The 43,576-nt window shown below is 72.6% G+C and carries 47 protein-coding genes; 19 read left to right on the plus strand and 28 right to left on the minus strand.

What is annotated here, in order from left to right:
* Window positions 1-14: 14 nt before the first annotated feature.
* Window positions 15-671: a response regulator transcription factor gene (locus tag LE548_RS05900; protein ID WP_031169226.1), complete on the minus strand. Its 657-nt coding sequence runs from the start codon at window positions 669-671 to the stop codon at window positions 15-17.
* Between the two features lie 293 nt (window positions 672-964).
* Window positions 965-1,642 carry a DUF3000 domain-containing protein gene (locus LE548_RS05905; RefSeq protein WP_225095566.1) on the minus strand — a complete coding sequence of 226 codons (678 nt, stop codon included), beginning with the start codon at window positions 1,640-1,642 and terminating at the stop codon, window positions 965-967.
* Window positions 1,643-1,740: 98 nt separating this feature from the next.
* Here LE548_RS05905 and hemE point away from each other — a divergent pair, with 98 nt between their 5' ends.
* Window positions 1,741-2,808 carry a uroporphyrinogen decarboxylase gene (gene hemE / locus LE548_RS05910; RefSeq protein ID WP_225095567.1) on the plus strand — a complete coding sequence of 356 codons (1,068 nt, stop codon included), beginning with the start codon at window positions 1,741-1,743 and terminating at the stop codon, window positions 2,806-2,808.
* Window position 2,809: 1 nt separating this feature from the next.
* Here hemE and LE548_RS05915 read toward each other — a convergent pair whose 3' ends face one another.
* On the minus strand, window positions 2,810-3,634 hold the full coding sequence (locus tag LE548_RS05915; RefSeq protein ID WP_225095568.1) for a rhomboid family intramembrane serine protease: 825 nt from the start codon (window positions 3,632-3,634) through the stop codon (window positions 2,810-2,812).
* A 93-nt stretch (window positions 3,635-3,727) separates the two neighbouring features.
* Here LE548_RS05915 and LE548_RS05920 point away from each other — a divergent pair, with 93 nt between their 5' ends.
* A complete protein-coding gene (locus LE548_RS05920) occupies window positions 3,728-3,997 on the plus strand; it encodes a hypothetical protein (protein WP_225095569.1) in 270 nt (89 codons plus the stop codon).
* A gap of 13 nt (window positions 3,998-4,010) precedes the next feature.
* Here LE548_RS05920 and LE548_RS05925 read toward each other — a convergent pair whose 3' ends face one another.
* Complete coding sequence (locus LE548_RS05925; protein ID WP_225095570.1) at window positions 4,011-5,405, minus strand: FAD-dependent oxidoreductase; 1,395 nt, start codon at window positions 5,403-5,405, stop codon at window positions 4,011-4,013.
* 27 nt (window positions 5,406-5,432) lie between these two features.
* Window positions 5,433-6,437 carry a DUF4349 domain-containing protein gene (locus LE548_RS05930; protein WP_225095571.1) on the minus strand — a complete coding sequence of 335 codons (1,005 nt, stop codon included), beginning with the start codon at window positions 6,435-6,437 and terminating at the stop codon, window positions 5,433-5,435.
* Window positions 6,438-6,618: 181 nt separating this feature from the next.
* Here LE548_RS05930 and hemG point away from each other — a divergent pair, with 181 nt between their 5' ends.
* Window positions 6,619-8,073: a protoporphyrinogen oxidase gene (gene hemG, locus LE548_RS05935; protein WP_225095572.1), complete on the plus strand. Its 1,455-nt coding sequence runs from the start codon at window positions 6,619-6,621 to the stop codon at window positions 8,071-8,073.
* 5 nt (window positions 8,074-8,078) lie between these two features.
* Window positions 8,079-8,810: a hydrogen peroxide-dependent heme synthase gene (gene hemQ / locus LE548_RS05940; RefSeq protein ID WP_225095573.1), complete on the plus strand. Its 732-nt coding sequence runs from the start codon at window positions 8,079-8,081 to the stop codon at window positions 8,808-8,810.
* On the opposite strand, the gene LE548_RS05945 is transcribed toward hemQ, so the two are convergent.
* The 7 genes from LE548_RS05945 to LE548_RS05975 all read right to left on the minus strand — a co-directional run bounded on the left by LE548_RS05945 (window position 8,807) and on the right by LE548_RS05975 (window position 15,919).
* Entirely contained in the window at window positions 8,807-10,414 is a 1,608-nt protein-coding gene (locus LE548_RS05945; protein WP_225095574.1) for an alpha/beta hydrolase, read from the minus strand. The genes hemQ and LE548_RS05945 overlap by 4 nt on opposite strands.
* A 128-nt stretch (window positions 10,415-10,542) precedes the next feature.
* Complete coding sequence (locus LE548_RS05950; protein WP_225095575.1) at window positions 10,543-11,331, minus strand: TIGR04222 domain-containing membrane protein; 789 nt, start codon at window positions 11,329-11,331, stop codon at window positions 10,543-10,545.
* 98 nt (window positions 11,332-11,429) lie between these two features.
* On the minus strand, window positions 11,430-12,134 hold the full coding sequence (locus LE548_RS05955) for a DUF4142 domain-containing protein (RefSeq protein WP_225095576.1): 705 nt from the start codon (window positions 12,132-12,134) through the stop codon (window positions 11,430-11,432).
* A gap of 303 nt (window positions 12,135-12,437) precedes the next feature.
* A complete protein-coding gene (locus tag LE548_RS05960) occupies window positions 12,438-13,805 on the minus strand; it encodes a DUF692 domain-containing protein (protein WP_263635753.1) in 1,368 nt (455 codons plus the stop codon).
* A gap of 90 nt (window positions 13,806-13,895) precedes the next feature.
* Complete coding sequence (locus tag LE548_RS05965; protein ID WP_225095577.1) at window positions 13,896-14,501, minus strand: TIGR03086 family metal-binding protein; 606 nt, start codon at window positions 14,499-14,501, stop codon at window positions 13,896-13,898.
* A 78-nt stretch (window positions 14,502-14,579) separates the two neighbouring features.
* Complete coding sequence (locus tag LE548_RS05970) at window positions 14,580-15,218, minus strand: TetR/AcrR family transcriptional regulator (RefSeq protein ID WP_225095578.1); 639 nt, start codon at window positions 15,216-15,218, stop codon at window positions 14,580-14,582.
* Window positions 15,215-15,919 (minus strand): peptidyl-tRNA hydrolase, encoded by a 705-nt coding sequence (locus LE548_RS05975; RefSeq protein ID WP_225095579.1) that lies wholly within the window; start codon window positions 15,917-15,919, stop codon window positions 15,215-15,217. Before LE548_RS05975 ends, LE548_RS05970 begins: the two co-directional genes overlap by 4 nt.
* Before the next feature lie 42 nt (window positions 15,920-15,961).
* Here LE548_RS05975 and LE548_RS05980 point away from each other — a divergent pair, with 42 nt between their 5' ends.
* Together LE548_RS05980 and LE548_RS05985 are read left to right on the plus strand one after the other, a co-directional pair.
* A complete protein-coding gene (locus LE548_RS05980) occupies window positions 15,962-16,834 on the plus strand; it encodes an ATP-binding cassette domain-containing protein (RefSeq protein ID WP_225095580.1) in 873 nt (290 codons plus the stop codon).
* Entirely contained in the window at window positions 16,831-17,502 is a 672-nt protein-coding gene (locus LE548_RS05985; protein WP_225095581.1) for an ABC transporter, read from the plus strand. Before LE548_RS05980 ends, LE548_RS05985 begins: the two co-directional genes overlap by 4 nt.
* Here the strand turns inward: LE548_RS05985 and LE548_RS05990 are convergent.
* The 7 genes from LE548_RS05990 to zapE all read right to left on the minus strand — a co-directional run bounded on the left by LE548_RS05990 (window position 17,494) and on the right by zapE (window position 23,366).
* On the minus strand, window positions 17,494-17,685 hold the full coding sequence (locus tag LE548_RS05990; RefSeq protein WP_225095582.1) for a hypothetical protein: 192 nt from the start codon (window positions 17,683-17,685) through the stop codon (window positions 17,494-17,496). The genes LE548_RS05985 and LE548_RS05990 overlap by 9 nt on opposite strands.
* Window positions 17,686-17,714: 29 nt before the next feature.
* Window positions 17,715-18,284, minus strand: a complete 570-nt coding sequence (locus LE548_RS05995; RefSeq protein WP_225095583.1) for a YbhB/YbcL family Raf kinase inhibitor-like protein — start codon at window positions 18,282-18,284, stop codon at window positions 17,715-17,717.
* A 10-nt stretch (window positions 18,285-18,294) separates the two neighbouring features.
* Window positions 18,295-19,371, minus strand: coding sequence for an SPFH domain-containing protein (locus LE548_RS06000; protein WP_225095584.1), 1,077 nt, complete (start codon window positions 19,369-19,371; stop codon window positions 18,295-18,297).
* 139 nt (window positions 19,372-19,510) lie between these two features.
* Window positions 19,511-21,016, minus strand: coding sequence for a SulP family inorganic anion transporter (locus LE548_RS06005; protein WP_225095585.1), 1,506 nt, complete (start codon window positions 21,014-21,016; stop codon window positions 19,511-19,513).
* 7 nt (window positions 21,017-21,023) lie between these two features.
* Window positions 21,024-21,602: a carbonic anhydrase gene (locus tag LE548_RS06010; protein WP_225095586.1), complete on the minus strand. Its 579-nt coding sequence runs from the start codon at window positions 21,600-21,602 to the stop codon at window positions 21,024-21,026.
* 99 nt (window positions 21,603-21,701) lie between these two features.
* Complete coding sequence (locus LE548_RS06015; RefSeq protein WP_225095587.1) at window positions 21,702-22,097, minus strand: hypothetical protein; 396 nt, start codon at window positions 22,095-22,097, stop codon at window positions 21,702-21,704.
* A gap of 165 nt (window positions 22,098-22,262) precedes the next feature.
* Entirely contained in the window at window positions 22,263-23,366 is a 1,104-nt protein-coding gene (zapE, locus tag LE548_RS06020) for a cell division protein ZapE (RefSeq protein WP_225095588.1), read from the minus strand.
* Window positions 23,367-23,403: 37 nt separating this feature from the next.
* On the opposite strand from zapE, the gene LE548_RS06025 reads away from it, so the two are divergent.
* The 5 genes from LE548_RS06025 to LE548_RS06045 all read left to right on the plus strand — a co-directional run bounded on the left by LE548_RS06025 (window position 23,404) and on the right by LE548_RS06045 (window position 28,070).
* The gene (locus LE548_RS06025) at window positions 23,404-24,243 is read left to right on the plus strand and encodes a pyrimidine reductase family protein (protein WP_225095589.1); all 840 of its coding nucleotides are present in this window, start codon (window positions 23,404-23,406) and stop codon (window positions 24,241-24,243) included.
* Window positions 24,244-24,390: 147 nt separating this feature from the next.
* Entirely contained in the window at window positions 24,391-24,864 is a 474-nt protein-coding gene (locus tag LE548_RS06030; RefSeq protein ID WP_225095590.1) for an indole-3-glycerol phosphate synthase, read from the plus strand.
* A gap of 84 nt (window positions 24,865-24,948) precedes the next feature.
* Window positions 24,949-26,337: a UDP-N-acetylmuramate--L-alanine ligase gene (murC, locus tag LE548_RS06035; RefSeq protein ID WP_225095591.1), complete on the plus strand. Its 1,389-nt coding sequence runs from the start codon at window positions 24,949-24,951 to the stop codon at window positions 26,335-26,337.
* Between the two features lie 14 nt (window positions 26,338-26,351).
* On the plus strand, window positions 26,352-26,759 hold the full coding sequence (gene msrB, locus LE548_RS06040; protein WP_225095592.1) for a peptide-methionine (R)-S-oxide reductase MsrB: 408 nt from the start codon (window positions 26,352-26,354) through the stop codon (window positions 26,757-26,759).
* Between the two features lie 48 nt (window positions 26,760-26,807).
* Window positions 26,808-28,070 carry a PP2C family protein-serine/threonine phosphatase gene (locus LE548_RS06045; protein WP_225095593.1) on the plus strand — a complete coding sequence of 421 codons (1,263 nt, stop codon included), beginning with the start codon at window positions 26,808-26,810 and terminating at the stop codon, window positions 28,068-28,070.
* 99 nt (window positions 28,071-28,169) lie between these two features.
* Here the strand turns inward: LE548_RS06045 and LE548_RS06050 are convergent, their stop codons facing one another.
* Together LE548_RS06050 and LE548_RS06055 are read right to left on the minus strand one after the other, a co-directional pair.
* Window positions 28,170-29,603: a cell wall metabolism sensor histidine kinase WalK gene (locus LE548_RS06050; RefSeq protein ID WP_225095594.1), complete on the minus strand. Its 1,434-nt coding sequence runs from the start codon at window positions 29,601-29,603 to the stop codon at window positions 28,170-28,172.
* On the minus strand, window positions 29,600-30,292 hold the full coding sequence (locus LE548_RS06055; protein ID WP_308029933.1) for a response regulator transcription factor: 693 nt from the start codon (window positions 30,290-30,292) through the stop codon (window positions 29,600-29,602). The genes LE548_RS06050 and LE548_RS06055 overlap by 4 nt, the downstream gene beginning before the upstream one ends.
* Before the next feature lie 150 nt (window positions 30,293-30,442).
* Here LE548_RS06055 and LE548_RS06060 point away from each other — a divergent pair, with 150 nt between their 5' ends.
* The 6 genes from LE548_RS06060 (at window position 30,443) to LE548_RS06085 (ending at window position 35,510) form a co-directional block, all read left to right on the plus strand.
* A complete protein-coding gene (locus tag LE548_RS06060; RefSeq protein WP_225095596.1) occupies window positions 30,443-31,780 on the plus strand; it encodes a ferric reductase-like transmembrane domain-containing protein in 1,338 nt (445 codons plus the stop codon).
* 203 nt (window positions 31,781-31,983) lie between these two features.
* Window positions 31,984-32,220 (plus strand): FMN-binding protein, encoded by a 237-nt coding sequence (locus tag LE548_RS45940; RefSeq protein WP_308029936.1) that lies wholly within the window; start codon window positions 31,984-31,986, stop codon window positions 32,218-32,220.
* A gap of 1 nt (window position 32,221) precedes the next feature.
* Window positions 32,222-32,941: an FAD:protein FMN transferase gene (locus tag LE548_RS06070; protein WP_225095598.1), complete on the plus strand. Its 720-nt coding sequence runs from the start codon at window positions 32,222-32,224 to the stop codon at window positions 32,939-32,941.
* 126 nt (window positions 32,942-33,067) lie between these two features.
* Window positions 33,068-34,195, plus strand: a complete 1,128-nt coding sequence (locus LE548_RS06075) for an ABC transporter ATP-binding protein (protein WP_225095599.1) — start codon at window positions 33,068-33,070, stop codon at window positions 34,193-34,195.
* Window positions 34,192-34,845, plus strand: a complete 654-nt coding sequence (locus LE548_RS06080) for an ABC transporter permease (RefSeq protein WP_225095600.1) — start codon at window positions 34,192-34,194, stop codon at window positions 34,843-34,845. The genes LE548_RS06075 and LE548_RS06080 overlap by 4 nt, the downstream gene beginning before the upstream one ends.
* The gene (locus LE548_RS06085; RefSeq protein ID WP_225095601.1) at window positions 34,842-35,510 is read left to right on the plus strand and encodes an ABC transporter permease; all 669 of its coding nucleotides are present in this window, start codon (window positions 34,842-34,844) and stop codon (window positions 35,508-35,510) included. Before LE548_RS06080 ends, LE548_RS06085 begins: the two co-directional genes overlap by 4 nt.
* 3 nt (window positions 35,511-35,513) lie before the next feature.
* Here the strand turns inward: LE548_RS06085 and LE548_RS06090 are convergent, their stop codons facing one another.
* The 4 genes from LE548_RS06090 to LE548_RS06105 are packed head-to-tail and all read right to left on the minus strand — an operon-like array spanning window position 35,514 to window position 39,520.
* Window positions 35,514-36,113, minus strand: a complete 600-nt coding sequence (locus LE548_RS06090; RefSeq protein ID WP_225095602.1) for an ATP/GTP-binding protein — start codon at window positions 36,111-36,113, stop codon at window positions 35,514-35,516.
* Window positions 36,100-36,510, minus strand: a complete 411-nt coding sequence (locus LE548_RS06095) for a DUF742 domain-containing protein (protein WP_225095603.1) — start codon at window positions 36,508-36,510, stop codon at window positions 36,100-36,102. Before LE548_RS06095 ends, LE548_RS06090 begins: the two co-directional genes overlap by 14 nt.
* Before the next feature lie 35 nt (window positions 36,511-36,545).
* On the minus strand, window positions 36,546-37,022 hold the full coding sequence (locus LE548_RS06100; RefSeq protein ID WP_225095604.1) for a roadblock/LC7 domain-containing protein: 477 nt from the start codon (window positions 37,020-37,022) through the stop codon (window positions 36,546-36,548).
* On the minus strand, window positions 37,019-39,520 hold the full coding sequence (locus LE548_RS06105; RefSeq protein ID WP_225095605.1) for an ATP-binding protein: 2,502 nt from the start codon (window positions 39,518-39,520) through the stop codon (window positions 37,019-37,021). Before LE548_RS06105 ends, LE548_RS06100 begins: the two co-directional genes overlap by 4 nt.
* Window positions 39,521-39,753: 233 nt before the next feature.
* On the opposite strand from LE548_RS06105, the gene LE548_RS06110 reads away from it, so the two are divergent.
* Window positions 39,754-40,719 carry an ABC transporter substrate-binding protein gene (locus LE548_RS06110; protein ID WP_225095606.1) on the plus strand — a complete coding sequence of 322 codons (966 nt, stop codon included), beginning with the start codon at window positions 39,754-39,756 and terminating at the stop codon, window positions 40,717-40,719.
* 69 nt (window positions 40,720-40,788) lie between these two features.
* Here the strand turns inward: LE548_RS06110 and LE548_RS06115 are convergent, their stop codons facing one another.
* Window positions 40,789-41,244, minus strand: coding sequence for a tellurite resistance TerB family protein (locus LE548_RS06115; protein WP_225095607.1), 456 nt, complete (start codon window positions 41,242-41,244; stop codon window positions 40,789-40,791).
* A 187-nt stretch (window positions 41,245-41,431) separates the two neighbouring features.
* Here LE548_RS06115 and LE548_RS06120 point away from each other — a divergent pair, with 187 nt between their 5' ends.
* Window positions 41,432-41,794, plus strand: coding sequence for a metalloregulator ArsR/SmtB family transcription factor (locus LE548_RS06120; protein ID WP_225095608.1), 363 nt, complete (start codon window positions 41,432-41,434; stop codon window positions 41,792-41,794).
* 121 nt (window positions 41,795-41,915) lie between these two features.
* Here the strand turns inward: LE548_RS06120 and LE548_RS06125 are convergent, their stop codons facing one another.
* Both LE548_RS06125 and LE548_RS06130 read right to left on the minus strand, forming a co-directional pair.
* Window positions 41,916-42,365 carry a DUF6114 domain-containing protein gene (locus LE548_RS06125; protein WP_225095609.1) on the minus strand — a complete coding sequence of 150 codons (450 nt, stop codon included), beginning with the start codon at window positions 42,363-42,365 and terminating at the stop codon, window positions 41,916-41,918.
* A 5-nt stretch (window positions 42,366-42,370) separates the two neighbouring features.
* Entirely contained in the window at window positions 42,371-43,069 is a 699-nt protein-coding gene (locus tag LE548_RS06130; RefSeq protein ID WP_225095610.1) for a DUF6230 family protein, read from the minus strand.
* Window positions 43,070-43,576: the final 507 nt, after the last annotated feature.

Genomic DNA, 43,576 nt, shown 5'->3' on the forward strand with positions numbered 1-43,576 from the left:
CTGCTCCGAACGGCTCAGTGGATGATCCCGGTGCGCAGGGCCACGGCGACCATGCCGGCCCGGTCACCGGTGCCCAGTTTGCGGGCGATGCGGGCGAGGTGGCTCTTCACGGTCAGGGCGGACAGGCCCATCGAGACGCCGATGGCCTTGTTGGACTGGCCCTCCGCGACGAGGCGGAGCACCTCGACCTCGCGGCCGGACAGTTCGCGGTAGCCGCCCGGGTGGCTCGGGGCACCCGGGGGGCGGCGGTGCATCCGGGCGGCGCCGAGGGGAGCGGCGCCGGGCCGGGCGGGAAGTCCGATGTTGGTGCGGGTACCGGTGACGACATAGCCCTTGACCCCGCCGGCCAGCGCGTTGCGGACCGCGCCGATGTCGTCGGCGGCGGAGAGCGCCAGCCCGTTGGGCCAGCCCGCCGCGCGGGTCTCGGACAGCAGGGTCAGGCCGGAGCCGTCGGGCAGGTGGACGTCGGCGACGCAGATGTCGCGGGGGTTGCCGATGCGGGGACGAGCCTCCGCGACGGACGAGGCCTCGATGACATCGCGCACGCCCAGCGCCCACAGATGGCGGGTGACGGTGGAGCGGACGCGCGGGTCGGCCACGACCACCATGGCGGTCGGCTTGTTCGGGCGGTAGGCGACCAGGCTTGCGGGCTGCTCTAGGAGAACGGACACCAGGCCTCCTGGGTGGGGGGACGGGGCCGGCTTGTGGGGATTCAGCCGGGACGAACCGTGCTTTCAAGGTCACAGTCGTCTTCGGCAGCAAACTCATCCGCCTTTAGAGAATGATCACGATCTAGTGAGTAACAATCTGTGCAATTCGGACACGCGATCGATCATCCGAAGATCGAGTCGGTTCAAGCGGATGTCATTCGGGGTTCGAAAGTGGCCGTATCGACAAAGAGATGGTCAATGGGGCCGCCATGAGGGGGACACCCCCGGAGAACCGGCGGGATCGTGTGATCATCTCAGCGTGACTGCGGACCCCTGCGCTGCGGCAGCGTCACCACCGAGGCATCGCCCGGCCCGGCCGGCGGCAGCCCCGCGACCTGGGCCAGCAGATCGCACCAGGAGGCCAGGTGGGAGGCCGTGTCCGGGACCCCGCCCAGGCCCTCGCGGGGCGTCCAGGAGGCCCGGATCTCGATCTGCGAGGCGGCGGGCCGCTCGGCCAGCCCGCCGAAGTAGTGCGAACTCGCGCGCGTGATCGTCCCGCTCGGCTCGCCGTAACCCAGCCCGCGCGCCTGCAGCGCCCCGGTCAGCCACGACCAGCACACCTCCGGCAGCAGCGGATCCGCCGCCATCTCCGGCTCCAGCTCCGCGCGCACCAGCGTCACCAGCCGGAACGTCCCCTGCCAGGCGTCGTGCCCGGCCGGGTCGTGCAGCAGCACCAGCCGCCCGTCGGCCAGCTCCTGCTCACCGTCGACCACCACGGCCTCCAGCGCGTACGCGTACGGCGCCAGCCGCTGTGGCGCGGGCGTCGGCTCCACCTCGACCTGCGGCCGCAGCCGGCAGCCGCGCAGCGCCTCCACCGCGGCCCGGAACGCCGGCGGGCCCGACGCGGGGGAGTGCCGGTCCGCCTCCTCGGTGTCCTTCACGTCGCCCATTCCGTCAGCGCTGTCCGACATTCGTCCCTGAGCCCCAGCCATGCGGGGAAGAGTAAGGGGAAGCGCGGCTCCGTGCAGGGCAAGACACCCCCTGAGGGCTGCCGCACTTCTCTCCTCGCGGCCGTGCGAGACTTGCCGTCGTGAGTGCCAACGGAAGCCCCTCGGGCCAGCAGTCGACCGCGACGTACGACAGCGCTTTCCTCAGGGCGTGCCGGCGTGAAGCCGTGCCGCACACGCCCGTGTGGTTCATGCGGCAGGCCGGCCGCTCGCTGCCGGAGTACCGCAAGGTGCGCGAGGGCATCCCCATGCTGGAGTCGTGCACGCGACCCGAGCTGGTCACCGAGATCACGCTCCAGCCCGTGCGCCGGCACAACGTGGACGCGGCGATCTACTACAGCGACATCGTCGTCCCCCTCAAGGCCATCGGTATCGACCTCGACATCAAGCCCGGCGTCGGCCCGGTCGTCGAGCGCCCGATCCGAACCCGGGCCGACCTGGCGCAGCTGCGCGACCTCACGCCCGAGGACGTCTCCTACGTCACCGAGGCCATCGGCCTGCTGACCCGTGAGCTGGGCGCCACCCCGCTGATCGGTTTCGCGGGCGCGCCTTTCACCCTCGCGAGCTACCTCGTCGAGGGGGGCCCGTCGCGCACGTACGAGAACGCCAAGGCGATGATGTACGCCGACCCCGAGCTGTGGGCCGACCTGCTCGACCGGCTCGCCGACATCACGGCCGCGTTCCTGAAGGTCCAGATCGAGGCCGGCGCGAGCGCGGTCCAGCTCTTCGACTCCTGGGCCGGCGCGCTCGCCCCCGCCGACTACCGGAAGTCGGTCATGCCCGCCTCGGCGAAGGTCTTCGACGCCGTCGCCGGATATGGCGTCCCGCGCATTCACTTCGGTGTCGGCACCGGTGAGCTGCTGAAGCTCATGGGCGAGGCCGGCGCGGACGTCGTCGGCGTCGACTGGCGCGTCCCGCTGGACGAGGCCGCCCGCCGGATCGGCCCCGGCAAGGCGCTCCAGGGCAACCTCGACCCGACGGTGCTGTTCACCGACAAGAGCACCGTCGAGGCCAAGGCCCGCGAGGTGCTGGACGCGGCCGCCGGTCTGGAGGGCCACGTCTTCAACCTCGGCCACGGCGTCATGCCGAACACCGACCCGGACGCGCTGACCCGGCTCGTGGACTACGTCCACACCGCCACCGCACGCTGACTCACCAGGTCGAGCGGGGCCGCGCCCGTCTGCCGAACAGCAGACCGCGTGGCTCCGGCGGCGGCGGGGTGCCCGGCTTGAGCGGCCAGGCGAGCAGCATGCCCGCCACGAAGCCGACCACGTGCGCCGCGTACGCCACCGTGCCCGCCCCGGAGACACCGTGCCCGGACGAGTACACCGCCTGGAGTCCGAACCAGAAGCCCAGCACCAGCCAGGCGGGCAGCCGGAGCGGCAGGAAGACCAAGAACGGCACGAGAACCCAGACGCGCGCCCTCGGCCACAGCACGATGTAGGCGCCGAGCACTCCGGCGATCGCGCCGGACGCGCCGATCAGCGGGTCGGACGAGGAGGCGTTGAGCAGCGCGAAGCCGTATCCGGCCGCATAGCCGCAGACGACGTAGAAGAAGAAGTACCGGACATGGCCCATCCGGTCCTCGACGTTGTTGCCGAAGATCAGCAGGAAGAGCATGTTCCCCAGCAGGTGCAGCCAGCTGCCGTGCAGGAACATCGCCGTGAACACCGACAGCGGCGGGGACTTGGCGTAGGACGGCGGCCCCACGACACACCCCGGGCCGTGCGGGCCGACACCCACCTGCCCCGTCGGCACCAGCCGCGGCAACTGATGGTGGATCAGCTCTCTCGGCACGGCCGCGTAGTGGTCCATGAAGGCCTGGAGATGGCACAGCTGCGCCAGATCACTGCCGCCGGCCACGGAACCCGCTATCCCGGGCGTGGTGACGAACACGAGGACGTTGGCGGCGATCAGCACGTACGTCACCCAGGGGGTGCGGCGCACCGGATTCACGTCATGGACGGGGATGACCACACAGGACTACTGCCCGGGATACGGCGGGCGAACCGGTGAACGGGGCCGGGCGGGTGTGCGTATCTGTTCTCAACCGACGTGAGGACACAGGCGATGACGAACGCTCCGCAGATTCAGCCTATGCAGGCGCTGCCCGACGGTGAGGCCGAGCTGGCCCTGGTGGTACGGATCCCCTGGGAGGATGTCGCGCGGCTCGGTCAGGAGGCCGGGCGGCTCGCTTCGCAGATGGGGCGCCCGGTGACGCTGGACGAGGCCGTGAGCTACCGGCTGCGGTCCGCCCGGCCGACGGCGTCGCACGCGAAGACGCCGGGGGAGCAGCCCGCGGCCGTCTCCGCGTTGCCGAGGATCAGCGGTACGGCCTAGGAAGCGGTACGGCCTAGGAAGCCCGCACCTTCGCCGTCGCCTTTCTCGCCGCCACCAGCACCGGGTCCCACACCGGGGAGAACGGCGGGGCGTAGCCCAGGTCCAGGGCCGTCATCTGTTCCACCGTCATCTGCGCGGTCAGGGCCACCGCCGCGATGTCGACCCGCTTCGCCGCACCCTCCCTGCCGACGATCTGCACGCCGAGCAGGCGGCCCGTGCGGCGTTCGGCGAGCATCTTGACCGTCATGGGGGAGGCGCCGGGGTAGTAGCCGGCGCGGCTGGTGGACTCGATGGTGACCGTCTCGTACCGCAGGCCCACCCGGTCGGCGTCCTTCTCGCGCAGGCCGGTGCGGGCGATCTCCAGGTCGCAGACCTTGCTGACCGCCGTGCCGACCACGCCCGGGAACGTGGCGTAACCGCCGCCGGCGTTGGTGCCGATGACCTGGCCGTGCTTGTTGGCGTGGGTGCCGAGCGGGACGTACTGCTCCTGGCCCGAGACCAGGTTCAGCACCTCCACGCAGTCGCCGCCCGCCCAGATGTTCGAGTGCCCGCGCACCCGCATCGCGAGGTCGGTGAGCAGGCCGCCGTGGGTGCCGAGGGGGAGGCCGGCGGCCTCGGCGAGCGCGGTCTCCGGGCGGACGCCGATACCGAGGATCACCACGTCCGCGGGGTACTCGGCGTGCTGCGTGGCGACCGCGCGGGCCGTGCCGTCGGCCGCGGTGAGGATCTTGGTGACCTCGGCGCCGTTCACCATCGTGATGCCGAGGCCCTCCATGGCCCGGTGCACCAGTCGGCCCATGTCCGGATCGAGCGTCGACATGGGCTCCTCGCCACGGTTGACGACCGTCACCTCGAAGCCGCGGTTGATCAGCGCCTCGGCCATCTCGACACCGATGTAGCCCGCGCCGACGACCACCGCGCGCCGGCCACGCGCGCGTGCCAGCGTCCCCAGCAGGGCCTGGCCGTCGTCCAGCGTCTGCACCCCGTGCACCCCGGGAGCGTCCGTGCCGGGCAGCTCCGGGCGGACCGGGCGGGCCCCGGTGGCGATCACGAGCTTGTCGTACGACGTCCAGGACTCGGCGCCGGAATCGACGTCACGCGCGCGTACCCGCTGCCCGGCCACGTCGATCTCGGTGACCTCCGTGCGCAGCCGCAGATCGATGTCCCGCGCGCGGTGCTCCTCGGGAGTGCGGGCGATCAGGTCGTCCCGCTCGGGGACGTCGCCGCCCACCCAGTACGGGATGCCGCACGCCGAGAAGGAGGTGAAGTGTCCGCGTTCGAAGGCCACGATCTCCAGCTCGCCGGGCCCCTTCAGCCGGCGCGCCTGTGACGCCGCGGACATGCCCGCGGCGTCACCGCCGATCACGACCAGCCGTTCCGTCCCGCCCCGTCCACCGCTCATGGTCATGGGAACACGCTACGGGGCCACGGCATTTCAGTCCCGGTCCGCCTCCCCGGAGGACTCCGGCACCGGGCGCGCCGACGGCAGCGGGCCGAGGGCCGTCATCGCGGGCGCCGGCTCCCGTCGGCGCGGCAGCCGGGGCCGTACGACCCGCAGCCACACCAGCGCCGACAGGGCCGCGAAGGCCGCGAACGGCAGGGCGGCGCCGAGCGCCAGGGCGATCCAGCGCAGCAGCGTGACGAACACGTGCCAGCCGCCCGCGAGCGCGTCCCCGAGGCCCGGTGTGCCGTCCCCGGCGGCCTTGTGCACGGGTTTCTCGGACAGCGACAGAGTGATGGTCGCGAGACTCGTGCGGTCTTTCAGGGACGCCTGCTGGGCCAGCAGGGACTCCAGGTCGGCCTCGCGGCTGCTCAACTCCCCCTCCAGGGACACGACATCGCTCAGCTTCGCCGCCCGGTCCATCAGCGTGCGGATCCGGTCCACGCTGGCCCGCTGGGACTTCGCCCGGCTGTCCACGTCCACGACCTGGTCGGTGACGTCCTCCGCCTTCGCGGTGCGCTCGACGAGCCGGCCGGTGCCCTGGAGGCCGGCGAGCACCTCGTCGTACCGCGCGCTGGGCACGCGCAGCACGACCCGGGTCCGCTCGTGGCCGTCGGCGTCCCGGCCGGTGGTCTCCTCGCCGACGTAACCGCCCGCGCTCTCGGCGGTGGTACGGGCCTCGGCCAGGGCCTTGTCGGCGTCCTTGACCTCGATGGTCAGGGAGGCGGTGCGGATGACCGCGTTCGGCGCGAGCCTGGGTGTCTGCCGGGGGGACCTGGCGGAGTCCGCCGCGCCGCTGCCGCCCGCGCCCGGCTGCCGCGCCCCGGTGTCCGCGGCGGACTTCGCCGAGGCACCGCCGCCCGAGTCGGCCGCGCCGCCGCATCCGGCGAGCGCGAGGGAGGCGGCGAGCAGCAGGCCGGCCAGCGGACGGACGGATCGGTGTGCGGAGCGCGCGTGGCCTGTGGGCCGTGCGGGTCGTGCGGAACGTTGTGGGCGCATGGGCGGTACCCCCCGGGGCCGGTAGCGGTGACGGTTCTTCGACGGCGGGGCCGGCGGGAACGTTTGAGCCGCCCTGGTCCCGATGCGGTCACGGTCCGGACTCGTCACGATCACCGGGCCGCGAGGCGAGGGACCTGCGGGCCCTGGCCGGAGTGTCAGTGGGGTCTGAGAGAGTGGGGGCATGAGCGCAACGGGTACGCGTACAGGGCATGTCGTCGTCATCGGAGCCGGGATCGCCGGGCTGGCCGCCGCCCACCGGCTGCTCGGGCGGGGCGCGCGCGTGACCGTGCTGGAGGCCGCGGACCGGGTCGGCGGCAAGCTGCTGCCCGGTGAGATCGCGGGCGTGCGGGTCGACCTGGGCGCCGAGTCGCTGCTCGCCCGCCGCCCCGAGGCGGTGACCCTCGCGCGCGAGGTGGGACTGGCCGGCCGTCTCCAGCCGCCGGCCACCGCGACCGCCTCGATCTGGACCCGGGGCGCCCTGCGGCCCATGCCCAAGGGCCATGTGATGGGCGTGCCCGGCACCGCCGCCGCACTCTCCGGCGTCCTGTCCGACGGGGGCCTCGCCCGCATCGAGCGCGACGCCGATCTGCCGCGCACCGAGGTCGGGGACGACGTGGCCGTGGGGGAGTACGTGGCCGCCCGGCTCGGCCGCGAGGTCGTCGACCGGCTCGTCGAGCCCCTGCTCGGCGGGGTCTACGCGGGCGACGCGTACCGCATCTCGATGCGCTCGGCCGTCCCCCAGCTCTTCCAGGCCGTCCGCGCCCACGCCTCCCTCACCGAGGGGGTCCGCGAGATCCAGGCCAAGGCGGCCGCGAGCGGGCAGAGCGGGCCGGTCTTCATGGGCATCGAGGGCGGCGTGGGCACGCTGCCGCTCGCGGTCGCCGACTCCGTCCGCGCGCGCGGCGGCGAGATCCTCACCGGGACGCCCGTGCGCGAGCTGCGGCGGGCGGCCGACGGCGGCTGGCGGGTGGTCGCCGGGGAGCGGGTGCTGCACGCCGACGCGGTGATCGTCGCCGTACCGGCCCCGGCCGCCGCCGAACTGCTCGGCGCCGAGTCCCCGGCGGCCGCCGCCGAACTGCGAGCGGTCGAGTACGCCTCGATGGCCCTGGTCACCCTCGCCTACCGCCGCGCGGACGCGACGCTCCCCGAGGGCAGCGGCTTCCTGGTCCCGCCGGTCGACGGCCGCACGATCAAGGCGTCCACGTTCGCCTCCCGCAAGTGGGGCTGGATCGCCGAGGAGGACCCGGAGGTGGTCGTGCTGCGCACCTCCGTGGGCCGCTACGGCGAGACGGAGATCCTCCAGCGGGACGACGCCGCCCTCGTCGAGGTCTCCCGGCACGACCTGCGCGAGGCGACCGGCCTGGCCGCCGAACCCCTGCGGACCCGGGTCACCCGCTGGACCGACGGCCTGCCGCAGTACCCGGTCGGGCACCACGCGCGCGTGGCCCGCATCCGCGAGCACGTCGCCAAACTGCCCGGGCTCGCGGTGTGCGGCGCGCAGTACGACGGCGTCGGCGTCCCGGCGTGCATCGCGAGCGCCTACGCGGCGGCGGACCAGCTGGACGGCGACCTGAGCGGAATCCGGGAGCTCACGGCCAACCCGGTGCAGAGCCTCCACGGCGGGGCGGGAGAATAGGGATTATGAGTGACGACGCCCCCACCACCGAGGCCGGCAGGATCCCGAACAAGGGCAAGCTGGCCAAGGACCTCAACGAGGTCATCCGCTACACCCTGTGGTCCGTCTTCAAGCTGAAGGACGTGCTCCCCGAGGACCGCGCGGGTTACGCCGACGAGGTCCAGGAGCTGTTCGACCAGCTCGCCGCCAAGGACGTGACGATCCGCGGCACCTACGACGTCTCCGGCCTGCGCGCCGACGCCGACCTCATGATCTGGTGGCACGCCGAGACCAGCGACCAGCTCCAGGACGCGTACAACCTCTTCCGCCGCACCAAGCTGGGCCGCGCCCTTGAGCCCGTGTGGTCCAACATGGCGCTGCACCGCCCGGCCGAGTTCAACCGCTCGCACATCCCGGCGTTCCTCGCCGACGAGACGCCCCGCAACTACGTGAGCGTCTACCCCTTCGTGCGCTCCTACGACTGGTATCTGCTGCCCGACGAGGACCGCCGCCGCATGCTCGCCGACCACGGCAAGATGGCCCGCGGCTACCCCGACGTGCGCGCCAACACGGTCGCCTCGTTCTCACTCGGCGACTACGAGTGGATCCTCGCCTTCGAGGCCGACGAGCTCTACCGCATCGTCGACCTCATGCGCCACCTGCGCGGCTCCGAGGCCCGCAGGCACGTCCGCGAGGAGATCCCGTTCTTCACGGGCCGCAGGAAGGACATCGCGGACCTGGTGGCGGGCCTGGCTTAAGGCGCCTCGTCCGGCTTGGGTTCCTGACGCGGTGCACACGCCGCGCGCCGCTCAGGAACCCGCCCCTGCAGCAGGTACGCCTCGAAGTGCCCGTTGACGCACGCGTTCGCGCCGCCCGCGATGCCGTGCGTCCCCGCGTCCCGCTCGGTCACCAGCACCGAGCCGGCCAGCCGCCGGTTCATCTCCAGCGCGCCCGCGTACGGCGCCGCCGCGTCCTGCTCGGCGGACAGGATCAGCACCGGCGGCAGTTCACCCGGCCCGGTCCGCACGTCCAGCGGCCGCTGCCGGGGCGCCGGCCAGGAGGCGCACGGCAGGTTCATCCACGCGTTCTCCCAGGTCTCGAAGGGCGCGACCCGGGCGATCCGGGTGTTGTCCCGGTCCCACGTCGTCCAGTCCGTCGGCCAGGACGCGTCGTTGCATTCCACGGCCGTGTACACCGCGCTGGTGTTCTCCGCCTCCGCCTCCGCGGCCGAGTCCGTGACCGGCGCGGCCAGCCGGACCAGCGGCTTCGGGTCGCCCTTCAGATAGGCCGACAGCGCGGCGGCCCGGCTCGCCCAGAAGTCGTCGTAGTACCCGGCCGTCAGGAACGCGTTCTGCAACTGGCCGGGACCGACCTTGCCGCCCGCCGCCTTCCCGGCCAGCCGCTCGCGCGCGGTGTCGTAGCTGCGCTGCACCTTCGCGGCCGTGTTCCCCAGCCTGTAGACGTCGTCATGGCGGGCGATCCAGTCCTTGAAGTCCCCCCAACGCTCCTCGAACGCGGCCGACTGGTCCAGGTTGTCGCGGTACCAGATCTTCGCCGGGTCCGGGTTCACCGCCGAGTCCAGCACCATGCGCCGTACGTGCGTGGGGAACATCGTGGCGTACAGCGCCCCGAAGTAGGTGCCGTACGACGCCCCCACGAAGGTCAGCCGGTCCTCGCCGAGCGCGGCCCGCAGGACGTCCAGGTCGCGGGCGTTGTTCAGGGAGGTGTAGAAGCGCAGTCTGCTCCCGGAGCGCCGGTCGCAGCCCCGCGCGTACGCCTTCGCCTGCGCGACGCGCTGCCGCTTGTACGCCTCCGACGGGTGCTCGGGGGCGGCCGTGGGCGCCTTGAAGAAGCGCTTCGGGTCCTCGCACGACAGCGGCGCCGAACGGCCCACCCCGCGCGGGGCGTAGCCGACGAGGTCGTAGGCGCCGGCGATCCGCTTCCACTGCGGGACCGTGCCGATCAGCGGGAAGTACATGCCGGAGGCGCCGGGGCCGCCCGGGTTGTAGACGAGGGCGCCCTGCCGGGGCACCCGCCGCTTGCTGTTGTGCGGGTCCTTCTGGGTCGCCCGGGCCCGGCTGACGGTCAGCCTGATCTGGGTGCCGTCCGGGCGGGCGTAGTCCAGTGGGACGGTCACCGTGCCGCACCGCACGCTGCTCGGCGCCCCCGGGACGTCGGCCGGGGAGCACGCGCCGAAGTCGATGCCGGCCGCGCGGGCGCGGGCCGCGGCCACCAGGGTGCCGCGCAGCTCGGCCGCGCCGGGCGCACCGGGCGCGGCGCCGAGAGCCTGTCCCGCCGGGGCGGCGGCGAGGGTGGTCAGGAGCAAGGACCCGGCGGCCGAGTACACGGCGGCAGCTCTCATCGCGTATCCCTTCGGTGCGGCGACGACAGAAGGGATGTTTCGTTCGGGCGGACAAGAAGACAAGCACCACCCGGCCGGTGTCGCGCCAATGCCCCCGATGCGCCCCTTCGACCGCTCCGAAGCCGCCCTCACTCCCGCCAGGGCTGGTCGCGGTGGGTGAAGGCCGCGCGGAGCTCCGGCTCGCCGATCGCGCGGATCCCGCGGACGGCGACGGAGGTGAGGAACGACCGCTCGTCCCCGGCGGGCTTGCGGGTGAGCGCGCCCAGCAGCCGCAGCCCGGCGGGCGAGGCCCAGCGGGAGTACGGATGCACCTCGAACCGGGCGATGATCAGGCAGCTCAGACAGAGCGTGAGCGGCAGGGCGAACCACAGGCCGACCAGCAGCCGCGGGGTCCCGGTGGGGACGGGCAGCAGCAGCAGCGCGGTCACCCCGAGCGCCGCCACGGCGAGACCGGCGGCGCACACCTGGCGGACGGCCGCCGCCACGGTCGTACCGGCGCCGTCGGGCACGGCGAGCCCGGCGCGCTCCAGCCGGTGGGCGAGCCGCCGTACGGCCTCCGCACCGGCCGCACGCGCCCGCACGGGCTGGATCCGCGACTGGCCGTCCGGCCCTATGGCCCCTATCACGGACTGCTCGATCTCGTCGTGCCCCCGCGGGTCCACGACCGTGGCCCAGCCCGTGTGCGCGAGCAGCAGGCGCCGCTGACGGGCCATCGAGACCATCGTCACGTCGGCGACCCGGACGGGGCCGCCGGAGAGGAAGGCCGCCTCGTACAGCGTCAGACCGTGAGCCTGCTCCCGGTCCACCGGGGCGGCGGCCACGTCCAGTGCTGCCGCGCGCACGGCCGCCAGGCACAGCCGGGTGCACGCCGTACCGGCGAAAGCCCAGGCCAGAAACAGGAGAAGGACCCAGAACATGATCTGTTTTCTATGCCAGGGATCCGGGCGGACGCCATGCCCTGTTCACTATCCGGACACAGTGTGGCCGGTATGTGACGTTCCGTTCGGCCGCTCGGCTACGGCGTCACCGGGACGGCGGCGCTCGGGGCGACCGCCGGCGGGGTCGGCACGGGAGTGGGGGAGGCGGCCAGCTCCCGCGCGAGCGAGGCGAAGTCGACGTACCCCGTCGCCTCCAGGACCTTGATGTGGTCCAGGACGGTCGCGTTGGCGTCGTCGGCGAGATCGCGGACCAAAGAGTTCTGGGTGTCGGCCCGGACCTGGGCCACCAGCGTGAACACCCGGCCGTGCGCGAGCCGCAGGATCGCGGCGAACTGACGGTCGAAGTCCACTCCCTGCGCCGCGTTCAGGGTGGCCAGCCACTGCTTCTGCTGCTCGTTCGGCTCGTTCGGCAGCGGTGTGCCGAGCTGGCCGGCGACGGTGCGGACGTGCGCGTCCAGGGAGGTGTGTCCGTCGACCAGGTGCTGGCCCGCGGTGCGTACGGCCACCGTGGTGCCCTTGCGCTCCGCCAGCTCGCCGGCGGGCAGCTCCCAGAGCCCCGCGAGACGGACCTTGGTGATGAAGTCCTGGTCCTGTGCGGACAGCGGGCCGTAGGGGGTGGTGACGGTCTGCGTGCTCAGCGTGCTCGCGTTCGCCGTGTCCTGCCGGTCGGCGTAGGACCAGAGCGGGTACAGCAGCGCCGCCGCGGTCGCCGCGAGGGCCGCGATGACGAGTCCGGTGCCGCTGAATATGCCTCGGCCCTTGATCGGCGGGCGCGGTCGCATGGTGCCTCCTGTGCCGCACCGCACGCGCGTGTGCATGGGGGGTGTGGTGCGGCTTGGCATATTACTGGGGGCGGGACCCTGCGGGGCTCGGCGTGTGCGCGTTGTCGCCGTTCGGGTGCGGAGCGTCGGCGGGGCGGGTGCGTTGTGGCCCTGGCTGCGGGCGGTCGTGCCGCTGGGGCGATGGGGGTGCCCCCGGTCGAGCGAAGCCGAGACTGGGGGAGGGTGGGCGCTGGGGGTACCCCCTGCTCGAAGAGCTCGGGGGAGGCACCCTGCTCGCGCCCGGCGAGCGACCCCACGCCCAGCTCAGCCCCGACGTCCCGGCAACACCCTCCGCGCCACCCGGGCCACCCGTCCCCCGGACTGCCTCGGCGCCGGTCCCGCCCGCTCCAGCCACCACTCCCGCAGCTCCCCCCGGGACCCCGCCTCCTCCGGCCGTCCGGCCCGCAGCAGGTGAGCAGCGAAGTTCAGGGCGTCCCGGCGGTACCCCCCGCTCATCGGCCGCTCCCGGGCGTACTCCAGGAACGTCTCCCGGTACCCCGTGCCGAGGATCACCGGCAGTTCCGGGGCCACCTTCGCCACCACGTCCGCCCGCTTCGCGGCGAGAGCCCGGGCCTGGACCCGCATCCGTGTCCGGTCGAAGCCCTCGGGCACCGGTGTGCCGGCGACCAGGGAGGACAGTACGGCGGCCTGGGCGACGGCGACCCGCTCGCGTGCGTCCACCGTGGGCCGCGTGAGTATGGCGACGCCTCCGCCGGCCGGCCCGGCAGCGATGGCGGCCCCCGTACCGCCACCGGTGCCGGTGCCGGCTCCCTCCCGGGCGGCGGCCGTCACCGCCTCCCGGATCAGGGTCAGCTCCCGCTCCAGTTCCGCCGGTTCGGGGAAGTTCTCGTCCCGTTCCAGCAGGACCCCGGGCGGGGTGGTGCGGGCGGCGAGGCCGGTCAGGATGTCCAGGACCGGGCGCGGTACCGGATGGGCGTGGCTGTCGTGCCAGACCCCGTCGCGCTCGAAGCCGCCCGCGACATGGACGTAGGCCAGCGCCTCCAGCGGCAGCTCGGCCAGCGCGCGGGCCGGGTCCTCGCCCCGGTTGACGTGGTTGGTGTGCAGGTTGGCCACGTCGATCAGCAGCCGTACGCCGGTGCGCTCGACCAGTTCGGCCAGGAACTGCCCCTCGGTGAGCTCCTCGTCCGGCCAGGAGAACAGCGCGGCGATGTTCTCCAGGGCCAGCGGCACGGGCAGGGCGTCCTGCGCGATGCGGACGTTCTCGCAGAGCACGTCCAGGGCATCCCGGGTGCGCGGCACCGGCAGCAGATGCCCGGCCTCCAGCGACGGGGACACGGTGAGCGCGCCGCCCGCGCGGACGAACGCGATGTGCTCGGTGACCAGGGGGGAGCCGAGGGCCTCCGCGCGCTCCGCCAGCGCCGTGAGGCGGCCCGCGTCGGGGCGGTCGGCGCCGCCCAGGCCGAGGGAGACGCCGTGCGGGATCACGGTCACCCCGCGCTCGCGCAGCCGCAGCAGGGACTCCGGGAGGTGGCCCGGGCAGACGTTCTCCGCCACGACCTCCACCCAGTCGATCCCCGGCATCCGCTCCACGGCGTCCGCGATCTCCGGCCGCCAGCCGATCCCCGTACCCAGCCGCGGCACGGCCTCTCCCCGCATGGCCCCTTCCCCCATGACCCCTCCCCTCGTGCGAATGACGGAGGTATCGCCCCGGCGGGCGGCCCCGAATCCCCTCCTTGTCGCGTTCAGAGCAACATTTGAGGTTCAGCCCCGCACCGGCCACCGCTCGGGGCTGCGGCCTAGCAGCCGCAGCGCCTCCTGAAGCGGGCCGGAGCCCTCGGGCACCTCCAGCGCCGGGGCGAAGGGGAAGCCCGGGCCGCGCCGGGCGGGATCGGTGGGTACCGCGCGGGCCACGGCGAGCGCGGCGCCGAGCACGTGCTCGGGCAGGTCCACCGTGGCGCCGAGGGTGGCGGCGACGTCCCAGGCGTGCACCACGTAGTCCACGAGATGGAAGCCGACGGCCCGGCCGCCCGGAATGCCGCCCAGGTTCGGCAGCGCGAACTCCCGTTCCGTCACGCCCGGTTCGGCGAAGGCCGTGAGCACCTCGGCGGCGGCCGACCGATGGGCCCGGGCGGGCTCGCTCACGTCCTCGGCCTCCCGCCAGTGCTCCGGCTCCCGGCCCGCACCGCGCGCCGCCGCGGCGAACCCGACGTGCTGTGCGGTCATGTGCGCGACGAGCCGGCGCAGGGTCCAGCCCGCGCAGGGGGTGTCCCGCGTCCAGTCCGCGGCCGTGGCCAGGTCCACCAGGCGTACGGCCTCCTGGACGGCGATCCGGTCGAGTTCCACGACGTTCATTCCGGTCACAGTCATGGTCCGAGCCTATAAAACAAAGCGAACGGTCGTGCTCATTTTTCTGGAAGCCGAACCGATCCCCGACCGGACCGGGGATCAGGTGACGTGGGGGAGCGGGACCCCGTCCACGGCCGCGTCCCGCAGGCGCGCCGCGATGCCCACCCGAGCCCTGCGGTACGCGCTCTCCTCGTCGTGCAGCACCGACAGGGCGTTCGCCGTCTCCAGCAACGCCACCACCTCGAAGGCGAGTTGGCCGACATCCGTGCCGGTGCGCAGCTCGCCCGCCGTGCGGGCCTCGTCGATCGTGCGCTCCACGTGCGCCGACCAGTCGCGCTGCGCGCGGACCACGGCATCGTGCACCGGCCCGGTCCGGGCGTCGTACTCGGCCATGGCGCCGTAGAAGAAGCAGCCGCCCGGGAACACCCGGCCGCGCGAGTACTCCAGCCACAGCTCGCACAGCCGCCACACCCGGCCGAGGCCCGGCGGAGTCTGGGCCGCGGGCCGGAGCACCCGCTCGGTGTAGATCCGCGCGGCCTCCCGGATGGTGGCCAGCTGCAGCTCCTGCTTGGAGCCGAAGAGCGCGAACACCCCGCTCTTGCTCAGCTCCAGCTCGGCGGCGAGCCGGCCGACGGTGAGCGCCTCCAGGCCCTCGACCGAGGCGATGTCCACCGTGCGCCGCAGTACCAGCTTGCGGGTGCGGTTGCCCCGTTCGACCCGGCCGTCGACCCGCGTCATCCCCGCCTCTGGCGCAGCGCGGGATGATCGGCGACGACCGTGCAGCTGCCCGGTGCGATCTCCGTGAAACCGGCGTCCCGGACGACCGGCAGCCCACTGCCGGTCAGCCGGACCCAGTCGGCGGGGTCGGCCGTACGGACCGCCAGCGCGCAGCCCGCGTCCCGCCAGGCCGCGCGCTCCGCCTCCGGCAGCGCCCACCAGGCCAGTTGGGCGCCGTGCCCCGCCTGGGCCATGGCCTTGCCGGCCGACATCTCCAGCTCCGGGTTCAGCCACAGCACGGGCTGCGCCGGGTCGGCCGCCACGGGCGGTTCCGGGTCGTCCAGTTCGGTGCCGGACACCTGGAGCTTCGCCAGGTCCTTGGGCCAGCCGTCGAGCGGGATCGGCGGGAAGACCCGTACCTGCGCGGCCTTGCCGGTCACCGTGATCCCGGGCAGCGCCTCGGCCCGCCGCCACTCGGCCCCCCGGGCCCGCCGCACGACCTTCCGGATCCGCGCGTCCTCCCAGCTGCGCACCGCCTCGGCCCACGCCCCGTACCCGTTCGCCCGCTCGTCCCCGAGCAGCACGAGCACGGCCCGCGCGGCCGTCTCCAGCGCGTCGGTACGGGCCGGGGGCGCGCCGCGTTCTATCCGTACGACGAGGGGCAGGACGAACTGGGGCGCTTCGTCGCGCCTGTCACTCGGGGATGTGGAATCAGGGCTCACACCAGCCAACTTTAAGGGCGCGAAACCGATCACAATGGCCCCATGCAACGTGACCTACGACTGATCGCCGTAGGCCGCCGGTACGGCATCCGCGGCCCCTGGGTGTTACGAGGCGTCGACCTCACCATCGCCCCCGGCACCCTCACCCGCGTGGAAGGAGCGAACGGCACCGGCAAATCCACCCTCCTGCGCCTTCTCGCCCGGCTCGACGCGCCGACGGAGGGCCGGGTCACCGGCCGCCCGCGCACGGCGTACGTCCCCGAGCGGTTCCCTTCGGCGCTGCCGTTCACCCCCCTCGGCTATCTCACCCATCTCGGTACGGTGCACGGCCTGAGCCGCCCGAGCGCGACGCGCGCCGCCGGTATCTGGCTGGAGCGGTTCGGCGTGGCCGCCCACGCCGGTACCCCGATGGCCCGGCTGTCCAAGGGCAGCAGCCAGAAGGTCGCCGTGGCCCAGGCGCTGCTCGGCGAACCGGAGCTGCTGGTGCTGGACGAGGCCTGGACCGGTCTGGACGCGGCGGCGCGGGCCGAGCTGGAACGGGCGGTGGCCGAGCGGACCGCCGCCGGGGGTGCCGTGGTGTTCGTCGACCACGACCCGCGCCGGCTGGCCGGGGCGCCGGACGCGACGTACACCGTGCTCGACGGAGGGCTCAAGCACCATACGGTGGACGGGAGTTCACCGGCCGGGCCGCTCGCCCTGGTCACCGTGCGGGGGCCGGCCGGGGGCGGGCTGCCGCCCGACGCGGCACGGACCGTCACCTCCGTGCAGGAGACCGGCCCCGGCAGCTACCGCCTCGCCGTCCCCGTCTCCCACTCGGACGTCCTGCTGCGCGTCCTGCTCACGGCCCGCCCGCCCTGGCACATCGTCAGCGTGACCCCGCCCCCCGGACCCCCCGACCCCGAAAGCCGCCCATGACCGCACTCCTGCGCTACCAGGCCGACCTGCTGGTGCGCTCCCAGCGCTGGCTGCCGCCGGTGATCCTGTACGCCGCGTTCCTCGGGATCGGCGTGCAGAGCGGCCAGCCCGTCCTCGACTCGCTCGGCTACACGGCCGCCGGTGTGCTCCCGGTGGCCGCCTGGCTGGTGCGGATCTGCGTCACCAGCGAGCCGGACGCGGCCCGCGCCTGCGTCGCCGCCGCACGCGGCCCGGCCCGGGCGCACCTCGCCTGTCTGCTGACCGCGCTGTGCGCGGCGGCCGCGCTCGGCGTGGTGGCGACCGTGGTGGTGACGCTGATCAGCGCCCCGGCGAGCAACGATCACCAGATCCATGTACCCGCGCTCAAGGCTGGCGCGGCCGGGCTGCCGGCCACGCTCGCGTGCGCGCTGCTCGGCGCGGCCGTCGGCGCGCTCACCAACCGGCCGGTGCTGCGCTCCACCGGCCGCGCGGTGCCCGCGATGCTGCTGGGCGCGCTGCTCGCGGTGGTGCTCACCGGCTCTCCGGCCGAGGCCGCGGTCAGCGGACTGGTCACCGGTTCGCAGACCGGCCGGGTCCCGGTGCCGCTGCTGCCGCTGGCCGGGGCGGCCCTGCTCACGGCGGCCGCCTTCGCCGTGGCCGCCCGGCTCACCGCCCGCCGCTCACCCTGAGCACGCGGTGCGCTGCGCCTCCTGCCACTCGCACACCGGGCAGAGCGTGATCCCCTTGTACGACTCCGGGTACTCCGTCGGCTCCCGGCACATCACACACGCCGCATACGGCGGCCCGTCCGCCTGCGGGGGTTTCGCCGTCCCGACGATCGTGCAGTACGTCGTATCGTCCTCGTCGCTCATGCTCCCAGCGTAGGACGACGGTCACCCGGCTAGCGGCCGTAGCGGCCGGTGAGGGTGCCGGTGGCCAGTGTGTGGCCTGCCAGGGCCCGCAGGAGGTCGTCCGGGCCGGCGTTCGCCGTGAGCTTCGGCCGGCTGTCGGCCGCGTACACCGTCAGGACGTAGTGGTGCGGCCGGTCGCCGTGCGGCGGGCACGGGCCGCCGTAGCCCGGCCTGCCGAAGTCGTTGCGGCCCTCCGTCGCGCCCGGCGGGTGTGCTCCCGCCGACAGGTGTGCGGTGTGTGCGTCGATGTCCCACACCAGCCAGTGCGTGAACGTGCCGTGCGGGGTGTCGGAGTCCCGCAGCAGCAGGGCCAGGGACGCCGTTCGCGCGGGTACGCCGGAGAAGGCGAGCGGCGGCGAGAGATCCGCTCCGTCGCAGGTGTGGCGGCGCGGGATCGTGCCGCCCTCGGCGTACGCGGTGCTCGTGACCGTGATGCGGGTGGTGGCCGTCGGGGAGGCGGAGCTGTCCCCCTTGACGGCCGCGCCCTGGTCCCCGCCACCGCCCCCGCATGCGGCGACGCCGGCCAGCACGGCCGTCAGGACCGCCAAGCTCTTGCGCATGTCCGGCACGCTAGCCGGAACGCGTCTCTCCGTCACCGTCCGGCGCGAGCTGCGGCGTGCCGCCGTCGTCCAGGGCGAGCGGGGGTGACGGGGCGCTGTCGTCCAGTGTGAGCGGGGGTGACGAGGCACTGTCGTCCAGTGTGAGCGGGGGTGACGAGGCACTGTCGTCCAGCGTGAGCGCAGGCGGTGTGCCGGTGTCGTCCGGTGCGAGCGGGGGTGGCGGGGCGCTGTCGTCCAGCGTGAGCGGGGGCGCGGCCCTGTCCGGCGCCTGCTGCGGGCTGCCGCCGTTCGGTGGCTGCTGGTGAGTGCCGCCGTTCGGGGTCTGCTGCGGATTGCCCCGTTCCAGGAAGTGCAGCAGCTCCACCGGGATCGGCAGGACCAGCGTGGAGTTCTTCTCGGCCGACACCGCCATGACCGTCTGGAGCAGCCGCAGCTGGAGCGCGGCGGGCGTGTCGGCCATCTGCTGGGCGGCCTCGGCGAGCTTCTTGGAGGCCTGGAACTCGGCGTCGGCGTTGATGATCCGGGCCCGGCGTTCCCGGTCGGCCTCGGCCTGGCGGGCCATGGAGCGCTTCATGGTGTCCGGCAGGGACACGTCCTTGATCTCGACCCGGTCGACCTGGATGCCCCAGCCGACGGCCGGGCTGTCGATCATCAGCTCCAGGCCCTGGTTGAGCTTCTCGCGGTTGGACAGCAGATCGTCCAGGTCGCTCTTGCCGATGATCGACCGCAGCGACGTCTGGGCCATCTGCGACACCGCGAACTTGTAGTCCTCGACCTTCACCAGGGCGCTCTCCGCGTCGATCACCTTGAAGTAGACGACGGCGTCCACACGGACGGTGACGTTGTCCCGGGTGATGCCCTCCTGGGCCGGGATCGGCATCGTGACGATCTGCATGTTGACCTTCTGCAGCCGGTCCACGAAGGGGATGATCAGTGTGAAGCCCGGCGACCGTGGGTCTCCGGCGACGCGCCCGAGCCGGAAGAGCACGCCCCGTTCGTACTGTTTGACGATCCGTGCCGCCATCGCCAGATAGATCACACCGGCGGATCCCGCCGCCGCGATGGCGCCCAGCAACTCCGAGAGCATGGTGACCTCCTCACGGAGAGGTCCGCTTTTGTCCCCTTCCTGTAACCATAGGCCGGTCCGGCCGGTCTGCCGAGGGGCGCGGGCGGACCGGGCCGGGGTGCCGAGGGGCGTCGGCACCCCGCCCCGGAGACAGGGGCCGTCAGGCGGCCTGTGCCGTGACCTTCACCGGATCCGTCCCGGCCGCGCTGTGGCGTTCGGCCCAGTTCTCCAGGGCCGTGCGGCAGGCGTGGTCCAGGTGGTGCAGGCCGGTCAGGTCGAGGCGGACCGGGCGGTCCTGCGGGAGGGACTCCAGGCTGTCGAGGATCTTCGGCAGGCGCAGGAAGGTCGCGTTGCCCGAGAGGTATGCGTCGACCGGACCCGCCCCCTTGTCGATGACCTCCAGCTTGACGTGCGAGGCCTCCCAGGCCGTCTTGACCACCGCGAGCGCCAGGCCGATCAGCACGCCCTCGAACATGCTGACCGCCACGATCGAGACGGCCGTCACGGCCAGGATCAGCGCCTCGCCCCGGTGCTCGCGCCACAGCCCCGCGAGCGCCCGGACCGGCACCAGCTTGGCGCCCGAGTGGATCAGGACGCCCGCCAGCGCCGGGATGGGGATGTAGGCCAGCACATCGGGCAGCAGCGCGGCGAACAGCAGCAGCCACACGCCGTGCAGGATCCGGGAGGCCTTCGTACGGGCGCCCGCCTGGACGTTGGCCGCGCTGCGCACGATCACCGCGGTCATCGGCAGGGCGCCCAGCAGCCCGCACACCGCGTTGCCGGTGCCCTGGGCGACGAGCTCCCTGTCGTACTCGGTGCGCGGCCCGGGGTGCAGCCGGTCCACGGCCGCCGCGCTGAACAGCGACTCGGCGGACGCGATCAGCGTGAAGGCGACGACCGTGCCGAGCACCCCGACCCCCGCCAGCTCGGCGAAGGCGCTCAGCGGAGGCGGCTGGACGGCGCCGAGCAGGCCCTGCACCTCGACGGTGGCCACCCGCAGGTCCAGCGCGAACGCGGCCAGGGTGGCCAGACCGACCGCGGCCAGCGGGCCGGGGAGCGTGCGCACCTTCGCCGGGGCGTGCTTCCACAGCAGCAGGACCGCGATCGTGCCCGCGGCCACGGCGAGCGAGGACAGGGCCGTACCGTCGCCCAGGGCGTCCCAGAACGCCCCGGGCAGCCCGGCGATCTTGCCCAGGCCCGAGTCGGGGGCCTTGGCCGCGAGCGCCGGATACAGCTGCCCGGCGACCAGGACCAGGCCGATTCCGGCCAGCATGCCCTCGACGACGGAGACCGAGATGGCGCGGAAGTAGCGGCCGAGCCTCAGCAGGCCCATGGCCACCTGGATCACTCCGGAGGCGAGCACGATCACGCCGAGGACCGGCAGGCCGTACTCCTTGACCGCCTCGAAGACGAGCACGGTCATGCCGGCGGCCGGCCCCGACACCTGCAGGCTGCTGCCGCGCATCAGCCCGGTGACGAGGCCGCCCACGATGCCGGTGACCAGGCCGAGCTCGGCCGGGACCCCGGAGGCGACGGCCACGCCGACGCACAGCGGCAGCGCGACCAGGAAGACGACGAGAGAGGCGGCGAAGTCCTGCCGCGCGTACGGGAAACGGGATATGAACGGGTTGCTGTTGGTCTTCTTGCTGGTGTTCTCGCTGGTCATCGCGCGCTCACAGGGACTCGAAGGTGTCGGTCTGCGGGCGGTGCGCCCGTACGGCGCCGGTGTGCACCTCGTAGTACCAGGCATGCAGGCCGAGTTGACCCTCCGCCAGCTTCCGCGCCACGCACGGGTACGAGCGCAGCCGCAGCAGCTGGGTCAGGACGTGCGCCTGCACGCCCATGGCGACCTCCGGGTCCTCGGCCTGGCCGGCCGGGCGGGGGGTGGCGTGCGCGAGCCAGTCGCGCACGGCCGGTACGGCGGTCAGGTCGTCGCCGCGCACCAGCGCGCCGACGGCCCCGCAGTGCGAGTGGCCGCAGACGACGATGTCGCGGACGCCGAGCACCTCCACGGCGTACTCGATGGTCGCGGCCTCGCTGGTCGGGTGCTGCGAGGTGTGGGGCGGGACGATGTTGCCCGCGGTGCGCAGCTCGAAGAGCTGGCCGGGGCGGGCGCCCGTGATCAGGGCCGGGACGACCCGGGAATCGGAGCAGGTGATGAACAGGACCTGCGGGGACTGGCCTTCGGCGAGCCTGGCGAACTCCTCAGGTCGCTGTCCGAAGGTACGGGCGTTGTCGATGAGGGGCTGCATGTGTATGGGTTCCTCCTGGCGCGCCTGCACGGACGCGTCGGTGTTGAACGGGGGATGTGGGGGAAAGGGCCCGGTGACCGGGCCGGCTCTGGCCGGCTGTCAGCAGCGGAAGACCTGAAGTGCCGCCGGGGTGTGGGCTCTGGGGGGTCTCGGGGCGCGCGGCTCGACGGCGCCGGGGGTGCCCGGCGTGTCGGCGCCGGCGGCCCGGCCGGCTATGAGCGGGTCCTCCTGCGCGCAGCAGGAGGTCGAGCAGCGCTGTCTGTCGCGCAGATGCGGGACGCCCACGGCGTCGCCCGCGCAGCCCGGAACGCCGAGCGAGCTCACCCGGTCGCGTGCCGGCTTGGCGGGGGAGGTGATTCCGGTCCCGGCTTTGGCCTTTGCGTCACTGAGCGTGTGCGCGGTCGCGAAGGGCCCGGTGGGTGCGAAGAACAGCGCGGCGAGCAGGGCGGCGGTGAAGAGGGCGCATACGGTCCGGGCCTTCGTACCTCGGAACATGCGCCCCCCTTCCGGAAGTTCACGCCTCTTGCTCGCGCCAAGCATTGGTCAATGGATGGTCAAGAAACACAGTAACCCTGCAAAGTCCTTTGCAGGGTTAACTGCGCGTTACGCGCGCAAGAGAGCGTGAAAAGTGCCGGTCGCGTGGCGTGATCTGGCTCTTGACTAGGAGCCGACGAGCCCCTTGGCGTCGCGGGCCAGGGCGGTGAGCCGGGAGATCGCGCGGAAGTACTTCTTGCGGTAGCCGCCGTTCAGCATCTCCTCGCTGAACAGCTTGTCGAAGGGCAGGCCCGAGGCCAGCACCGGGACCTCGCGGTCGTAGAGCCGGTCCGCGAGCACCACGAGCCGCAGCGCCGTCGACTGGTCCGGCACCGGCTGCACACCGGTCAGGCACACGGCCGTGACCTCGTCGGTCAGCGCGCCGTACCGGCTCGGGTGGACCCGGGCCAGGTGCTCCAGGAGGTGTGGGAAGTCGTCCAGCGAGGCGCCCTCGGTGGCGTACGCCGCCTTCGTCACCTGTTCGTCGGTGAACGGCTGGGGGGCCTCGGGCAGCCCGCGGTGCCGGTAGTCCTCGCCGTCGATGCGCAGGGTGCGGAAGTGTGCCGACAGCCCCTGTATCTCGCGCAGGAAGTCGGCGGCCGCGAACCGGCCCTCGCCGAGCTTGCCGGGCAGCGTGTTGGAGGTGGCGGCGAGCGCGACGCCCGCGTCGACCAGCTTGCCGAGCAGGGTCGACACCAGCACCGTGTCGCCCGGGTCGTCCAGCTCGAACTCGTCGATGCACAGCAGGCTGTGGCCGGAGAGGGTCTGCACCGTCTGCTGGAAGCCGAGGGCGCCGACCAGGTTCGTCAGCTCCACGAACGTGCCGAACGCCTTGCGGGACGGCTCGGCGGGCGTCGCGTGCCACAGGGAGGCGAGCAGATGGGTCTTGCCGACGCCGTAGCCGCCGTCCAGGTAGACCCCGCGCGGGCCGGCCGGGGTCTTGGGCGCCTTGGCCCTGCCGAAGCCGAAGAAGCCGCGCTTGCCGGCGCCGGAGGCGTGCGCCCCGCCGAGCCCGGCCGCGAAGCCCTCCAGCACCTTCACCGCCTCGGTCTGGCTGGGCTGGTTCGGGTCCGGGATGTACGTCGAGAAGCGGACCGAGTCGAAGCGTGGCGGCGGCACCATCTCGGCGACCAGCCGGTCCGCGGGGACGCGCGGCTCGCGAGCGCACAGGGAGAGGGGGCCCACATCGGTCACGGGGCTGGAACCGGGGGCGGCGGTGGAGGACGACACGGTTACCCATGCTAAGCGCCGTGTCACACTGCACGACATGCGACGCCTGTTCCCTGTGACCTACGAAACAGCAGCCCAGGCCCCCGGGGCCGGTGGTGGAGGAGCGGGGGGTGAGGGCAGCGGGGGGCCTGGCGGGGCGTTCGCCGACCGGGAGTGGGATCTGGCCGAGCTGGCCGCCGCCTACGCCTACCCCGAGCCCGGGCCGGGGGAGCCGCAGCCGTGGCTGCGGGCCAACATGGTCTCCACCCTGGACGGCGCCGCCCAGCACGACGGTCGCTCGCAGCCCATCTCCTGCGCCGCCGACATGCGTATCTTCGGCACGCTGCGGGCATTGGCGGACGTCGTCGTGGTGGGCGCGGAAACGGTACGCCAGGAGGGGTACCGCCCTGCACGCGCGCGTGCCGAGTTCGCCGCCGCCCGCGAGGCCGCCGGACAGGGTCCCGCACCGGCGATCGCGGTCGTCACCGCGAGTCTGGACCTGGACTTCTCGCTCCCGCTGTTCACCTCGCCCCTGGTGCCCACGCTGATCCTGACCGGAGCCGGGGCCGCCCCGGACCGCGTCGCCGCCGCCGAGCGGGCCGGCGCCCGGGTGGTGGTCGCGGGGGACGGTCTGGGCATCGACCCGGCCCGCGCGGTGCGCGCCCTCGCCGGGCTCGGCCACACCCGGCTGCTCACCGAGGGCGGACCCCGGCTGCTCGGCCAGCTGATCGCCGCGGAGGTGCTGGACGAGATGTGCCTGACCCTCTCGCCCATGCTCACGGCGGGCACCGCGCAGCGCATCGCCGGGGGTCCCACGGTCGCCGTACCGCGCCGCTTCGAACTCGTGTCCCTCCTTGAGGAGGCCGGATTTCTGTTCGGCCGTTACGGTCGGTCCTGAAAACACGGTCGGTCCCGAAAACAGCGGAATCTGCCGTTCCGTTTAGCTTCCGAGGGGCAGACTTAGTCCGGCAGAACCCGTGCCGTCACGGGGCAGGATGGTTTCCGCAGCGGCCTTGTCGGGCCCACGGAGGAGAAGAGGCGTTTGGTGTTCACAAGCGTTCTGATGATCGAGAAGGCCTTGACGTCCGCCGACGTGGAGTTCGTCACCACCTTGCACGGGGACGAGCCGGTCACCTTCCACGTTCTCCTCCAGCCCCGCGGCGACCAGGCGGACCGCCTGCTGCGGGCCATCGACGACATCGCGCTCGGCGAGATCGACGAGGCGGTGCGCGAGGGCGAGACGCCGGAGGGCGCGGCGGCGCAGGACGTCGGACGGCAGGCCCTCGACGTCTCGGTGCAGGCCCTGCGGGCCACCGGCAGCCGGGCGGAGGGACGGCTGGTCGAGGATCATCCGCTGGACGCGCTGAAGTCCCTGGTCGCGGAGGCGTCCGCCGACGAGGTGATCGTGCTGACGGATCCGCACTACGTGGAGGAGTTCTTCCACCGGGACTGGGCCTCCCGGGCGCGGCACAAGGTCGGTGTGCCGGTGCTGAAGCTGTTCTCGCACAGCAAGGCGTAGGGGACGCCCCTTGCACGGCGGGCCGTGCTTCAGCGCATAGGCTAGGCCCGCTCCAGTACGCACCGTCCTCATGGGGAGAACCACATGGCACCCGGCCTTCCTGCCGCCATGGACCGACCGCACTTCATCGGCATCGGCGGCGCCGGGATGTCGGGGATCGCCAAGATCCTCGCCCAGCGCGGGGCGAAGGTGGCCGGCAGCGACGCCAAGGAGTCGGCGACCGTCGAGGCGCTGCGCGCGGCCGGGGCCACCGTGCACATCGGGCACGCGGCCGAGCACCTCGCCGACGACGCCAGCTGTGTCGTCGTGTCGTCGGCGATCCGCAAGGACAACCCCGAGCTGGCCCGCGCCGCCGAGCTGGGCATCCCGGTGGTGCACCGCTCCGACGCGCTCGCCGCGCTGATGGAGGGCCTGCGGCCGATCGCCGTGGCCGGCACCCACGGCAAGACCACCACCACCTCCATGCTGGCGGTCTCCCTCGGCGAGCTGGGCCTGAAGCCGTCGTACGCCATCGGCGGCGACCTGGACGCGCCCGGCTCCAACGCGCTGCACGGCGAGGGTGACATCTTCGTCGCCGAGGCCGACGAGTCGGACCGCAGCTTCCACACCTACGCGCCCGAGGTCGCCATCGTCCTCAACGTCGAACTGGACCACCACGCCAACTACGCCTCGATGGACGAGATCTACGAGTCCTTCGAGACCTTCGCCGGGAAGATCGTGCCCGGCGGCACGCTGGTGATCTCCGCCGACCACGAGGGCGCGCGCGAGCTGACCCGCCGGCTGGCCGGGAAGGTCAGGACGGTGACGTACGGCGCGGCCGAGGACGCCGACGTACGGGTGACGGCCGTCGTACCGCAGGGGCTGAAGAGCGAGGTCACCGTCCTGCTCGACGGGCAGGAGCTGACCTTCACGGTGTCCGTGCCCGGCCGGCACTACGCCCTGAACGCCGTCGCCGCGCTCACCGCCGGCGCCGCACTCGGCATCCCGGCGGCCGAGCTCGCGCCCGCGCTCGCCGCCTACACCGGGGTCAAGCGGCGCCTGCAGCTCAAGGGCGAGGCGGCCGGGGTGCAGGTGATCGACTCCTACGCCCACCACCCGACCGAGATGACCGCCGACCTGGAGGCCATGCGCGCCGCCGGCGGCGACTCCCGGATCCTCGTCGTCTTCCAGCCGCACCTGTTCTCCCGCACCCAGGAACTGGGCAAGGAGATGGGCCAGGCGCTCGCCCTCGCCGACGCCTCGGTGGTCCTCGACATCTACCCGGCCCGCGAGGACCCGATCCCGGGCGTGACCAGCGAGCTGATCATCGAGGCCGCGTGCGCCGCCGGCGCCGGCGTGACCGCCGTGCACGACAAGGCGGAGATCCCCGCCGTGATCGCGGGAATGGCGCAGCCCGGTGATCTCGTTCTCACCATGGGCGCGGGCGACGTGACCGACCTGGGCCCGCTGATCCTGGACCGCCTGTCGCAGTGAAGGGGCTGAGGCTCATGTCGTACGACGTCGAGAAGCCGGACGAGCAGTGGCGGGCGGAGCTGAACCCGGCCGAGTACGCCGTGCTGCGCCAGGCCGCCACCGAGCCGGCCTTCACCGGTGAGTACACGGACACCAAGACCAAGGGCGTCTACTCCTGCCGGGCCTGCGGCGCCGAACTGTTCACCTCGGAGACCAAGTTCGAGTCGCACTGCGGCTGGCCGAGCTTCTACGACCCGAAGGACACGGACGCCGTCGAGCTGGTCGAGGACCGCTCCCACGGCATGGTCCGCACCGAGGTCCGCTGTGCCCGCTGCGGTTCCCACCTCGGGCACGTCTTCGCGGGCGAGGGCTACCCGACCCCGACCGACCAGCGCTACTGCATCAACTCCGTCTCCCTGCGCCTGGCCCCCGAGGAGAGCTGAGCGACACCCCGGACCGTGCCGGTCTGCGATTCTGTGAGGGTGTTGGGCATGGCGCGCTGGATCCCGTCTCGTCGCCGGCACCTGCCCGCCGACGGCGAGGCGGTGCCACCGACGACGCGGGCCGCGCAGGCCGCGCCGGCCGGCGACGCCGCCGGTGCGCGGCTCACCGTGCTGCGTGACGCCCTGGCCGGGATCGGCACCACCCTCGACGAGCCCACCACCTGCGCCGAACTGACCCGGGCCGCCGTACGGCTCGCGGGCGGAACCGCCGCCGTGCTGCGCCGCACCGGGCAGACGATCTCCGGCTACGAGGAGATCACCGGGGACGCCGATGTGCTGCCCGGCGTCCGCTGGGCCACTGCGGTGACCCGTGAGGCGAGTACCCCGGCGCTCGACGCGGCGAGCGTGCCCTGGCGGGAGTACGCGGGCGCCCCTCGCACCCGGGCCGCCCTGTGCGCGCCGCTGACCAGCGGGGAGGACGTGTACGGCGCCCTGGTGTGGGCCCGCTCGGGAGAGCCGCTGCACCCCGGCGAGGCCGAGCTGCTCAGTGTGCTCGCCGAGCGCGCCGCCTCCCACATCCGGCATGCGCGCGCCTACGAACAGGTCAACCGCACCGCCGGCGATCTCCAGCGCGCCCTGCTCGCCGAGCCCGGCCGCCCGCACCCGAACCTCGACATCGCCGTCCGCTACCTCCCGGCCGGCCGGCAGACCGTGGTCGGCGGCGACTGGTGCGAGACCGTGCGGCTGCACTTCGGGCGGACCCTGCTGGTCGTCGGGGACGTCATGGGGCACGGCCTGGAGGCCGCCGTCGACATGAACGCCTACCGCTCCTCGCTGCGCTACATCGCCTCCGCCGATCTGCCTGCGCACCGGGTGCTGCGGCAGATGGACGAGATCGCCTCCCGCGAGGCCGACCGCCGGCCCGCGACCTGTCTGCTGGCCAGCGTCGACCCCGGTCGGCGCCAGGTCACGCTGGCCAGCGCCGGCCATCTGCCGCCGCTGCTCATCGGCCCGGACGGCGAGGCCACGCTGCTGCCCCTGCCGGTGGGGCCGCCGCTGGGCACGGGGCTCGGCGGGTACGAGTCGGCCACGCATCCGCTGGCCGTGGGGGAGACGCTGGTGCTGTTCACCGACGGGCTGGTGGAGCGGCGGGGGGAGGACATCGACGACTCGCTGGCCCGGCTGGCCGCCGTCCGCTTTCCCACGGGGGACGGGCTGGACGAGGTGCTGGACACCATCCTCGGGCGGCTGGACGCGCGGTACGCGGAGGACGATGTGGCTGTGCTGGCGGCGCGGCCGTACAGCCGTTAGGGGGCTTCCCCGTTGCTCGCTCCCCCACGTTCCCGGCTTCGCTCGAACAGGGGGACCCCCATCGCGGCGGAGCCGCATGCCGATGCAGCCCCGCCCCCCTCAGGCGGGCAGCCGTACCGTAAATATCGTCATACCGCACTCCCGCCCCAGCCCCAGCGTGCCCCCATGCGCCTCCACCAGAGCCTTCGCCACCGGCAGCCCCAGCCCGCTGCCGCCCCGGTCCCTGCTGCGGGCCTTGTCGACGCGGTAGAAGCGGTCGAAGATCCGTTCCCGGTCGGCGTCGGGGACGCCGGGGCCCGCGTCGGCGATCCGTACGCACGCCCCGCCCGCCTCGGCCGCGACCGTCACCGACACCTTCGTCCCGGGCGGGGTGTGGACGGCCGCGTTGGTCAGCAGGTTGTCCAGGACCTGGCGGATCCGTACCGGGTCCAGGCGCAGCCGGAGCGGGCCGGTGCCGGTGCCGACGGTCAGAGGGTGGCCGGGGTGGCCCGCGCGGAAGGCGTCCGCGGCCTCGCGGACCAGTTCCGTCAGGTCGGTGTCCGCGCACCGCAGCGGGGTGTCGACCTCGGCCGCGTCCAGCCGGGCGAGCAGCAGCAGGTCGTCCAGGAGGACGCCCATGCGGGCGGCCTCGGCGCGCAGGCGGGCCAGATGACGGTCGCGTTCGGCGGGCTCGTTGGCGGCCGCGTACTGGAACAGGTCGGCGTAGCCGCGCACCGACATCAGCGGGGTGCGCAGCTCGTGCGAGGCGTCCGCGACGAACCGGCGCAGCCGCTGCTCGGCCTCCGCGCGCACCGCGAGGGAGGCGTCGATGTGCTCCAGCATCGTGTTGAAGGCCGTGCGCAGCTCCTCCACCTCCGGGCCGCCGCCCTTGCGGTCGGCGCGCAGCGGCAGCCGGGCCGCCGGGTCGGTCAGATCGTGCGAGGCGATCCCGTGGGCGGTGTGCGCCATGTCGCTGAGCGGTGTGAGACCGCGCCTGAGCGTCCTGCGGCCGAACACCACGAGCGCCAGCAGCGCGAGCCCGAACGTGATCACCTGGACCGTGACCAGCCGCCGTACCGTGTTGTCGATGTCGTCCATGGGCGCGCCGCTGACCAGGACCACACCGCGCTCGACCTCGCAGGCACGCAGCCGGTACTCGCCCTCGCCCGCGAGGTGCTCGGTGCGCAGTACCTCGGTGCCCGCGACGATCTGCGCCTTCGCCAGGGCGGTGAGGCCGGCGACGTCCGCGGGCAGGTCGGTGGGCTCCTCGGGCTTGCGGAGCACGGGGGTGCCGTTCGACACGTCGTAGACGGCGTAGTACCAGCGGTAGTACTTCTTGCCCTGGAGCGTGCCCTGTTGGGCGATGCTCTTGGACTGGGCGACCTGGGCGAGCCCCAACTGGGCGTCGAGCTGGTCCGACAGGTAGTCCCGCATGTACGTGGTCAGGGCCGTGCCGACCACCGCGAACACCACCAGGGACAGCGCGCCGAGGCCCAGCGCCAGCCGGGTGCCCAGGCGGAGCCTGCCGTACGTCCGGCGCAGCCGGCCGATCACCTGGCCGCCTGCCGGACCACGTACCCGAAGCCGCGCACGGTGTGCAGCAGCGGCTCCTCGTCCAGCCCGTCCAGCTTGCGGCGCAGTCGGCTGACCACCAGCTCCACCACGTTCGAGCGGCCGCCGAAGCCGTACTCCCAGACGTGGTCGAGGATCTGCGCCTTGGTGAGGACCGACGGGGACTTGCGCATCAGGTAGCGCAGCACCTCGAACTCGGTGGGCGTCAGAGCCAGCAGCCGTGCGCCGCGCCGTATCTCGCGGGTGTCCTCGTCCAGGGTCAGGTCGGCGACCCGCAGTACCGATCGCCGGAAGCCGGGACCCGCGCTGCGGCGCAGCACCGTGCGCAGCCGGGCCATCAGCTCCTCCACCGCGAACGGCTTGACCAGATAGTCGTCCCCGCCCCGGGTCAGGCCCGCGACCCGGTCGGCGACGCCGTCGCGCGCGGTCAGGAAGACCACCGGCACCATCGTCCCGGAGCGGCGCAGCCGGTCCAGGACGCCGAAGCCGTCCACGTCGGGCAGCATCAGGTCCAGGACGACGATGTCCGGCCGGAACTCGGCGGCCCGGCGCAGCGCCTCCTCGCCCGAGTAGGCGGTGGCCGCCTCCCAGCCCTCGTACCGGGCGACCGTGGCCACCAGGTCGGCGATCGGCGGGTCGTCGTCCACGACCAGCAGGCGTACTTTCTCCACCCGCCCATCCTGCGTCACCCGTTCGGCCCCGTCTGCGGTGCCCGCCCCCGCCGGCCACATCGATACTCAAGTGAAAGTCGTCCGACAGGAAAACGACAGCATCCGCGGGCGAAGCTCGTCACCCAGGACCCGATCAAGGAGCTGTTGTCCGTGACGACCCTCCAGACCCGTCCCGCGCCCCCCACGGCGATACGTCCCCGGCTCGTGGCCCGGACCGGGCTCTACACCCTGCTGGCCGCGAACGCGGCGGTGGTCGCCTGGTTCTTCGTCCAGGCCGGCTTCGCCTCGAACACTCTGATCGTGCTGGGCCGCCTCTGCGGCCTGTACGGCGCCCTGCTCATGGCCTTCCAGCTGCTCCTGGTGGCCCGGCTGCCCTGGCTGGACCGCCGGATCGGCATGGACCGGCTGACCGCCTGGCACCGCTGGACCGGCTTCGGTGTGCTGTGGACCCTGCTCACGCACGTCGTGTTCATCACCTTCGGCTACGCCCAGGCGTCCGCGATGGACCCGGTGAACCAGCTGGTGAACCTTGCCGAGACCACCGAGGGCGTGCTGCGGGCCGTCGTCGCGCTGTCGCTGATCGTCGTGATCGGCGCGGTGTCCGCCCGCTGGGCCCGCCGCCGGCTCGCCTACGAGACCTGGCACTTCATCCACCTGTACACCTACGTCGCGGTGGTCCTCGCCTTCACCCACCAGGTCGCGGCCGGTACGACCTTCACCTCCTCGCCCGCCGCGACGGCGTACTGGTACACGCTGTGGGGCGCGGCCCTCGGCGCGGTGGCGCTGGGCCGGCTGGTGCTGCCGCTGTGGCGCAACCTGCGGCACCAGCTGCGCGTCTCGGCGGTCGTGCCCGAGGCCGACGACGTGGTCTCCGTGTATGTCACCGGCCGCGACCTGGACCGGCTGCCCGCCCGCGCCGGCCAGTTCTTCCTGTGGCGGTTCCTCACCAAGGACCGCTGGTGGCAGGCCAACCCGTTCTCCCTGTCGGCCGCCCCCGACGGCCGCACCCTGCGCCTGACCGCCAAGGCCGCCGGTGCCGGCAGCGCCGCCCTGCGGCACCTGAAGCCCGGCACGCGCGTCTTCGCCGAGGGCCCCTACGGTGCCTTCACGACCCTGCACCGCACCCGCCCGGATGCCGTCCTCATCGGCGGCGGCGTGGGCGTCACGCCGATCCGGGCGCTGCTGGAGGACGTGACGGGGCACACCGTGGTGATCTACCGGGTGGCCGTCGACCGCGACGCCGTCCTCTACGACGAGCTGCGCGACCTCGCCCTCGCCAAGGGTGCCGAACTGCACCTGGTGACCGGACCGGTCGTCCCCGACCGGCTCGCCCCGCGCGAACTGGCCCGGCTGGTCCCGGACATCGCCGACCGGGACGTCTTCCTGTGCGGGCCGCCCGGGATGATGACCGCCGTGCTGGGCAGCCTGGGCGACCTGGACGTGCCGGGGCGGCAGATCCACTTCGAGCGTTTCAGCCTCGCGGGCTGAGAGAGGGCACCACCGTCGTGAAGCGAGCCATCCCCGTCCTCGTCCTGACCGCCCTGGGCCTGGTCCCCGTGTGGCGGTACCACCCGTCGACCGGAACCGTCGACACCGCACAGCCCGCGTCGACGCCGACTCCCCCATCCTCTGCCTCTGCTTCAGCCTCGCCATCGTCCTCGTCGGCCTCGAAAGTCGTCCAGGGCACCGCGGTGAGCACCTCGAAGGGTGTCTTCCAGGTGGAGGTGACCTTCCGGGGCGACCGGATCGCTTCCGTGCGGATGCTCCAGGCACCCCACCATCCGCAGACCCGGTGGGCCGTACCGGAATTGATCACGGAGACGCTCAAGGCGCAGAGCGCCCGCATCGACGCGGTGTCCGGGGCCACGATCACGAGCCAGGGATACAAGGAGTCCCTCCAGGCCGCGCTCGACGCCAAGGGAGCGTGAGGTGCGGCGCGTCGAGCACGTCATGGGCTTCCCGGTCTCGCTGCGCATCGACGACGAGGGCAAGTTCACCGAGGCCGCCGACTCCGTCTACGCGTGGCTGCGCGCGGTGGACGCCCGGTTCAGCCCGTTCATCCCCGGCAGCGAGGTGTCCTGGTACGGGCGCGGGGAGCTGGCCGACGACGAGCTGAGCGCGGATCTGACGGAGGTGCTCGGCCTGTGCGAGCAGTACCGGGCCGCGACCGGCGGCGCCTTCGACGTACGGCTGCCCGGCCGGGGGTTCGACCCGTGCGCGGTGGTCAAGGGCTGGTCGGTGCAGCGGGCGGCCGGGCTGCTGGCGGCGGCCGGGGCACGCCGGTTCTGCCTCAACGCCGGCGGTGACGTGGTCGTCTCCGGCGGGCCGTGGCGGGTGGGGATACGGCATCCGGAGCGGGCCGACCAGGTCGCCGCCGTGCTGGAGGTGACGGACGCGGCGGTGGCGACCTCCGGGCGGTACGAGCGCGGCGACCACATCCTCGACGGCCGCACCGGACGCCCCGTGACCGGTCTGCTCAGCCTCACCGTGCTGGCGCCGACACTGACCGAGGCGGACGCGACCGCCACGGCCGCCTTCGCGCTCGGCGCCGACGGCCCGGCGTGGGCCGCCGCCCGCCCCGGCTGCGAGGTGTTCGCGGTCGACGCCGGCCGGAGCGTCCTGCGCACTCCGGGGATCCCGGTGGTCTGACCGGCCGCTCGCCCGCCAAAGCGCTGAAACACTCGCGGTCTAGACTCTCCCCGCAGCGGCCTGCGCACCGACGAGCTTGGCCGAAAGCGGGCGGAAATCTGCCAAACCCGAAGGGTGTTCGGCGTTTTGATACGGATAGATTCAGTCACAAAGCGGTACCCGGACGGCACGGTCGCGGTCGACCGGCTGTCGCTGGAGATACCGGACCGCGCGATCACCGTCCTCGTCGGGCCCTCGGGCTGCGGCAAGACGACCACCCTGCGGATGATCAACCGGATGGTCGAGCCCACCGAGGGCAGCATCCTCCTCGACGGCACCGACATCCGGCAGCAGCCGGTCAACACACTGCGCCGCTCCATGGGTTACGTCATCCAGAACGCCGGACTCTTCCAGCACCGCACCATCCTCGACAACATCGCCACCGTGCCCCGCCTGCTCGGCACCCCCAAGCAGCAGGCCCGCGCCCGCGCCGCCGAACTGATGGCACGGGTCGGCCTCGACGCCTCGCTCGCCAAGCGGTACCCGTACCAGCTCTCGGGCGGCCAGCAGCAGCGCGTCGGCGTGGCCCGGGCGCTCGCCGCCGATCCGCCGGTGCTGCTGATGGACGAGCCGTTCTCCGCCGTCGACCCCGTGGTGCGCAAGGGACTCCAGGACGAACTGCTGCGTATCCAGGACGAGTTGGGCAAGACCATCGTCTTCGTCACGCACGACATCGACGAGGCTGTCAAGCTCGGCACGATGGTCGCCGTGCTGCGCACCGGCGGCCGGCTCGCCCAGTTCGCCCCGCCCGCCGACCTGCTCAGCGCCCCCGCCGACGCCTTCGTGGAGGACTTCCTCGGCGCCGACCGGGGCATCCGCCGGCTGTCCTTCTTCCCGTCCGCCGAGCTGGAGTTGGAGACCGAGCCGATCGTCGGCATCGACGCCGACGCGGCCGAGTTCACCGCCCGCGCCTCCGCGCCGTACCTCCTCGTCACCGACGAGGGCGGCAGGCCGCTCGGCTGGGGCGAGCCGGACCGGCTCACCGCCGGGGCCGTCGACCGGGCTCAACTCCTCGACCACGGACGCCCGTTCGTGCCCGGCACCGACTCGCTGCGCGCGGCGCTCGACGGTGCCGTGCTCTCGCCGACCGGCTGGGCCGTCGCGGTGGACGGCGAGGGGCGCGCCCTCGGCGTCGTGTCGCAGCAGGTCATCGGGGAGGCGATCCGGGCGGCCCATGGCCGGGTCGCGGAGCGGACCGAGAAGGCCGGGCGATGAGCGGCTTCTTCGACCTGCCGAGCGACCTCCAGCACAGCTACCTCGGGCTCGTCGGCCTGCATCTGCGCGAGGCCCTGCTGCCGGTGCTGGCCGGACTGATCGTCTCGCTGCCCGTCGCCCAGGTGTGCGTGCGCTTCCGCTGGATCTACCCGCCCGTCCTGGGCCTCACCAGCGTCCTCTACTCCATTCCGTCACTGGCCTTCTTCGTCGTACTCATCGACTACTTCGGCCAGAGCGAGACCACGATCATGATCCCACTCGCGCTCTACAGCCTGGTGGTGCTGGTCCCGGCGATCGTGGACGGCGTCCGCTCGGTGCCGCCGGAGACCCTGGCCGCCGCCCAGGCCATGGGCTTCGGCCCCGTACGCCGTTATCTCCAGGTCCAACTGCCCATCGCGGTACCCGCGATCATCGCGGGCCTCAGGGTGGCCACCGTGTCCAGCATCTCCCTGGTCAGCGTCGGCATGCTCATCGGCAACCAGGGCGCCCTCGGCAACATGCTCTGGGACGCCCAGACCTACCACCGGCCCGCCCTGGCCGTGACGGCGGTCGTGACCATCGGCGTGCTGGGCCTCCTCGCCGACGCGGCTCTGGTCCTCGTCCGCCGTCTGCTCACTCCCTGGATGCCGAGGAAGGGTGCCGCCCGGTGAACGTCCTCGATTTCGCACGCGCCTTCTTCAGCGACAGTGCCCACTGGCACGGCTACGACGGCATCCCCACCCGGTTCGCCGAGCACATCGGGTTCTCGCTCGAAGCCCTCCTGATCTCCGCCGTGATCGGCCTGCCGGTCGGCCTGCTCACCGGCCACTACGGCCGTGGCGGCAACGCCCTGGCACTGATCGCCACCGCCGGCCGGGCGCTGCCCACCTTCGGCCTGCTGGTGCTGATGTTCATCTGGCTTGGCTTCGGGCTGGTGCCCGTGATGATCCCCCTGGTGGTGCTCGCCGTACCGCCGATCCTGGTCACCACCTACGAGGCGATCACCTCCGTCGATCCGTCCCCGGTGGACGCCGCCCGGGGCATGGGCATGTCCGAGGCGCGGGTGCTGTTCCAGGTGGAGGTGCCGGTCGCGCTCCCGCTCATCCTGAGCGGTCTGCGCACCGCGGCCATCCAGATCGTCTCCACCGCCACCATCGCCGCCTACGTGGGCCGCGGCGGCCTCGGCCGGTACATCATCGACGGCCTCGCCCAGAAGAACTACGAGAAGGTCGTCGGCGGCGCCTCCCTGGTCGCCGGACTCGCCCTCGTCACCCTGGTGGTGTTCTGGGCGGCGTCCCGGCTCACGGTCTCGCCGGGGGTACGGCGGAGCAGCTGACCGCTACAACTCGGTGCGGGCCAGCGCCATTTCCAGTACGACGAGCAGCGTGTCCCGCACCGAGCCCCGTTCCCGGGCGTCGAACACCACCACCGGCACGCCGTCGGAGACATCCAGCGCCCAGCGGACCTCCTCCAGGGAGTGCTCCACCTCGCCGTCGAAGGCGTTGACCGCGACGGCGAACGGGATGTCCTTGTGCTCGAAGTAGTCGACGGCCGCGTAGCAGTCGTCCAGCCGGCGGGTGTCGACGATGACGAGCCCGCCGACCGCGCCCTCCACGATGTCGTCCCACATGAACCCGAACCGCTCCTGCCCGGGCGTACCGAACAGATACAGCTTCAGCGTCGGGTCGACGGTGATGCACCCGAAGTCCATCGCCACGGTGGTGGTCGTCTTGCGCGGCGTGTGCGTGAGGTCGTCCACGCCCGCCGCGACCTCGGTGATCGACGCCTCGGTGGTCAGCGGCTCGATCTCGGAGATCGCGCCGACCGCGGTGGTCTTGCCCACGCCGAAGCCGCCCGCGATCACCATCTTCACCGGCAGCGGCGGCCGTACGGCGGCGGGTGCGGCCGCGCCGCGCGCGAGCGGTTCAGTCGGTGTCACTCGGTACCCCTCGGGAGTCGGGAATGGCCCGCAGGCCGTCGATGAGCCTGCGCAGGACGGACGCGTCACGGGTAGCGCCCGCGTCGGGCACGTACACCGCCAACTGCCCCGCCTCGCGCAGGTCTTCGGCCAGGACGCGGACCACGTTCAGATGCAGCCGCAGCCGGGCCGCGAGCTCCGCGAGGGACTGCGGCAGCCGGCAGGCGGCGACGATGTCGTGCTGCTCGAAGGAGAGCCCGGCGAGCGCTTCGAGCCCCTCGGAGGTGGCCACCACCTGGGTCTCCAGGGGCAGCGCCCGGCCGGAACCGGCGTCCGCGACCCGGCCCGCGGTGACCAGGAACGGCCGTACGGCGGGGGCGGGGCCGACGGAGTCGGGGCCCGGGATGCCGTCCGCCATGTGGGGACCCTGCGCTTTCTCTGCGGGACGGTGCGTCAGCGGGCCGACGCGGTGCCGACGCTGTTCTTCAGCTCCAGCACCAGCTGCGGGCTGAGCGCGGCACCGGCGCGGTTGGCGAACAGGGTCATCTCGTAGGCGATGTTGCCGAGCTTGGCCTCCTTGTCGGTGACGACACCGAGCACGGCGCCGCTGCCGATCGCGGAGACGATCACATGGCCGCCCTCCAGATCGATGATGACCTTGTTGAGGCCGCCCAGGCCGTAGTTCCCGGACGCACCCGCGGCGAGGCTGGTGATACCGGACACGATGGCCGCGAGCCGCTCGGAGTCGGCGTGCTCCCGCAGCTCCGACACCGCGATCAGCAGGCCGTCGGAGGACACAGCGATCGCGTCCACCACGCCGGCGGTCTCGGTCGCGAAGCGGTTCAGCAGCCAGGTGAAGTCGGCCGCAGCCGCCTGCAGATCGGCCGACGTGCCGCTGCCCGTAGGGGTGTCATCAGTCGACGTGCTCAACTCTCGGCTCCTTCGGGGAGGGGGGTGTGCGGAGGACGGGGGTGGTTGCCGGTGTCGCGGTGGGCTCGGGCGACGGCCGCCTCGAACTCCTCCAGTGCGGTGCGCTCGGCCTCCGCGTCGCGGGTGCGGGCCGCCTGGGGCACGGCGTGCGCCGCGCCGGTGGTCGTGGCGAGCGTGGCACCGCGGACGCGGCGGCGCAGGGGGCGGGCGGCGCCGCGAGCGGTCGGGCCGGCCGGGGCCGGTTCCGTGCGGGCGTCGGTGTCCGCTGCCGTTGCTGTGGTGCGCGGGCCGGCCTCCGACGGCGGTTGACCGGACGGCGTCTGATCCGACGGCGGCTCGCGGCGTGGGACCCGGCGGGGGAGCGGGGTGTCGGGGTCCGGGGAGGTGGTGGTGTGCGCAGTGGGGACCGAGGGCAGGGGGTTCGTGGCGGGGTCGGAGCGGTCCGGTGTGTCTGCGGCGGGTGCCGTCCGTGCGGGGGTCGGTCCGCCCGGTGTCGCCGAGTCGGCCGGGGCCACGGTGACCGGCGTACCGGGCAGCGGGCTCAGGGTCAGCAGGAGCGCGGCCGGCAGGGTCACCTCCGCCGTGACGCCGCCGCCCGGCGTCCGGGTCAGCTCGACGCCGATCTCCCAGCGGCGGGCCAGCGCGCCCACCACGAACAGGCCGAGCACCTTGGTCGGCACCAGGTCCAGCCGCTCGCGGCGGATCAGCCGGGCGTTCTCCTCGGCGAGCCGCTCGGCGCTCATCCCGAGTCCGTGGTCGGTGACGACGACGTGGGCGCCGTCGCCGCCCGAGCGGACGGTCACCTCCACCGGGCTGCCCTCGGGCGAGAACGACACGGCGTTCTCCAGGAGTTCGGCCAGCATCAGCGTGAGGTCGCCGATGATGTCCGGCTCGACCATGGTGTCGGAGGCTGCGTACAGCCGTACCCGCTGATACCCCTCGATCTGCCCGAGTGCGGCCCGGACCACGTTGGACAGCGTGGTCGGCTCCCCGTCCAGCACGGTCTCGCGGATGCCGGCCAGCAGCATCATGCTGTCGGCGTTGCGGCGCAGTCGTACGGCGATGTGGTCGATGGAGTACAGGCGTTCCAGCAGGGCCGGATCCGTCTCACCGCGCTCCACCGCGTCGATCAGGGCGAGTTGACGTGCCGTCAGGTTGCTGACGCGGCGCCCCACGTTGCCGAACATCTCGGCGGTGTTGCGGCGGCTGAGCACCTGCCGCTCCAGCAGCGCACCGGCGGTGGTCTGCACCCGGTTGAACGCCTCGGCCAGCTCGCCGATCTCGTCGCGCGCCGTGACCGGCACGTCCCGCAGCCGGGGTGGCCCCTCGTCCTCGGCGTCGTCGTCCGCGACCCGCGCCAGCTCGCGCCCGGCCACCTCGGCGACCTCCCGCGCGGCCCCGGTGAGCGCCTGCACGGGCCGGACCACCGAGCGGCGCACCAGCACGGCGAAGGCGATCCACAGCGCGAACGCGAGCAGCGCGCCACCCAGCAGCAGCTCGGCCCGCCAGCGCGCGGAACCGGCCGCCTCCTCGGCTTGGTCGGCGATCTCACCGATCAGCCCGGTGGTGATCTTCAGCCGGGCGTCGGCCTGTTCGGTATAGGTCGGGTAGTTGCCCAGCGCGGTCTGCATCGCCTGCCGGATCTCCTCCTGGCCGTTGGCCTGGAGCTGTCCGACGTCCACCTGCAACTCGGCGTAGGACTGGGCGATGGTGCGCTGCGCCGGGGTGTGCTCGATGCCGGCCAGCCGCTCGGCCTGTGCGTCGGTGGCGAATCGGGTGAAGCGGTTGGCCTGGTGGCTGTAGAGGTCGTAGGCGCCGACCGCGTTGGTGAACTCGATCAGCGCGTTGGTGTCGCCCGTCGTCGCGGCGAACACATTGGTCTCGAAGGCGCCGTGGGCCGCGTCCGCGCGCAGCAGCGAGTCCAGCAGGTTGCCCGTGAAAGTGGCGGCGAGGTCCGCGTTGCGGTCCAGACCGAGCCCGTCGATCACGCCCTGGGCGGCCCGGGCGTAGGCCGGGTCGATGTTGTCGGCGGGCATGTACGACTGCTCGACCGAGAGGCGCAGGCTGGACAGGCCCTCAACCTCGCGCAGCCCTTGCGCCTCACCGGCGGGCAGCCGGTCGCCGAAGACCTCGCGGACCTTGGCCACCTGGGCGTCGACCGCGTCCTGGGACTCGTCGTAGGCCGACGTCGAGGACTGGGTGTACCCGGCCTCGTAGTTCGCCGACAGCAGGATCGCCTGCTGGTGTTCGGCCTCCACCCGCTCCACCAGCCGCGCCACCTGCGCGCTGTCCCGTACCAGCCGGGCCGCCGAGGACGCGCTGTTCCACTCCTGCACCAGATCGGTGAAGACGTAGGACAGCAGGACGGCGATGACTGCCAGTGGGATGCCGACCAGCAGGTTCAGCTTGCGCCTGAAGGGCCAGCGGTCCGCGAAATCGCTTGCTCCGCTCCGTGCAGGGGCGTGCCGGGCGGGCGCGTCCACCTCGTTCGTGGACACACGGGCCTCCTTCTCAGGTGTGTTTCCGAACACCGAAGCGGGCCCCGTGCACCGCCGTGGCCGAATACCAACGGTCCCGAGAATATCGTCTTCTTGAAGGATCAATCGGCGCGCCGCGCATCACGAATCCATGACGAAGACAGCGCTCTCTGCGCACAACTGGCGGAAGATCGAGTCCAATCGGTGATCTGTTTCCCTTGACTGACCGAGAACAGGCTGGATTGGATCGTCGGGTGACTTACACCCACCGCATCAGCAGGTCCATCCGAAGGAACCGAGGCGCGGCGGCCGTCGCACTCGTGGCGGCGACGGCTCTGCTGGCGGGCTGTGCTTCCAAGGATGACAAGTCGGGCAGCAACCCCCTCACGGACGACGGCAAGGCGAGCGGCGACACCGTCGTCGTCGGCTCCAACAACTTCCCGGAGAGCACCCTGCTCGCCGACATCTACGGCGAGGCGCTCAAGGCCAAGGGCGTCAAGGTCACGTACAAGCCGAACATCGGCAGCCGCGAGACCACCTACGGGCTGATCAAGAACGGCGCCATCAAGGTGCTGCCCGAGTACAACGGCGCACTGCTGGCCTACCTCGACCCGAAGGCCGGGCCGACCACGGCCGAGGCCACCACGACGGCCATCGAGGCCAAGCTGGCCTCGACGCTGACCCTGCTCAAGCCCGCGGCTGCGCAGTCCAAGGACTCGGTCACGCTCAACGCGGCCACCGCGAAGAAGTACAGCCTGACCGAGAAGTCCACCATCGCCGATCTGAAGGGCATCGCGCCGGACCTGGTCCTCGGCGCCTCGCCGGAGTTCCAGACCCGGCAGCAGGGACTGGTGGGCCTGAAGTCCGTCTACGGCCTGGAGTTCAAGTCCTTCCGGGCGCTGGACGCCGGCGGTCCGCTCACCCAGGCGGCGCTGCAGAAGGACGCCGTGCAGGCCGCGGACATCTTCACCACGGACCCGACCATCTCCAAGGAGAACTTCGTCGTCCTGCAGGACCCGAAGAACCTCTTCGGCTTCGAGAACGTCCAGCCGCTCGTCTACAAGGGCGCCCTGTCCCAGAAGGGCGTCGACGCGCTCAACGCGGTCTCGGCCAAGCTCGACACCGCGACCCTGCTGGAGCTGGACACCCAGGTGCAGGCCCAGAACAAGGACCCGCTGGACGTCGCCAAGGCCTGGCTGCAGTCCGCCGGTCTCGTCTGACGCCAGGCATGGGCGAGGGCACGGCCGAGGCCGTCGGGCGTGCCCCCGCCCTCGCCCGTCCGGTACGGCTCAGAGGTCGAACTCGTGCGGCGGCAGATCCAGCGTGAAGCATGCCTCGCGCACCACGGCCTGCTCGGTCTTGTCGAAGTCGCCGTCCGCGCCACCGATCACGATGCCGATCTGGATGACGGCCCGTGCCTCGGCCGGCTTCTTCTTCGCCTTGGCGATCTCCTGCAGGACGCTCACCTTGCCGAAGGCGAAGTCGGCCGTCAGCTTGTTCAGATTCTCCTCGAAGCGGCGCCGCAGGTCGTCCGCGGGGAAGTTCTGCAACACCTCGTTCGTCGCGATGAGCTGAGCCACCCGCTGCCGCTCCGACGGGTCGACAGTTCCGTCGGCCGCGGCCACGAGCGCGCACATCGCCATGCTCGCGTCCCGGAAGGCACCGCTCTTCAGGTCGTTCTTCTTCGCCGTCAACTGGGTCTGCATCTGCGACGCCGACTCCTTGATGCGGTCCCACAGGGCCATGCGCACTCCTCGTGTCCGACCGCCGGGCGCCACGGCACACCGGCGACAACTTCTACAACACCGTAGAAACTCATGGGACGGCCGGGAAGTTCCGGCCCGCCTAAACTGAATCCTGGTACCTAGACTGAATCCCCGTACGGGGGGACCGAACCCAGGACGACGCAGCGGACAGCAGAGGAAGGCGACAGTGGCTTCAGCGGCCGGCACCGGCTACCAGGACCCCTCCGCCGAGGTGCTCACCGAGGCGGCCGCCGCCTTCGGGCTGCTCGCCTCGCCCGCCCGGCTGCACATCGTGTGGGCGCTGACGCAAGGCGAGAGCGATGTCACGGGGCTCGCCGAGCGGGTCGGCGGGGCGTTGCCCGCGGTCAGCCAGCACCTCACCAAGCTCAAGCTCGCCGGACTCGTCCGCTCCCGCCGCGAGGGGCGCCGCCAGGTGTACTTCGTCGACACCGCCGGACAGGCCGCCGTGGTGGAGGTCGTAAGGCTTCTCGTCGGCCGCCTCACCGAAAGGGACACGGCGGCCCCGGCCCGCCGTCTGCGCGGTCTGTGAGCTCGGCCGGTTCCTCAACCGCCGTACGATGAAAGGGAGTCGGGCAAGCCGATGCGCACCCCGAGGGTGCCACGTGCGGGCACGGCGAAGGGGCCGGCCGTGTACGACCGGCCCCGTGCTCTCAGGCCGTTCCCTCCGCGCCCTCCGCCATCGCATGCGCGGCGGCGTGGGCCTGCTTGCGGCGCTTGCGGCGGCTGATCCGCGGCTCCTGGTCGGGCAGCCAGCCGAAGCTGAGGCAGCTGCCGACGGCGCCGAGGAGGAGGCCGATGAAGAAGCCGCCCAGGTTGGACGTGAGCCAGGTGCCCAGGGAGATCAGGATGCCGATGATGGAGTAGAAGAGCCGCTGGGAGGGGTTGAAGAGGATCAGCAGGCCCAGGATCACCATCACCGTCGGCAGCAGATAGCCGGCCACGCCCTGCATGCCGACATGCATCACGACCTTCAGCGAGGCCTTCTCGGTGAGCAGGATCCAGCCGCCGCCCAGGGCGAGCAGCAGCCCGCCCCAGAACGGCCGGCGGGCCCGCCAGCCACGGAAGGCCGCCCTCGCGCCCTGACGTGGACGGTCCGGCATGGCCGTCAGCAACCCGAGCTGCTGAAGCTGAGATGGAGACCCGGCAGCTTGAACACACCCGCGGTCGTCGCGTAGTTGGTCTGCCGCAGGTTGTCGATGTGCACGTGGTCGGCCTGCTGGCTGAAGACCCCGATCGGACCCTTCACGCCCGCCTTGGTCAGTGTGCTCGCGTCGTTGCCGATCTCGATGTTGCTGAACGCCGCGTCGCCCGACAGCTGGGTGGAGTCGGTGGTGAGGTCGGTCGCGGTCACCGGCGTCTTGCCGCCGCCCGCGGTGATCAGCAGGTTGATGCCGCCGAGGTCGACGCTCTGGCACAGCTTGGTGAGCGTGGCGTCCTTGATCGCGGAGGTGACGATGAGCTCCTGCCCGCCGCTGTCCCCGGCGTTGGGGCTGCCGTCCGCCATGTTGTCGAGCCCGCCGAACTGCTCGAAGCCGTTGCCGTCGAGGCTGGTCGCGGTGACCGTGAACGGCATGCCGGAGATCGCGAACTGCACACCCAGCGCGCCCTGCGCGGTGAAGACGGCGAGGCCGGCGGCGACGAGGGTGGCGGGCACCGCCATCACGGCGGCCCGGCGGGCACGGACCCGCCCTCGTCTCTCACCGCCGGCGGCGGCCCGGTCTGTCTGTGGTGCTTCGGACGGTGAACCGTTTCCCGGGTTCTCGGGGGTGTTGCCGTCGGACGGGACGTCCGGGGACGAGGCCATGTCTGCTCCCATGGGCATGGATCAAGTGCGGGGTCGGGCATCAGGTGGCGCGGTGTCCTGGCGCGGACAGCGACCGCCGCGCACGCCTCCTCGCACTCCCGGTGGGCAAGGGCTTTCTCGTTACGCGGCAGTAGCCTGCGAGGAAGTTACTGCCGGTTACTTTGAGGGGTCAAGGGAGATGTGAAAAAAGGGTGTCGGATCTGTTCGAGCCTCGGTCACATGCCACAACTACCCTTGCGCACCTTGACGTTGATGGTTGATCAGGTCTACAACTTCCCCTGTTTCACGGATCCGTGGCGCCGGATCCGCCGAGTGGCAGCGGCCGTGTCTTCAGCCCTTTCCCGGCAGCCGCTCATGTCCGCTCACGGCAACCGCTCACACCGGTGAGGCACACGGCCCCTTCCCCCCAGGCCGTGTGCCCGGCCGTCCCTGTCCGGTCCGGCCGGAGGCCTCCCCGAGGTCCCCGGCCGGTCCCGGCCCGCCGCCGTCGCCGGTCCGTCGCGTAGG

The sequence above is a fragment of the Streptomyces sp. CoH27 genome (assembly GCF_020181035.1).
GTDB classification, from domain to species: domain Bacteria; phylum Actinomycetota; class Actinomycetes; order Streptomycetales; family Streptomycetaceae; genus Streptomyces; species Streptomyces camelliae.

What these genes read in the sequence shown, in the direction of transcription:
- LE548_RS05905 (WP_225095566.1), bottom strand. Translation starts at nt 1,642, where the DNA reads ATGGCTGGGGCTCAGGGACGAATGTCGGACAGCGCTGACGGAATGGGC.
- LE548_RS05920 (WP_225095569.1), top strand. Translation starts at nt 3,728, where the DNA reads ATGACGAACGCTCCGCAGATTCAGCCTATGCAGGCGCTGCCCGACGGT.
- LE548_RS05925 (WP_225095570.1), bottom strand. Translation starts at nt 5,405, where the DNA reads ATGACCATGAGCGGTGGACGGGGCGGGACGGAACGGCTGGTCGTGATC.
- LE548_RS05930 (WP_225095571.1), bottom strand. Translation starts at nt 6,437, where the DNA reads ATGCGCCCACAACGTTCCGCACGACCCGCACGGCCCACAGGCCACGCG.
- hemG (WP_225095572.1), top strand. Translation starts at nt 6,619, where the DNA reads ATGAGCGCAACGGGTACGCGTACAGGGCATGTCGTCGTCATCGGAGCC.
- hemQ (WP_225095573.1), top strand. Translation starts at nt 8,079, where the DNA reads ATGAGTGACGACGCCCCCACCACCGAGGCCGGCAGGATCCCGAACAAG.
- LE548_RS05945 (WP_225095574.1), bottom strand. Translation starts at nt 10,414, where the DNA reads ATGAGAGCTGCCGCCGTGTACTCGGCCGCCGGGTCCTTGCTCCTGACC.
- LE548_RS05950 (WP_225095575.1), bottom strand. Translation starts at nt 11,331, where the DNA reads ATGTTCTGGGTCCTTCTCCTGTTTCTGGCCTGGGCTTTCGCCGGTACG.
- LE548_RS05955 (WP_225095576.1), bottom strand. Translation starts at nt 12,134, where the DNA reads ATGCGACCGCGCCCGCCGATCAAGGGCCGAGGCATATTCAGCGGCACC.
- LE548_RS05960 (WP_263635753.1), bottom strand. Translation starts at nt 13,805, where the DNA reads ATGGGGGAAGGGGCCATGCGGGGAGAGGCCGTGCCGCGGCTGGGTACG.
- LE548_RS05965 (WP_225095577.1), bottom strand. Translation starts at nt 14,501, where the DNA reads ATGACTGTGACCGGAATGAACGTCGTGGAACTCGACCGGATCGCCGTC.
- LE548_RS05970 (WP_225095578.1), bottom strand. Translation starts at nt 15,218, where the DNA reads ATGACGCGGGTCGACGGCCGGGTCGAACGGGGCAACCGCACCCGCAAG.
- LE548_RS05980 (WP_225095580.1), top strand. Translation starts at nt 15,962, where the DNA reads ATGCAACGTGACCTACGACTGATCGCCGTAGGCCGCCGGTACGGCATC.
- LE548_RS05985 (WP_225095581.1), top strand. Translation starts at nt 16,831, where the DNA reads ATGACCGCACTCCTGCGCTACCAGGCCGACCTGCTGGTGCGCTCCCAG.
- LE548_RS05990 (WP_225095582.1), bottom strand. Translation starts at nt 17,685, where the DNA reads ATGAGCGACGAGGACGATACGACGTACTGCACGATCGTCGGGACGGCG.
- LE548_RS05995 (WP_225095583.1), bottom strand. Translation starts at nt 18,284, where the DNA reads ATGCGCAAGAGCTTGGCGGTCCTGACGGCCGTGCTGGCCGGCGTCGCC.
- LE548_RS06000 (WP_225095584.1), bottom strand. Translation starts at nt 19,371, where the DNA reads ATGCTCTCGGAGTTGCTGGGCGCCATCGCGGCGGCGGGATCCGCCGGT.
- LE548_RS06005 (WP_225095585.1), bottom strand. Translation starts at nt 21,016, where the DNA reads ATGACCAGCGAGAACACCAGCAAGAAGACCAACAGCAACCCGTTCATA.
- LE548_RS06010 (WP_225095586.1), bottom strand. Translation starts at nt 21,602, where the DNA reads ATGCAGCCCCTCATCGACAACGCCCGTACCTTCGGACAGCGACCTGAG.
- LE548_RS06015 (WP_225095587.1), bottom strand. Translation starts at nt 22,097, where the DNA reads ATGTTCCGAGGTACGAAGGCCCGGACCGTATGCGCCCTCTTCACCGCC.
- LE548_RS06025 (WP_225095589.1), top strand. Translation starts at nt 23,404, where the DNA reads ATGCGACGCCTGTTCCCTGTGACCTACGAAACAGCAGCCCAGGCCCCC.
- murC (WP_225095591.1), top strand. Translation starts at nt 24,949, where the DNA reads ATGGCACCCGGCCTTCCTGCCGCCATGGACCGACCGCACTTCATCGGC.
- msrB (WP_225095592.1), top strand. Translation starts at nt 26,352, where the DNA reads ATGTCGTACGACGTCGAGAAGCCGGACGAGCAGTGGCGGGCGGAGCTG.
- LE548_RS06045 (WP_225095593.1), top strand. Translation starts at nt 26,808, where the DNA reads ATGGCGCGCTGGATCCCGTCTCGTCGCCGGCACCTGCCCGCCGACGGC.
- LE548_RS06080 (WP_225095600.1), top strand. Translation starts at nt 34,192, where the DNA reads ATGAGCGGCTTCTTCGACCTGCCGAGCGACCTCCAGCACAGCTACCTC.
- LE548_RS06095 (WP_225095603.1), bottom strand. Translation starts at nt 36,510, where the DNA reads ATGGCGGACGGCATCCCGGGCCCCGACTCCGTCGGCCCCGCCCCCGCC.
- LE548_RS06115 (WP_225095607.1), bottom strand. Translation starts at nt 41,244, where the DNA reads ATGGCCCTGTGGGACCGCATCAAGGAGTCGGCGTCGCAGATGCAGACC.
- LE548_RS06125 (WP_225095609.1), bottom strand. Translation starts at nt 42,365, where the DNA reads ATGCCGGACCGTCCACGTCAGGGCGCGAGGGCGGCCTTCCGTGGCTGG.
- LE548_RS06130 (WP_225095610.1), bottom strand. Translation starts at nt 43,069, where the DNA reads ATGGCCTCGTCCCCGGACGTCCCGTCCGACGGCAACACCCCCGAGAAC.